The 56,683-nt window shown below is 63.4% G+C and carries 54 protein-coding genes (1 of these 54 cut by a window edge); 18 read left to right on the top strand and 36 right to left on the bottom strand.

Translation table 11 applies throughout. The features are described 5' to 3' along the window. The 3 genes in view from ACT9T4_RS20030 to edd are tightly spaced (at most 53 nt apart) and all read right to left on the bottom strand, a layout consistent with a single transcriptional unit that may run on beyond the window. Window positions 1–30: the 5' end (the start) of a response regulator gene (locus tag ACT9T4_RS20030; RefSeq protein WP_042554086.1), read on the bottom strand. It extends 705 nt beyond the left edge of the window; 30 of the gene's 735 nt are visible here — the first part of the coding sequence; the start codon lies at window positions 28–30; the stop codon falls past the left edge of the window. Between the two features lie 53 nt (window positions 31–83). Then, window positions 84–1,049, bottom strand: a complete 966-nt coding sequence (locus tag ACT9T4_RS20025) for a glucokinase (RefSeq protein WP_499118624.1) — start codon at window positions 1,047–1,049, stop codon at window positions 84–86. Continuing rightward, window positions 1,046–2,875, bottom strand: coding sequence for a phosphogluconate dehydratase (gene edd / locus ACT9T4_RS20020; protein WP_499118622.1), 1,830 nt, complete (start codon window positions 2,873–2,875; stop codon window positions 1,046–1,048). The genes ACT9T4_RS20025 and edd overlap by 4 nt, the downstream gene beginning before the upstream one ends. 129 nt (window positions 2,876–3,004) lie before the next feature. On the opposite strand from edd, the gene gap reads away from it, so the two are divergent. Then, window positions 3,005–4,006 carry a type I glyceraldehyde-3-phosphate dehydrogenase gene (gene gap, locus ACT9T4_RS20015; RefSeq protein WP_042554083.1) on the top strand — a complete coding sequence of 334 codons (1,002 nt, stop codon included), beginning with the start codon at window positions 3,005–3,007 and terminating at the stop codon, window positions 4,004–4,006. A gap of 187 nt (window positions 4,007–4,193) precedes the next feature. Further along, on the top strand, window positions 4,194–4,757 hold the full coding sequence (gene folE, locus ACT9T4_RS20010) for a GTP cyclohydrolase I FolE (RefSeq protein WP_042554082.1): 564 nt from the start codon (window positions 4,194–4,196) through the stop codon (window positions 4,755–4,757). Between the two features lie 239 nt (window positions 4,758–4,996). On the opposite strand, the gene ACT9T4_RS20005 is transcribed toward folE, so the two are convergent. Further along, window positions 4,997–6,763 (bottom strand): ABC transporter transmembrane domain-containing protein, encoded by a 1,767-nt coding sequence (locus tag ACT9T4_RS20005; RefSeq protein ID WP_499118620.1) that lies wholly within the window; start codon window positions 6,761–6,763, stop codon window positions 4,997–4,999. Window positions 6,764–6,923: 160 nt separating this feature from the next. Between ACT9T4_RS20005 and ACT9T4_RS20000 the strand changes: the two genes are divergently transcribed. Together ACT9T4_RS20000 and ACT9T4_RS19995 are read left to right on the top strand one after the other, a co-directional pair. Continuing rightward, complete coding sequence (locus tag ACT9T4_RS20000; protein ID WP_499118618.1) at window positions 6,924–8,645, top strand: FAD-dependent oxidoreductase; 1,722 nt, start codon at window positions 6,924–6,926, stop codon at window positions 8,643–8,645. A gap of 27 nt (window positions 8,646–8,672) precedes the next feature. Then, window positions 8,673–9,506, top strand: a complete 834-nt coding sequence (locus ACT9T4_RS19995) for an aldo/keto reductase (protein ID WP_499118616.1) — start codon at window positions 8,673–8,675, stop codon at window positions 9,504–9,506. A 114-nt stretch (window positions 9,507–9,620) separates the two neighbouring features. Here ACT9T4_RS19995 and pcaC read toward each other — a convergent pair whose 3' ends face one another. The 10 genes from pcaC to ACT9T4_RS19945 all read right to left on the bottom strand — a co-directional run bounded on the left by pcaC (window position 9,621) and on the right by ACT9T4_RS19945 (window position 19,411). Then, a complete protein-coding gene (gene pcaC, locus ACT9T4_RS19990) occupies window positions 9,621–10,019 on the bottom strand; it encodes a 4-carboxymuconolactone decarboxylase (protein ID WP_042554079.1) in 399 nt (132 codons plus the stop codon). Between the two features lie 34 nt (window positions 10,020–10,053). After that, a complete protein-coding gene (gene pcaD / locus ACT9T4_RS19985; RefSeq protein WP_042554078.1) occupies window positions 10,054–10,845 on the bottom strand; it encodes a 3-oxoadipate enol-lactonase in 792 nt (263 codons plus the stop codon). An 18-nt stretch (window positions 10,846–10,863) separates the two neighbouring features. Next, entirely contained in the window at window positions 10,864–12,228 is a 1,365-nt protein-coding gene (locus ACT9T4_RS19980; protein WP_499118615.1) for a 3-carboxy-cis,cis-muconate cycloisomerase, read from the bottom strand. 18 nt (window positions 12,229–12,246) lie between these two features. Beyond that, window positions 12,247–13,560 (bottom strand): MFS family transporter, encoded by a 1,314-nt coding sequence (locus ACT9T4_RS19975; protein WP_499118640.1) that lies wholly within the window; start codon window positions 13,558–13,560, stop codon window positions 12,247–12,249. 306 nt (window positions 13,561–13,866) lie between these two features. After that, on the bottom strand, window positions 13,867–15,072 hold the full coding sequence (gene pcaF / locus ACT9T4_RS19970; RefSeq protein ID WP_042554076.1) for a 3-oxoadipyl-CoA thiolase: 1,206 nt from the start codon (window positions 15,070–15,072) through the stop codon (window positions 13,867–13,869). Then, the gene (locus tag ACT9T4_RS19965; RefSeq protein ID WP_042554075.1) at window positions 15,069–15,851 is read right to left on the bottom strand and encodes a CoA-transferase subunit beta; all 783 of its coding nucleotides are present in this window, start codon (window positions 15,849–15,851) and stop codon (window positions 15,069–15,071) included. Before ACT9T4_RS19965 ends, pcaF begins: the two co-directional genes overlap by 4 nt. Beyond that, window positions 15,851–16,702 (bottom strand): CoA transferase subunit A, encoded by an 852-nt coding sequence (locus ACT9T4_RS19960; protein ID WP_042554074.1) that lies wholly within the window; start codon window positions 16,700–16,702, stop codon window positions 15,851–15,853. Before ACT9T4_RS19960 ends, ACT9T4_RS19965 begins: the two co-directional genes overlap by 1 nt. A gap of 297 nt (window positions 16,703–16,999) precedes the next feature. Beyond that, window positions 17,000–17,929: a catechol 1,2-dioxygenase gene (catA, locus tag ACT9T4_RS19955; RefSeq protein ID WP_042554073.1), complete on the bottom strand. Its 930-nt coding sequence runs from the start codon at window positions 17,927–17,929 to the stop codon at window positions 17,000–17,002. A 47-nt stretch (window positions 17,930–17,976) separates the two neighbouring features. After that, window positions 17,977–18,267, bottom strand: coding sequence for a muconolactone Delta-isomerase (gene catC / locus ACT9T4_RS19950; RefSeq protein ID WP_042554072.1), 291 nt, complete (start codon window positions 18,265–18,267; stop codon window positions 17,977–17,979). A 22-nt stretch (window positions 18,268–18,289) separates the two neighbouring features. Then, on the bottom strand, window positions 18,290–19,411 hold the full coding sequence (locus ACT9T4_RS19945; RefSeq protein ID WP_499118613.1) for a muconate cycloisomerase family protein: 1,122 nt from the start codon (window positions 19,409–19,411) through the stop codon (window positions 18,290–18,292). 230 nt (window positions 19,412–19,641) lie between these two features. On the opposite strand from ACT9T4_RS19945, the gene ACT9T4_RS19940 reads away from it, so the two are divergent. Further along, complete coding sequence (locus ACT9T4_RS19940; protein WP_499118611.1) at window positions 19,642–20,517, top strand: LysR family transcriptional regulator; 876 nt, start codon at window positions 19,642–19,644, stop codon at window positions 20,515–20,517. A 179-nt stretch (window positions 20,518–20,696) separates the two neighbouring features. Here ACT9T4_RS19940 and rpsA read toward each other — a convergent pair whose 3' ends face one another. From rpsA to ACT9T4_RS19900, 8 genes are all read right to left on the bottom strand, one after another. Further along, window positions 20,697–22,376, bottom strand: a complete 1,680-nt coding sequence (rpsA, locus tag ACT9T4_RS19935; protein WP_042554069.1) for a 30S ribosomal protein S1 — start codon at window positions 22,374–22,376, stop codon at window positions 20,697–20,699. 139 nt (window positions 22,377–22,515) lie between these two features. Then, window positions 22,516–23,205 carry a (d)CMP kinase gene (gene cmk, locus ACT9T4_RS19930; protein WP_042554068.1) on the bottom strand — a complete coding sequence of 230 codons (690 nt, stop codon included), beginning with the start codon at window positions 23,203–23,205 and terminating at the stop codon, window positions 22,516–22,518. Beyond that, entirely contained in the window at window positions 23,202–25,412 is a 2,211-nt protein-coding gene (locus ACT9T4_RS19925) for a bifunctional prephenate dehydrogenase/3-phosphoshikimate 1-carboxyvinyltransferase (protein WP_082045795.1), read from the bottom strand. The genes cmk and ACT9T4_RS19925 overlap by 4 nt, the downstream gene beginning before the upstream one ends. Window positions 25,413–25,441: 29 nt before the next feature. Beyond that, on the bottom strand, window positions 25,442–26,551 hold the full coding sequence (gene hisC, locus ACT9T4_RS19920) for a histidinol-phosphate transaminase (protein WP_042554067.1): 1,110 nt from the start codon (window positions 26,549–26,551) through the stop codon (window positions 25,442–25,444). 87 nt (window positions 26,552–26,638) lie between these two features. Then, window positions 26,639–27,748 carry a prephenate dehydratase gene (gene pheA, locus ACT9T4_RS19915; RefSeq protein WP_179538424.1) on the bottom strand — a complete coding sequence of 370 codons (1,110 nt, stop codon included), beginning with the start codon at window positions 27,746–27,748 and terminating at the stop codon, window positions 26,639–26,641. Further along, window positions 27,748–28,833 (bottom strand): 3-phosphoserine/phosphohydroxythreonine transaminase, encoded by a 1,086-nt coding sequence (gene serC / locus ACT9T4_RS19910; protein WP_042554065.1) that lies wholly within the window; start codon window positions 28,831–28,833, stop codon window positions 27,748–27,750. Before serC ends, pheA begins: the two co-directional genes overlap by 1 nt. A gap of 94 nt (window positions 28,834–28,927) precedes the next feature. After that, the gene (gene gyrA / locus ACT9T4_RS19905; RefSeq protein ID WP_179538425.1) at window positions 28,928–31,732 is read right to left on the bottom strand and encodes a DNA gyrase subunit A; all 2,805 of its coding nucleotides are present in this window, start codon (window positions 31,730–31,732) and stop codon (window positions 28,928–28,930) included. Between the two features lie 225 nt (window positions 31,733–31,957). After that, on the bottom strand, window positions 31,958–33,028 hold the full coding sequence (locus ACT9T4_RS19900) for a s-methyl-5-thioribose-1-phosphate isomerase (protein WP_499118608.1): 1,071 nt from the start codon (window positions 33,026–33,028) through the stop codon (window positions 31,958–31,960). 135 nt (window positions 33,029–33,163) lie between these two features. On the opposite strand from ACT9T4_RS19900, the gene ACT9T4_RS19895 reads away from it, so the two are divergent. Both ACT9T4_RS19895 and ubiG read left to right on the top strand, forming a co-directional pair. Next, window positions 33,164–34,483 (top strand): TRZ/ATZ family hydrolase, encoded by a 1,320-nt coding sequence (locus ACT9T4_RS19895; protein ID WP_499118606.1) that lies wholly within the window; start codon window positions 33,164–33,166, stop codon window positions 34,481–34,483. A 215-nt stretch (window positions 34,484–34,698) separates the two neighbouring features. Then, window positions 34,699–35,397, top strand: a complete 699-nt coding sequence (gene ubiG, locus ACT9T4_RS19890; protein WP_042554061.1) for a bifunctional 2-polyprenyl-6-hydroxyphenol methylase/3-demethylubiquinol 3-O-methyltransferase UbiG — start codon at window positions 34,699–34,701, stop codon at window positions 35,395–35,397. A 64-nt stretch (window positions 35,398–35,461) separates the two neighbouring features. On the opposite strand, the gene hpxK is transcribed toward ubiG, so the two are convergent. The 7 genes from hpxK to ACT9T4_RS19855 all read right to left on the bottom strand — a co-directional run bounded on the left by hpxK (window position 35,462) and on the right by ACT9T4_RS19855 (window position 41,942). Further along, window positions 35,462–36,739 (bottom strand): allantoate amidohydrolase, encoded by a 1,278-nt coding sequence (gene hpxK / locus ACT9T4_RS19885; protein ID WP_042554060.1) that lies wholly within the window; start codon window positions 36,737–36,739, stop codon window positions 35,462–35,464. After that, window positions 36,739–37,971, bottom strand: coding sequence for a pyridoxal-phosphate-dependent aminotransferase family protein (locus ACT9T4_RS19880; RefSeq protein WP_499118603.1), 1,233 nt, complete (start codon window positions 37,969–37,971; stop codon window positions 36,739–36,741). The genes hpxK and ACT9T4_RS19880 overlap by 1 nt, the downstream gene beginning before the upstream one ends. A 25-nt stretch (window positions 37,972–37,996) precedes the next feature. Then, on the bottom strand, window positions 37,997–38,734 hold the full coding sequence (locus tag ACT9T4_RS19875) for an amino acid ABC transporter ATP-binding protein (RefSeq protein ID WP_042554058.1): 738 nt from the start codon (window positions 38,732–38,734) through the stop codon (window positions 37,997–37,999). Continuing rightward, entirely contained in the window at window positions 38,715–39,371 is a 657-nt protein-coding gene (locus ACT9T4_RS19870; RefSeq protein WP_499118638.1) for an amino acid ABC transporter permease, read from the bottom strand. The genes ACT9T4_RS19875 and ACT9T4_RS19870 overlap by 20 nt, the downstream gene beginning before the upstream one ends. Continuing rightward, window positions 39,371–40,036, bottom strand: coding sequence for an amino acid ABC transporter permease (locus ACT9T4_RS19865; RefSeq protein ID WP_042554057.1), 666 nt, complete (start codon window positions 40,034–40,036; stop codon window positions 39,371–39,373). The genes ACT9T4_RS19870 and ACT9T4_RS19865 overlap by 1 nt, the downstream gene beginning before the upstream one ends. Window positions 40,037–40,046: 10 nt before the next feature. Beyond that, window positions 40,047–40,841, bottom strand: coding sequence for a transporter substrate-binding domain-containing protein (locus tag ACT9T4_RS19860; RefSeq protein WP_373565149.1), 795 nt, complete (start codon window positions 40,839–40,841; stop codon window positions 40,047–40,049). Between the two features lie 261 nt (window positions 40,842–41,102). Beyond that, complete coding sequence (locus ACT9T4_RS19855) at window positions 41,103–41,942, bottom strand: MurR/RpiR family transcriptional regulator (RefSeq protein WP_042554056.1); 840 nt, start codon at window positions 41,940–41,942, stop codon at window positions 41,103–41,105. Window positions 41,943–42,073: 131 nt separating this feature from the next. Between ACT9T4_RS19855 and hpxX the strand changes: the two genes are divergently transcribed. From hpxX to ACT9T4_RS19820, 7 genes are all read left to right on the top strand, one after another. Next, window positions 42,074–42,262 (top strand): oxalurate catabolism protein HpxX, encoded by a 189-nt coding sequence (gene hpxX / locus ACT9T4_RS19850; protein ID WP_042554055.1) that lies wholly within the window; start codon window positions 42,074–42,076, stop codon window positions 42,260–42,262. Further along, a complete protein-coding gene (locus ACT9T4_RS19845) occupies window positions 42,259–43,653 on the top strand; it encodes an AtzE family amidohydrolase (RefSeq protein WP_499118601.1) in 1,395 nt (464 codons plus the stop codon). Before hpxX ends, ACT9T4_RS19845 begins: the two co-directional genes overlap by 4 nt. Before the next feature lie 4 nt (window positions 43,654–43,657). Then, window positions 43,658–44,041, top strand: a complete 384-nt coding sequence (gene hpxZ / locus ACT9T4_RS19840; RefSeq protein ID WP_042554053.1) for an oxalurate catabolism protein HpxZ — start codon at window positions 43,658–43,660, stop codon at window positions 44,039–44,041. Between the two features lie 190 nt (window positions 44,042–44,231). Next, window positions 44,232–44,903 carry an N-acetylmuramic acid 6-phosphate phosphatase MupP gene (gene mupP / locus ACT9T4_RS19835; RefSeq protein ID WP_042554052.1) on the top strand — a complete coding sequence of 224 codons (672 nt, stop codon included), beginning with the start codon at window positions 44,232–44,234 and terminating at the stop codon, window positions 44,901–44,903. A 9-nt stretch (window positions 44,904–44,912) separates the two neighbouring features. After that, complete coding sequence (locus ACT9T4_RS19830; RefSeq protein WP_499118598.1) at window positions 44,913–45,338, top strand: VOC family protein; 426 nt, start codon at window positions 44,913–44,915, stop codon at window positions 45,336–45,338. A gap of 22 nt (window positions 45,339–45,360) precedes the next feature. Further along, window positions 45,361–46,101, top strand: a complete 741-nt coding sequence (locus tag ACT9T4_RS19825; RefSeq protein WP_042554050.1) for a YciK family oxidoreductase — start codon at window positions 45,361–45,363, stop codon at window positions 46,099–46,101. Window positions 46,102–46,373: 272 nt separating this feature from the next. Continuing rightward, window positions 46,374–47,297, top strand: coding sequence for a GGDEF domain-containing protein (locus ACT9T4_RS19820; RefSeq protein WP_042554049.1), 924 nt, complete (start codon window positions 46,374–46,376; stop codon window positions 47,295–47,297). 110 nt (window positions 47,298–47,407) lie between these two features. Here ACT9T4_RS19820 and rluB read toward each other — a convergent pair whose 3' ends face one another. The 7 genes from rluB to ACT9T4_RS19785 form a co-directional block, all read right to left on the bottom strand. After that, window positions 47,408–48,580: a 23S rRNA pseudouridine(2605) synthase RluB gene (rluB, locus tag ACT9T4_RS19815; RefSeq protein WP_499118596.1), complete on the bottom strand. Its 1,173-nt coding sequence runs from the start codon at window positions 48,578–48,580 to the stop codon at window positions 47,408–47,410. 140 nt (window positions 48,581–48,720) lie between these two features. After that, window positions 48,721–48,900, bottom strand: a complete 180-nt coding sequence (locus ACT9T4_RS19810; RefSeq protein WP_042554047.1) for a DUF1289 domain-containing protein — start codon at window positions 48,898–48,900, stop codon at window positions 48,721–48,723. Beyond that, the gene (scpB, locus tag ACT9T4_RS19805; RefSeq protein ID WP_042554046.1) at window positions 48,897–49,709 is read right to left on the bottom strand and encodes an SMC-Scp complex subunit ScpB; all 813 of its coding nucleotides are present in this window, start codon (window positions 49,707–49,709) and stop codon (window positions 48,897–48,899) included. The genes ACT9T4_RS19810 and scpB overlap by 4 nt, the downstream gene beginning before the upstream one ends. 66 nt (window positions 49,710–49,775) lie before the next feature. After that, on the bottom strand, window positions 49,776–50,669 hold the full coding sequence (locus ACT9T4_RS19800) for a DUF4261 domain-containing protein (RefSeq protein ID WP_499118593.1): 894 nt from the start codon (window positions 50,667–50,669) through the stop codon (window positions 49,776–49,778). A 59-nt stretch (window positions 50,670–50,728) separates the two neighbouring features. Further along, on the bottom strand, window positions 50,729–51,580 hold the full coding sequence (locus tag ACT9T4_RS19795; RefSeq protein ID WP_444964377.1) for a segregation and condensation protein A: 852 nt from the start codon (window positions 51,578–51,580) through the stop codon (window positions 50,729–50,731). Window positions 51,581–51,584: 4 nt separating this feature from the next. After that, window positions 51,585–52,214: an L-threonylcarbamoyladenylate synthase gene (locus tag ACT9T4_RS19790; protein ID WP_042554043.1), complete on the bottom strand. Its 630-nt coding sequence runs from the start codon at window positions 52,212–52,214 to the stop codon at window positions 51,585–51,587. A gap of 12 nt (window positions 52,215–52,226) precedes the next feature. After that, complete coding sequence (locus ACT9T4_RS19785) at window positions 52,227–53,090, bottom strand: PHP domain-containing protein (protein ID WP_042554042.1); 864 nt, start codon at window positions 53,088–53,090, stop codon at window positions 52,227–52,229. Between the two features lie 108 nt (window positions 53,091–53,198). Between ACT9T4_RS19785 and ACT9T4_RS19780 the strand changes: the two genes are divergently transcribed. From ACT9T4_RS19780 to ACT9T4_RS19765, 4 genes are all read left to right on the top strand, one after another. After that, complete coding sequence (locus ACT9T4_RS19780) at window positions 53,199–53,498, top strand: YciI family protein (protein WP_042554041.1); 300 nt, start codon at window positions 53,199–53,201, stop codon at window positions 53,496–53,498. A 22-nt stretch (window positions 53,499–53,520) separates the two neighbouring features. Beyond that, window positions 53,521–54,204, top strand: a complete 684-nt coding sequence (locus ACT9T4_RS19775) for a response regulator transcription factor (RefSeq protein ID WP_499118590.1) — start codon at window positions 53,521–53,523, stop codon at window positions 54,202–54,204. A gap of 122 nt (window positions 54,205–54,326) precedes the next feature. Further along, a complete protein-coding gene (locus ACT9T4_RS19770; protein ID WP_042554039.1) occupies window positions 54,327–54,734 on the top strand; it encodes a Spy/CpxP family protein refolding chaperone in 408 nt (135 codons plus the stop codon). A 95-nt stretch (window positions 54,735–54,829) separates the two neighbouring features. Further along, on the top strand, window positions 54,830–56,155 hold the full coding sequence (locus tag ACT9T4_RS19765) for a sensor histidine kinase (RefSeq protein ID WP_042554038.1): 1,326 nt from the start codon (window positions 54,830–54,832) through the stop codon (window positions 56,153–56,155). Window positions 56,156–56,683: the final 528 nt, after the last annotated feature.

Raw genomic sequence — 56,683 nt, 5'->3', positions numbered from 1 at the left:
CAGCAGGATGGATTTTCCAGTTGGGCTCACATCGATAATCCTTATTGTTGTTATCGGCGACGCTTGGACACGCTATTTGTCCGCTAACTCCGTAGAAGGTGTTGTTGTGCAGCCACCCCTGCACCCACCAGGCCGGGGTATTCGGCAGTCACCAGCCAGACGGGCAGGCCATCGAAATAATCGCTCATGCAGCCTTTGTCTCGAAAGCTGCGGGAGAAACCGCTGGCCATGAAGAAGTCGGCGAAACGCGGCACCATGCCGCCAGCGATGAATACACCGCCACGGGCGCCCAGCGTCAGCACGTTGTTGCCGGCGACGCGACCGAGCAGGCAGCAGAACAGCTCCAGCACATTGACCGCCAGCGGCTCCCCCTCCAGCGCGGCGCGAGTCACCTGGGCCGCACTCAGCAGCGCTGCGGGCTGACCGTCTACCGCGCAAGCCGCACGGTACAGCGCCAGCAGCCCATTGCCACTGAGCGCACCGGCCTCGGCGCTGACATGCCCGAGCTGACGATGCAGCGCCTGCCAGATCAGCGCCTCGCGGGCACTGCCCACCGGCAGATCGACATGCCCGCCCTCGCCCGGTAGCGCGTGCCAGCTGCCATCCGGCAGCGCCAGCAACGTGCCTACGCCAAGGCCGGTTCCGGCGCCGATCACCACGGCCGGACGCTGCGGCTGCGCCGCGCCTGGGCAGACGGTGATGTATTCATCGGCCTGCAGGCGAGTCATGCCCAGCGCCATGGCGGAGAAATCGTTGATCAGCAGCAGCTCGCGGACCTGCAGTTCGGCACGAAACGTCGCCCGGTCGATGCGCCACGGGTTGTTGGTGAAGCGAAAGGGGTCGACCTCGACGGGGCCGGCACACGCCAGGCAGATGGTCTCCACCTCACCGAGCGCCAGGCCCTCGGCCGCCATGTAGGCCTGGATAGCCTGCTCGACGGTAACGTGATCGGCAGTCGCCGATACACGCACCGACTCCAGGCGTTCGTCACGCCACAGGGCGAAGCGCGCGTTGGTGCCGCCAATGTCGCCAACCAGCGCCAGACTCATCGCAGCGAGTCCAGTTCTGCGGTGAAGGCACTGGCGCCCTCTTCCGCCGGGCTGAACGCGGCGCGCATGAAAGCGAACAGCTCGCGGCCGCAACCGATGCCCGTGCCCTGCGGGCGTGGCGCAGAATCGCGGGCCGCCCATTCGATCTCGTCGACCAGAATCTGCAGGCGGCCCTCCACGCCATCGACGCGAATCACGTCACCGTCGCGCACCCGGGCCAAGGCCCCGCCATCCCAGGCTTCCGGGCTGACATGAATGGCCGCCGGCACCTTGCCGGACGCACCGGACATGCGCCCGTCGGTAACCAGCGCCACCTTGAAGCCACGATCCTGAAGGATGCCCAGATAAGGGGTGAGCTTGTGCAACTCGGGCATGCCGTTGGCCTTGGGGCCCTGGAAGCGCACCACCGCGACGAAATCGCGCTCCAGCTCACCCGCCTTGAAGGCTTCGGCGAGGTCCACCTGGGTCTCGAATACCCGCGCCGGGGCTTCGACCACCTGATGTTCCGGTGCCACTGCCGAGACCTTGGCCACACCATTGCCAAGGTTACCCTTGAGCACGCGCAGCCCGCCTTCCGGCGAGAACGCTTCCGGCACGCCACGCAGAATATTGCGATCCAGACTCTGCTCCGGGCCCTGCCGCCAGACCAGGCCGTTGTCACCGAGGAACGGCTCCTGGGTGTAACGCGACAGGCCATGGCCGGCGACGGTGTAGACATCTTCGTGCAGCAGCCCGGCATCGAGCAGCGTGCGCACCATGAAGGGCACACCGCCGCAGGCGTGGAAGTGATTCACGTCGGCCTGGCCGTTGGGGTAGACCTTGGCCAGTGTCGGGGTGATCGCGGACAGGTCGGCCATGTCCTGCCAGGTCAACTGAATGCCGGCGGCACGGGCGAAGGCTGGAATGTGCAGGGTGTGATTGGTCGAGCCACCGGTGGCGTTGAGCGCCACCACCGAGTTGACGATGGCCTTCTCGTCGATGATCCGGCACAGCGGTGTGTACTCGCCGCCCTGCCGGGTCAGGCGCACCACCTGATGCGCGGCCTCGGCGGTCAGCGCGTCACGCAGCGGCGTGTACGGGTTGACGAAGGACGAGCCTGGCAGGTGCAGGCCCATGATTTCCATCACTACCTGATTGGTGTTGGCGGTGCCATAAAAGGTGCAGGTGCCGGGGCTGTGATAGGACTTCATCTCCGATTCCAGCAGCTCTTCGCGGGTCGCCTTGCCTTCGGCGTAGAGCTGGCGGACTTCGGCCTTTTCCTTGTTGGGGATGCCCGAGGGCATCGGCCCGCCCGGCACGAAGATCATCGGCAGGTGGCCGAAACGCAGGGCGCCGATCATCAGCCCCGGGACGATCTTGTCGCAGATGCCCAGCAGCATCGCCGCATCGAACATGTTGTGCGACAGCGCCACGGCGGTGGACATGGCGATCACCTCGCGGCTTGCCAGGCTCAGTTCCATGCCCGGTTCGCCCTGGGTGACCCCGTCGCACATGGCCGGCACACCGCCCGCCACCTGGCCGACCGAGCCCACCGCGCGCAGCGCCTGCTTGATCAGTTCGGGATAGTGTTCGTAGGGCTGATGGGCGGAAAGCATGTCGTTGTAGGCGGTGACGATGCCGACGTTGGCCTCGTTCATCAGCCGCAACCGCTGCTTGTCTTCAGTGGAACCACAGCCGGCAACGCCGTGGGCGAAGTTGGCGCATTGCAATGCGCCACGGTGCGGACCGTCACTGTCGGCGGCGGCCATCTGCGCCAGGTAGCGCTCGCGGGTTGCGCGGCTGCGGGCGATCAGGCGGTCGGTTACCTCGAGGATGCGGGGATGCATGGTGTACTCCAGGCTAACAGGTAGCAATTCGAATTGTATTTTTATCAAAATACTGACAGCTAAAACGCTTGATTTCTACTTTCATGAGAATAATCTTGTTTTTAAAACAACATATAAGGATCAGCGCTCATGACACTGCGAATTGCCATCAATGGTTTCGGCCGCATCGGCCGTAACGTTCTGCGTGCACTCTATACCCAGAGCTACCGCGAAAACCTGCAAGTCGTCGCGATCAACGATCTGGGTGACAGTGCAATCAATGCGCACCTTCTCAAATACGACAGCGTACACGGCATTTTCGATGCGTCCGTCGAGGTCGACGGCCAGAACCTGATCATCAATGGCGATCGCATTGCCGTCAGCGCCATCCGCAACCCGGCGGATCTGCCCTGGAAAGACCTTGCCGTCGACGTGGTCTTCGAGTGTACCGGTCTGTTCACCGACCGCGACAAGGCTGCTGCACACCTGACTGCAGGCGCTCGCAAGGTGATCATCTCCGCCCCCGCCAAGGGCGCTGACGCCACGGTGGTCTACGGCGTCAACCACGACAGCCTGCGCGCCAGTCATCAGATCATCTCCAATGCCTCCTGCACCACCAACTGCCTGGCGCCGGTCGCCCAGGTGCTGCAGCGCGAGCTGGGTATCGAGAGCGGGCTGATGACCACCATTCATGCCTACACCAACGACCAGAACCTCTCCGACGTCTACCACAGCGACCCATTCCGCGCGCGCTCGGCCACCCAGTCGATGATTCCCACCAAGACCGGTGCAGCCGAAGCCGTCGGCCTGGTGCTGCCGGAGCTGGCGGGCCGCCTGACCGGCATGGCGGTGCGGGTACCGGTGATCAACGTGTCGCTGGTCGACCTCACCGTGCAGGTGCAGCGCGACACCAGCGCCGAGGAGATCAATGCTCTGTTGCGCGCCGCCAGCCAGCAATCGAACGTGCTGGGTTACAACGAACTGCCGCTGGTGTCCTGCGACTTCAACCACAATCCACTGTCGTCGATCTTCGACGCCAACCACACCAAGGTGAACGGCCGGCTGGTCAAGGTACTGGCCTGGTACGACAACGAGTGGGGCTTCTCCAACCGCATGCTCGACACCTGCCTGGCGGCTCACGCAGCCAAATGAGTCACCGCCCACCAGTGCGGCGAGGCATCGAAGCCGATTACGCTCGGTAAATCGCCGTGAGCGGATTACAATTGCCGCCCGCTTGAACCTCAATGCCGGCCATTGACGCCAGACCGCTCTGGTCGGCGTCGCCAGCCGGGCCGGCAGGCAGCAGGTACATTGTCATCCGAACATCACTGGAAGCCGCATGGACTCTAGCCGTAACACTCTCGAACAGCATTACACCGCGATCCTCGGCCAACTGGGTGAAGACGTCTCCCGCGAAGGCCTGCTCGACACGCCCAAGCGCGCCGCCAAGGCCATGCAGTACCTCTGCAACGGCTATGAGAAGACTCTGGAAGAAGTCACCAACGGTGCGTTGTTCAGCTCCGACGCCAGCGAGATGGTGGTGGTGAAGAACATCGAGCTGTATTCACTCTGCGAGCATCACCTGCTGCCCTTCATCGGCAAGGCCCATGTTGCCTACATCCCCAATGGCAAGGTGCTGGGCCTCTCCAAGGTGGCGCGCATCGTCGACATGTATGCCCGTCGCCTGCAGATCCAGGAAAGCCTGAGCCGGCAGATCGCCGAGGCGATCCAGCAGGTCACCGGCGCCCTTGGCGTGGCTGTGGTCATCGAAGCGAAGCACATGTGCATGATGATGCGCGGCGTGGAGAAGCAGAACTCCTCCATGGTCACCTCGGTGATGCTCGGCGAGTTCCGCGAAAACGCCGCGACCCGCAGCGAGTTCCTCAGCCTGGTCAATAGCTGAAACCGAGCACTCAGCGCTTACTGTAGAAACGTCGCCCCGGTGCGAAACGATGCTGGCGTCACCGCGATATCGGCGCCGCCTGTACCATTCGCCGCGGGGTCGCGGCTCCTACGAATGGGGAGAGAGCTGCTTCCGTAGGAGCGTCGCCCCCGGCGCGAAACGGTGGTGGTCATTGCGCACTGTTACGGTATGACCACCAATCGCCGATAAACCGACTCGCGCCGCTCCTGATACCCGCCTCAGGTTTTCTCCACGAATTGCAACTCGGCCAGCCGCGCGTAAAGCGGGTTGCCGGCGACCAGTTCGGCGTGCTTGCCCAAGGCAACCAATTGTCCCTGATCGAACACGGCGATGCGGTCCGCGCTCTTCACCGTCGCCAGGCGGTGGGCGATCACCAGGGTGGTGCGGCCACGCATCAGTTCGGGCAGTGCCTGCTGGATCAGGTGTTCGCTCTCGGCATCGAGGGCACTGGTGGCTTCGTCCAGCAGCAGGATCGGCGCATCCACCAGCAACGCACGGGCAATGGCCAGGCGCTGACGCTGGCCACCTGAAAGGCCCAGCCCGGCATCGCCCAGATGGGTCTGATAGCCCTGCGGCAATCGCTCGATGAACTCATGGGCATGGGCCGCACGGGCAGCGGCTTCCACTTCGGCGCTGCTGGCATCCAGGCGCCCGTAGCGGATGTTGTCTTCCACGCTGCCGAAGAACAGCGCCGGGTGCTGGGAGACCAGCGCGAAGTTCTCGCGAAGGGCGTGCGGGTCGAGCCGATCGATCGGCAGGCCGTCGATGAGGATTCGCCCCTGCTGCGGGTCGTAGAAGCGCAGCAGCAGATCGAACAGCGTCGACTTGCCCGCCCCGGACGGACCGACGATGGCCAGGGTTTCACCGGGCACCACCGTCAGATCGATACCCTGCAGCGCGAGGCTTTCCGGGCGGGTCGGATAGGCGAACGACAGCCCCTGGACCTCGATGCGCCCTTGCACGGGCTGGGTCGGCAGCAGCGCACCCTCGAGCGGCGCATGGATCTCGTTGCGCGCGCGCAGCAATTCGCTGATACGCTCGGCGGCGCCGGCCGCGCGCTGCAACTCGCCGATCACTTCGCTAAGGGTGCCGAACGAGGAGCCGACGATCAGGCTGTAGAACACGAACGCAGCCAGCTCACCGCCGCTGATGCGCCCGGCGATCACGTCCATGCCGCCGACCCAGAGCATCACGCCAACGGCGCCAAGCACCAGCACGATCACCACGGTAATCAGCCAGGCACGCTGGGCGACGCGCTTGCGCGCCGTATCGAACGCAGCCTCGGCGGACAGGCCGAAGCGGCGACGGTCCTCGGCCTGGTGGTTGTAAGCCTGTACCGTCTTGATCTGCCCGAGCACTTCGCTGACGTAACTGCCAACATCGGCGATGCGGTCCTGACTGAGCCGCGACAGCTCCCGTACGCGGCGGCCGAACAGCAGGATCGGTGCCACCACCAGCGGCAAGGCAGCCAGCACGATGGCGCTCAACTTGGGGTTGGTGACCACCAGCAGGATCATGCCGCCAACCAGCATGATCAGGTTGCGCAAGGCCATCGACAGGGAAGAACCGATCACCGATTGCAGCAGCGTGGTATCGGCGGTCAGTCGCGACTGGATCTCCGAGCTGCGATTGTGCGCGTAGAAGCCCGGGTGCAGCCCGACCAGATGGTCGAATACCCGCTTGCGAATGTCCGCCACCACCCGCTCACCAAGCCAGGACACCAGATAGAACCGGGTGTAGGTACCGACCGCCAGGGCCAGCACCAGCACGAAGAACAGCAGAATCGAATGGCGCAGCGCTTGCGGCGATTGCGTGGCCAGGCCCTGATCCACCAGCAGTTTGATGCCCTGCCCCATGGACAGGGTAATCGCTGCGGTAAACAGCAGCGCCAGCAGCGCACCGGCCACGCGCCCACGATAGGGGGCGATAAACGCCCACGACATGCGCAGGGCCTCGCGCTGGCGGGAAGACAAAAACAGGTTCATGGCAGGCTCGAAGGCTGATGGCAGAAGGGCTCTAGCCCATCAGATGGGGCCGTGCGGGGTAAACATCAAGCGCGGGGAGCGTTCTTGGCGACAGCGCCCGGTTGAAATTAATATATGGAACTCGATTCCAAAAATAATCATAAGCCGTCAGGAGCCCTTCATGCCCGCCGTTCCTCCCACCCCGCTCCCCCAACAATGCGACCTGCTGGTGGTCGGCTCCGGCGCCGCCGGGCTAGCTGCCGCAGTGACCGCCGCCTGGCACGGCCAGAAGGTGGTGCTGGTGGAGAAGGACGCTGTTCTCGGCGGCGCCACCGCCTGGTCCGGTGGCTGGGCCTGGGTACCGCGCAACCCGCTGGCACGCCGGGCGGGCATTGAGGAAGACATCGAGCAGCCGCTCACGTACCTGCGCCACGAACTTGGCGAGCACTTCGATGGCCAGCGCGTCGCGGCCTTTCTCGAAGCCTGCCCGCATATGGTGGCGTTCTTCGAACGACACACGGCCTTGCAGTTCGCCGACGGCAACGCCATCCCGGATATGCATGGTGATACGCCGGGGGCCGCCACGGGTGGCCATCAGGTGATCGCCGCCCCCTATGATGCCCACGAAGTGCTCGACCTGTTACCGCGCCTGCGCAGGACCATGCGGGAGACCTCGTTCATGGGCATGCCGATCATGGCCGGAGCCGATCTAGCGGCTTTCCTCAGCATGACCCGCTCACCGAAGTCCCTGTGGCACGTGGTTCGTCGCTTCAGCACTCACCTCTACCACCTGGCCCGCTACGGCCGCGCCATGCATCTGGTCAACGGTGTGGCGCTGGTCGCACGGCTGGCACGCTCTGCCACTGATCTGGGCGTGACGATGATCGAATCGGCGCCCGTGGTTCGCCTGCATCGGCAGGACGGTCACGTCAACGGCGTGACGATCCGGCACAAGGATGGCGAGCATTTCATCAGCGCCCGCGCAGTGATTCTCGCCGCTGGCGGCTTCCCCAACGATCCACTGCGTCGCCGGCAGCTGTTTCCCCGCGATGCCAGCGGCCGGGACAACCTGGCGCTGCCACCCACCTCCTGCTCGGGCGACGGGCTGCGCCTCGGTGAGGCGCTAGGCGCTCAGGTCGACACCCGGCTGAAGTCGCCCGTGGCCTGGGCGCCGGTTTCCAGAGTGCCGCGCCGCGACGGCAGCAGCGGCCACTTCCCGCACATCATCGAGCGTGGCAAGCCGGGCATCATCGGCGTACTGGCCAACGGCAAGCGTTTCGTCAACGAGGCCCACGGTTACTACGACTACGTTTCGGCCATGGTCGAGCAGGTGCCGGATGGACAGGAAGTCTGTTCCTGGCTGATCTGCGACCATCGCTTCCAGCGTCGCTATGGCCTGGGCTTCGCCCGCCCGGCTCCCGTGCCGCTGTGGTCGGCACTGCGCAGTGGCTACCTGCAGCGCGCTGCCAGCGTAGAACGACTGGCACTGCAATGCGGTATCGATCCGGTTGCCCTGGCGACCACGGTGGCGACCTTCAATCAGTACGCGCGGGCGGGCGACGATCCCGAGTTCGGCCGCGGCAGCACCGCGTTCAACCGGAAACAGGGCGATCCGTTGCATCCGGGGCCCAACCCCTGCGTCGCGCCGATCGAACAGGGCCCCTTCTATGCAGTCAAAGTAGAGCCTGGCTGCTTCGGCACGTTCGCCGGCCTGAAGACCGACGCATCGGCCCGCGTACTCGATGTCGAAGGCCTGCCAATCAGCGGCATGTACGCCGCTGGCGCGGACATGGCCAGCGTGTTCGGCGGCCACTACCCCTCCGGCGGTATCAACCTGGGGCCCGCCCTCACCTTTGGCTACCTCGCCGCGCGCCACGCGGCGGGCATCGACGCCTACGAATAGTCACCCGTTGTCATCAGGAGTACTCACATGCAGGCCATCCGCAATCGTTACCAACTGAACATGCCGAAACTGGGGCTGGGCACCTGGCCCATGCGCGACGACGAATGCACCCGCGCGGTGCATCAAGCCCTGGAGATCGGCTACCGACATATCGATACCGCCACGGCCTACGAGAACGAAGCGGCAGTCGGCAAGGCGCTGGCTGAGACCGAGGTCGCCCGCGAGAAGATCCACCTGACCACTAAGGTCTGGTGGGACAAGCTGCAGCCCGATGCCATCCGCGCCTCGCTCACCGAAAGCCTGCAGGCGCTGCGCACCGAGTATGTCGACCTGTTCCTGATCCACTGGCCAGGCAACGCCGGCAGCCTGAAAGGTGATGGCCTGCACCGCGTCCTGGAGACACTGGCGGCACTGCGTGACGAGGGCACGACGCTGAACATCGGCGTCGCCAATTTTCCGCTGCCGCTGTTGCGTCAGAGCATCGAGGAGTTCAAAGCCCCGATCGCCGCGATTCAGGTGGAATATCACGTGCTGCTCGATCAGCAACCGATGCTCGACTACGCCCGCGAACACAATCTGGCGTTCACCGCTTACTGCCCATTGGCCCGTGGTGAAGCCGCGCAACTACCAGAAATCCGCCAGATTGCCGCCAAGCACGGCGTATTCCCCAGTCAGGTGGTGCTGCAGTGGCTGCTTGCTCAGGACCACGTGGCAGCGATCCCCAAGGCCAGCGGCGTGGAAAACCAGCGGGCCAACCTGGCCGCTCTGGACATCCGCCTCGACGATGAAGACCGCGCGCTGATCGCCAGCCTGCCCAAGGATCGCCGCCTGGTGAGCCCGGACTTCGCACCGCAGTGGTAAGCCGATAAGCGAAAGCCCCGCGTCTGCGGGGCTTTCGCGTAGCCTGGGTCGAGCGGAGCGATACTCGAATCGCCTGGTGGAAGAAAACAGCGTCTTCCACCCTACGAAACTTGCCTACGCCTTGTTCAGCGACTCCACGCCGACTTCGTCCCACAGCTCTTCCGCGAGGTGGAAGGTCGCATTGGCAGCGGGAATGCCGCAATAGATCGCGCTCTGCATGATCAATTCCTTGAGTTCCTCACGGGTGACGCCATTGTTCTTGGCAGCCTTGAGGTGCAGCTTCAATTCACCCTCGCGGTTCATGCCGATCAGCATGGCGATGGTGATCAGGCTGCGGGTATGGCGCGGCAATCCCGGACGCGTCCAGATATCACCCCAGGCATGACGGGTGATCATTTCCTGAAATTCTTCGTTGAACGGCGTCAGCTTTTCCAGGCTGCGGTCGACGTGGGTATCGCCCAGCACCGCGCGGCGCACCTGCATGCCGGCTTCGTAGCGTTGTTTCTCGTCCATCGGTAACTCCGGTTTCATGGGGTAGAGCGCTCAGTCATTTGGCGCGCAGAAAATCCAGCACACGCCGGGTGAACAACTCGCCTGCCTGCACGTTGGACAGGTGCGCGGCGTCGAACTCGACCAGCTCGGCACCGGCGATGCGTTCCTGCATGAAGCGGCCATGCTCCGGCGTGGTCACCGCATCGCCGGTACCGCAGACGATCAGGGTCGGCGCCTCGATCGCAGCGATCTGCTCACGGTAATCGGCATCGCGTACCGCCGCGCAGTTGGCCGCGTAGCCCTGGGGCGAGGTCTGCGCCAGCATGGTAACGATGGGGTCGACCTTTTCCGGGTGCTTGGCAGCGAATGGCGGGGTGAACCAACGCTCGATGGAGGCATCGCGCAAATCGCGCATGGCCTTCTCGCCCCCCTTGAGCACGGTGTCGATGCGGGTGCTCCAGATCTCATCGGTGCCAATCTTGGCGGCGGTGTTGCACAGCACCAGGCGCTGCAGACGCTCGCCGGCGTTGAGGCCGAACCACTGACCGATCAAACCGCCCATGGACAGGCCACAGAAATGCACCGTGTCGATGTTCAGCGCGTCGAGCAGCGCGAGGACGTCGCGGCCGTTCTGTTCGATGCTGTAGAAGCCGGAGCTGACCAGCGATTGGCCATGGCCACGGGTGTCGTAGCGCAGCACACGAAAATGCTCGCTGAACGCCGGCATCTGCGCGTCCCACATGTGCAGGTTGGTGCCCAGGGAATTGGACAGCACCAGCACCGGCGCATCCGCCGGGCCTTCGAGTTTGTAGTTCAGGTCGCCATCGGCGAGGGATACCACGGGCATGACAATCTCCTAGATGATCTACGAATTCAGTTCGCGGCTCTGCGCCACGGCACGCTCGACCCAGCGGCGCGCCTGGCCCAGGTAATGGGCAGGATCGAGCAGGTGATCCAGTTCTTCCGCGGACAGCTGGGCAGTGACCTCGGAATTGGCGCCCAGCACTTCACGCAGATGAGCGCCCTCCTTCACCGCCTGTTTGCAGCACTGCTCGACCAGGCGGTGAGCCGCGTCACGACCGATGCGTTGCGCCAGGGCGATGCTCACCGCCTCGGCCAGCACCAGGCCACGGGTCAGGTCGAGGTTGCGGGCCATGCGCCCGGCATCCACCTCGAGCCCTGGCACCACCAGCAGCGCTTGCTGCAAGGCACCGGACACCAGGCAGCAGAGCTCCGGCAGGGTCTCCCATTCGGCATGCCACAGGCCGAGGCTGCGCTCGTGCTCCTGAGGCATGGCCGCGAACATGGTGGCAACCAGGCCGGGCGCGCGGGTCGCGGCGCCGATCAGCACCGCAGCGCTGACCGGGTTACGCTTGTGCGGCATGGTCGAGGAACCGCCCTTGCCTGGCGCAGAGGGCTCGAACAACTCGCCGGCCTCGGTCTGCATCAGCAGGCTGAGGTCGCGGCCCAGCTTGCCCAGGCTGCCGGCGATCATGCCAAGCAGGCTGGCGAACTCGACCAGACGATCGCGCTGGGTGTGCCAGGGCTGTTCAGGCAGTTGCAGATCCAGCTCAGCCGCCAACGCTTCGGCCACCGGCCAGGCCTTGTCGCCCAGCGCCGCCAGGCTGCCGGACGCCCCACCGAACTGCAGGCACAGCAGGCGCGGTTTGATCTCTGCGAGACGCTGGCGATGGCGGTCGACCGCCCCCAGCCACCCAGCGATCTTCATACCCAAGGTTACCGGCGTGGCGTGCTGCAGCCAGGTGCGCCCGGCCATGGGCGTTGCCACATATCGCTCGGCCTGTTCGGCCAACAGTCGGCTCAAGGCATCGAGGTCGTTTTCCAGCAGCACGATGGCGGCGCGCAGTTGCAGCACCAAGCCGCTGTCCATGGCGTCCTGGCTGGTGGCGCCCAGGTGCACGTAGCGCTCGGCCTCTTCACTCTGCGCGGCGATGCGTTTGCCCAGCGCCTTGACCAGCGGAATCGCCGAGTTGCCGGCGCTGCCGATGGCGATGGCCAGGGCATCGAAATCATAGAGTTCGGCCCGGCAGGCAGCCTCGATATCGGCGACCACTGCCGCGGGAATCACGCCGACCGCAGCCTCGGCCCTGGCCAGCGCCGCCTCGAAGTCGAGCATGCCCTGCACGCGGCCATGGTCGCTGAACACCTCACGCATCGGCGCACTGGTGAAGTAGGCATCGAACAACTGGCTGCAGGGCCTTGAACTCATACTGCTGAAACTCCGTGGTCAATGATCATGGTGTAGGTAACTGGCCTGGCGCGGCAGACGCAAGCTGACCAGAAAGGCCAGCACCATCATGCCCGACACGTACCAGTAGAAGGTTTGCTCCAGGCCAATGGACTTCAGGCCCAGGGCCACGTATTCGGCAGACCCGCCGAATAGCGCATTGGCTACCGCGTAAGCCAGGCCGACGCCCAGGGCGCGGACTTCCGGCGGGAACATCTCGGCCTTCACCAGGCCGCTTATCGAGGTATACAGGCTGACGATGGCCAGGGCCACAATGATCAGCAGGAAGGCCACCACCGGATTGTGCACGGTCTGCAGCAGCGCCAGGATCGGCCAGGTGAAGATCGCCCCCAGGGCACCGAACCAGAGCATAGAGGTGCGTCGACCGATGCGATCGGACAAGGCGCCGAACAGCGGCTGCATGATCATGAACAGAAACAGCGCAGCGGTCATGATGCCGCTGGCGGTCTTGGCGCTCATGCCTGCCGAATTGACCAGGTACTTCTGCATGTAGGTGGTGAAGGTATAGAAGATCAGCGAGCCACCGGCGGTATAGCCAAGCACGGTGAAGAACGCCGCTTTGTGGTGCTTGAACAGGTAGGCGATGCTGCCCGACTCCTTGTTGCCGATCTGGTCCTTCTTGGCGGTCTCGTCCAGCGAACGGCGCAGGTAGAAGGCCACCACGGCAGCCAGGGCACCGATCACGAACGGGATGCGCCAACCCCAGGCACGCAGCTCATCTTCGGTGAGCAGTTGCTGCAGGATCACGACCACCAGCACGGCCAGCAATTGCCCGCCAATCAGCGTGACGTACTGGAACGACGCGAAGAACCCGCGCTGCCCCTTGAGCGCCACTTCGCTCATGTAGGTCGCCGTAGTGCCGTACTCGCCGCCCACCGACAGCCCCTGGAACAGGCGCGCCAGCAATAGCAGCAGCGGTGCCAGGGCGCCGATGCTGTCATAGGTCGGCATGAAGGCGATGGACAGCGACCCCAGGCACATCATCAGCACGGAGATCATCATCGAGACCTTGCGTCCGTACTTGTCGGCAACCCGGCCAAATACCCAGCCGCCAATCGGTCGCATCAGAAACCCGGCAGCGAATACACCTGCGGTATTGAGCAACTGGACGGTGGGGTCGTCGGACGGAAAGAAAGCTGGCGCGAAGTAGATCGCGCAGAAGGCATACACGTAGAAATCGAACCACTCGACCAGATTGCCCGAGGAAGCGCCGACGATGGCGAAGATGCGCTTGCGGCGCTCTTCCGGGCTGTAGTTCGGGGCTTCGTACACCGTGCTGGCTTCGGAACTCATCATGGATACTCACTGGTAAGGAACGGGACGGTTCCCTACTCCGACTTACATGTAACCAAATGATTCGAGCATTATTACCCCGCCTGATCGCTTGCACCGGTACCGGACACGGCGGCGTGGAGCCCTGTCCGATACCGAAGCAAACAAACTCTGGGACCTGTGGGCATATCGCCGGACTCTTGGCGGTCGTCGATGTTGGTGGGCTGAAGCCCACCCTACAAGAGACAAGCACCCGACGTAACGTAGGGTGGGCTTCAGCCCACCAAACAGCGCATGAGTAACGCCCCATGGTCGATCTGCAGGTTTCTAGACGCGCTCGATCGCCAATGCCAGCCCCTGGCCGACGCCCACGCACATGGTCGCCAGACCGAGCTTGCCGCCGGTCTTTTCCAGGTGGTGTACGGCAGTCAGCACCAGGCGGTTGCCGCTCATGCCCAAGGGGTGGCCGAGGGCGATGGCGCCGCCGTTCGGATTGACCTTGGGGCTGTCGTCCGCCAGGCCGAGATCACGGGTGACCGCCAGCCCCTGAGCGGCGAACGCCTCGTTCAGTTCGATCACGTCAAAGGCATCGATATCGAGGTTCAGGCGGCTCAGCAGCTTGCGTACCGCCGGTACCGGGCCGACACCCATGACCCGAGGGGCCACGCCACCGCTGGCCATGCCGAGTACCTTGGCGCGGGCCTTGAGGCCATATTTCTGCACCGCTTCGGCAGACGCCAGGATCATCGCCGACGCCCCGTCGTTGAGCCCCGAGGCGTTGCCTGCAGTCACCGTCTTGTCCGGGCCGTTGACCGGCTTGAGCTTGGCAAGTGCCTCGGCGGTGGTGTCGGCGCGAGGGTGTTCGTCGGTATCGACGATGCTTTCACCCTTCTTGGTCTTGATCACTACCGGCACGATTTCCTCGGCGTAGTAACCACTTTGCTGCGCCACGGCGGCACGCTGCTGGCTGCGCAGACCGAAGGCGTCCTGGTCGGCACGGCTGACGCCGTAATCTTCGGCCACGTTGTCACCGGTCACCGGCATCGGGTCGACGCCGTAGCGCTCCTTCATCGCCGGATTGACGAAACGCCAGCCCAGGGTGGTGTCTTCGAGCTTCTGGCCACGGCCAAAGGCACTGTCCGCCTTGCCCATCACGTATGGCGCGCGGGTCATCGATTCGACGCCGGCAGCGATGGCCAGCTCCATTTCCCCGGAAGCGATGGCTCGGAAGGCAGCACCCACCGCTTCCATGCCCGAGGCGCAGAGGCGGTTGAGGGTCACGCCAGGCACCGTCTCCGGCAGGCCAGCGAGCAGCAGCGCCATACGGGCGACGTTGCGGTTGTCCTCGCCGGACTGATTGGCGCAGCCCATGAACACTTCATCGACCGCCGACCAGTCGACCTGCGGATTACGTTCGATCAGTGCCTTCAGCGGAATGGCTGCCAGGTCGTCGGCGCGTACCGCGGAGAGGCCGCCATTGAGCCGACCGATCGGCGTACGCACCGCATCGCAAATGAATACATCGCGAGTCATTCGTCACTCCCCTTCTGCCCATGGGCAGCGGCGGTGCGTGCTTCCAGATCACGCAGCGCAGCCAGTTCTTCGGCTTTCGGCGCTTCGGTGGTGGTCACGTTGTCGGCGAAACGGATCTGCCAGCCGGTGTTCTCGACCACCTGCTCACGGCTCACGCCCGGATGCAGGGAGGTAACGATGAATTCGTTGCTGCCCGCTTCCGGCTCCATGATGCACAGGTCGGTGATGATCGCGACCGGGCCGTCGCCCGGCAGGCCGAGGCGCTTGCGGTGATCGCCACCCTCGCCATGGCCCACCGACGTGATGAACGCCAGCTTGTCGACGAAGGTGCGATGACCCTGCTTGAGGATGATCAGCACCTTCTTGGCGCTGCCAGCGATTTCCGGCGCGCCACCGGCACCCGGCAGACGCACTTTCGGCGCATGGTAATCACCGATCACCGTGGTGTTGATATTGCCGAACTTGTCGACCTGGGCCGCGCCGAGGAAGCCGACATCGATACGACCGCCCTGCAGCCAGTAGCGAAAGATCTCGCCGGTCGGCACCACGGTATCGGCCGTCTCGGCCAGCTCACCATCACCGATGGACAGCGGCAGCACGGTGGGCTTGGCGCCGATCGGGCCGGATTCGTAGATCAGTACCACTTCCGGGGCGTGGGTCAGACGCGCCAGGTTGGCCGCCTTGGACGGCAAACCGATGCCGACGAAGCAGACGCTGCCATTGCCGAGGCGGCGCGCGGCGGCCACGGTCATCATTTCATTGGTGTTGAACTCGCTCATCACTTGGCCTCCCCGTTAACCTTCGCCTGGTACTGCGCAAAATCCTCGGTGCCACGGATGTATTCATCGATCCAGGCAGTGAAGGTTTCACGGTCGCGGGCGATGGGATCCCAGGCCTGGTAGAAGCGGTTGTCACGCTCGTAATAGCCATGGGCATAGGATGGATGAGCACCGCCCGGCACCACACAGACGGCAGTCAGTGCCCAGGTCGGCAGTACGCAGGCGTTCATCGGTGCTTGCAGGTCGTCGACGATTTCCTCGACGGTGACGATGCAACGCTTGGCAGCCAGAGCGGCCTCCTTCTGCACACCGAGAATGCCCTGAATCAGCACGTTGCCCTTGCGGTCGGCCTTCTGCGCGTGGATGACGGTGACGTCAGGACGCACGCTCGGTACGGTAGCCAGGCTCTCGCCGGTGTACGGGCATTCGATGAACTTGATTTCCGGGTTGACCTTGACCAGGTCCGAGCCCTGATAGCCGCGCAGCACGGCGAACGGCAGATTGGATGCGCCAGCGACGTAGGCGTTGGCCATCGCCGCGTGGCTGTGCTCGCTGATTTCCAGCTTGTGCGGCCAGTGCTTCTCGACCGCGTCGCGCAGACGGTGCAGGGAGCCGACACCGGGGTTGCCACCCCAGGAGAAAATCAGACGCTTGGCGCAACCCGCACCGATCAGCAGGTCATAGACCAGATCCGGTGTCATGCGCACCAGCGTCAGGTCTTTCTTGCCCTGACGGATCAGTTCATGGGAAGCCGCAGTGGGAATCAGATGGGTGAAGCCTTCGAGGGCGATGGTGTCACCGTCGTGAACGAAGCGCTCAACCGCCTCGCGCAGGGAGAGAATTTCAGCCATGGTCGTTCTCGTCTTATTGCTCTGGAAACCGTGGGGCGGCTATTGCGCCGTGTGAGTACAAGGTACCCAGCCCATAGCGAGCTAACAATCCGATAATCGATTATTTGTTCGATAATCGAACAATGCTTGAACCGCTCTCCCTTCCCGCCCGACACCCGCCAGCCGCATCATCCATGGGCCTGCACGGCGTATCCACACAGCCCTCAGCTTCGGGCCTACATGCCAAACACAATTACCCCCTGTGCAGGGGGTAATCCAGGCTTGCCAGGTTCAGAACCGGGCCTGACAGAGCAGCCCTCAGGCCTCCAGCGCCCTCACCCGCTCGTGGCGTTGCTGGGCCTTGGGCTCAGCGGTGGATTGCAAGGTGAAATCGAATTCGATTTCGGCGAAGCGTCCTGCCACCCCGTGGGCACTGGCACGCGCCGCATCCTCGAAGAAATCGATCTTCGCAATCAGCTCATCGCGGGTGGCGTAGGCGAAGTCATCGTGCAGGTACTTGTCGCCATCCAGATTGATCTGGGTAGTCAAATGCCGATGGCCGGGTGCCGAGATGAAGAAATGCACGTGGGCCGGACGCTGGCCATGGCGGCCGAGCTGGTCGAGCAGTTGCTGGGTCGGGCCATCGGGCGGGCAGCCGTAGCCGGACGGCACGATGCTGCGAAAGCGATAGCGGCCCTCGGCATCGGTCTCGATGCGGCGACGCAGGTTGAACTCCGACTGCGCGGGATCGAAGTAGGAATAGGTGCCGCCCGTGTTGGCGTGCCAGACGTCGACGATGGCACCGGCCAATGGCTTGCCGTCGGTATCGAACACACGGCCCTGCATGAACAGCGGTGTACCGGCATCCTGACCATCGTCCAGACGGGCTTCGCCCTTGCTCAGCGGCGCTCCGGCGACATACAACGGCCCCTCGATGGTGCGTGGGGTACCGCCCGTGCGACCGGCCTCTTCGTCCTCGGCGTCCATCAGCATGTCGAGGTAATGCTCGATACCCAGACCGGCGACAACCAAACCAGCCTCCTGGCGGCTGCCGAGTTCGTTGAGGTAGTGCACCGCTTTCCAGAATTCTTCCGGGGTGATCTGAAGATCCTCGATGAGCTTCGCGGTGTCGTTGAGCAGGCGGTGAATCACCGTCTTCATGCGCGCGCTGCCCTGGTCATTGCTGAAACCACTGGCCTCTTCGAAGAACTTCTGCACATCCACGGTCTGGGCGATACGTACGGTCATGGTCTTTTCCTCATCTTGTTTTTTCTTGAACGGATTATGCTGGCGAATCAGCGATCGTCATCATGGATCGAGGACGGGTGATGACACAGCGCCATGACCTCGATCTCCATGTAGGGGTAGAGCGGCAGTTGCATCAGAGTGTCATGCAGAGCCTGGGCGTCGGCCACGTCGAACACGCTGACGTTGGCGTACAGCCCGGCAATTCGCCATAGATGGCGCCAGGTGCCCTCGCCCTGCAGACGCTGGGCCAGCTCTTTTTCATCGGCCTTCAGGCGGGCGACCTGTTCGGCCGGCATATCGGTGGGCAGTTTTACGGTCATGCGCACATGGAACAGCATGGCAACGTCCTTTCGGTAGGCATCAACGACGGCGGAAGTGCTGCAGACGCTCTTCATCGAGCGTCACACCAAGGCCGGGCGTGGTCGGGATCTTCAGTTCGAAATCGCGGTACATCGGCACCTCGACGAGGATGTCCTCGGTCAGCAGCAGCGGCCCGAACAGCTCGGTGTGCCACTCCAGCTTGCTGAGGGTGGCGAAGGCATGGGCCGAGGCCAGGGTGCCGACACTGCCTTCGAGCATGGTGCCGCCGTACAGAGCGATACCCGCGGCTTCGGCGATATGGGCGCTGCGCAGCACGGCGCGCGGGCCACCATTCTTGGCGATCTTCAGGGCGAACACCGGTGCGGCGCCGGCACGGGCCAGGTTGAAACTGTCTTCCACGCTCTCGATGGCTTCGTCGGCCATGATCGGCGCTGGGCTGCGGGCGCTGACGCGCGCCTGGGCCTGCACGTCCTGGCGAGGAATCGGCTGCTCGATCAGGTCGACGCCGGCATCGCCGAGCGCCTGGCAGGCGCGCATGGCCACCGCTTCGCTCCACGCCTGGTTGACGTCTACCCGAACGCTGGCACGGTCGCCCAATGCGCGCTTGATGGCCGCCACGTGGGCGATATCCAGCGACGCATCGCGGCTGCCGATCTTCAGCTTGAAAATCCGGTGGCGACGCAGGTCGAGCATGCGCTCGGCCTCTTCGATGTCTGTGGCGGTATTGCCACTGGCCAGCGTCCAGGCGACTTCCAGACCGTCACGCACACGGCCACCGAGCAGCTCGGCAACCGGCAGGCCAAGACGCTTGCCCTGGGCGTCGAGCAAGGCGGTTTCCACTGCCGAGCGGGCGAAGGTGTTGGCGCGCACGTTGCGGTCGATGCGCAGCATCGCGGCGTTGATGTTGCCGGCCGGCTGGCCGATCAGCAGCGGTGCGAAGTAGGTATCGATGTTGGTCTTGATGCTTTCCGGGCTTTCCCCGGCATAGGCCAGGCCACCAATGGTGGTGGCTTCACCGACACCTTCGATACCGTCACTGCAGCGCAGGCGCAGGATCACCAGGGTCTGCCGCTGCATGGTGTGCATCGCCAGCTTGTGCGGGCGAATGGTCGGCAGATCGACGATCAGGGTCTCGAGGCTTTCGATCAGGGGAACGCTCATTGGAAGTGATCCGTATGCAGGTCAGAACGACTGGCAAAAGGCTGCGAGACGCAGCGCTGCGGCGCCTCGCTCAGAAGGCCAGCCAGGCGCAAGAACGCGGTGGAGGAGCAAAGGATGCGAGTCATCACGAGCATATCCTTCAGGTTTTATTTTTGTTCCGGCACAGATTGACCTCAGCAAATAAGCCAGTCCAATATTGAATCGGTCTGGTTTCATACCCTGGAGGTATCATGGAGCTGCGCCACCTGCGCTACTTTCGCGTGCTGGCTGAAACCCTTAATTTCACCCGCGCAGCAGAACGCCTGCATATCGCCCAGCCGCCGCTGAGCCGGCAAATCCAGCAATTGGAAGATGAGTTGGGCGTGGCCCTGATCGAGCGCGGCAGGCCGTTGCGCCTGACCGAGGCTGGTCGGTTCTTCTATGAGCATTCCGTGCAGTTGCTTGAGCAGCTTGGCCGCGTCAGCGAAGACACGCGGCGGATCGCCGAAGGGCAAAGACGCTGGCTGGGAATCGGCTTCGCTCCTTCCACACTGTATGGCGCACTTCCGGAGCTGATCCGTCAGCTGCGCAGCGAGGCCGCCATCGAGCTGGGGTTGTCCGAACTGATCACCCTGCAGCAGGTGGAAGCCCTCAAACGCGGCCGCATCGATATCGGTTTCGGGCGCATCCATATCGAGGACCCGGCCATCGTGCAGGAGGTCATTCGTGAAGATCCACTGGTCGCCGCCCTGCCCGCTGGCCATCATCTGCTCGCCGCCCCCGCATCGTTGGAAGACCTGGCACGGGAACCGTTCGTGCTCTATCCAGGCACGCCAAGGCCCAGCTATGCCGACCATGTGCTCGGGCTGTTCGCGCGCAATGGCTTGAAGATTCGCGTAGCACAGATGACCAACGAGCTGCAGACCGCCATTGGCTTGGTGGCCGCTGGCATCGGCATCACTCTGGTGCCGGCTTCGGTACAGCGCCTGCACCGCGACGATATTGGCTACACGCCCCTGCTCGACGTCAGCGCCACCTCGCCGATCGTCATCAGTTACCGCAAGGATGACGATTCACCGCTGCTCAAGCGCTGCCTGAATCTGGTCAAGCATCTCGATCCGGAGTGACCACCCTGCGATACGGCTGCCGGGGCGGAATCACCTTGGAGGACCAGGCTTTCGGACCCTGTGCGATTTAGCCGAGGTGATCGCCCGTCTGCGGCTGAAACTCGATTCGAAGCTGTATACCTGAACGACGCCCACAAAAAAGGGCGACCGAAGTCGCCCTTTTTCTGGATTACCCGAACTTAGTTCTGGTTTTCCATTTGCGCGCGGATCAGATCACCGATGGTGGTCGGACCGGAAGTTTCAACTTCCTGCTTACGCATTTCCTTGATTGCTTCTTTTTCGTCTTCAACGTCTTTCGACTTGACGGACAGGCTGATCACGCGGCTCTTGCGATCCACGCTGATGATCTTGGCCTCGACTTCTTCGCCTTCTTTCAGAACGTTGCGCGCATCTTCAACGCGGTCACGGCTGATTTCGGAGGCTTTCAGAGTGGCTTCGATGCCGTCGGCCAGGGTGATGATCGCGCCCTTGGCGTCAACTTCTTTCACAGTACCGCGAACGATAGTGCCTTTGTCGTTGACTGCAACGTAGTCGGAGAACGGATCTTCTTCCAGTTGCTTGATGCCCAGGGAGATGCGCTCACGCTCTGGGTCGACCGACAGGATGACGGTTTCCAGCTCGTCGCCCTTCTTGAAGCGACGTACGGCTTCTTCGCCGACTTCGTTCCAGGAGATGTCGGACAGGTGAACCAGACCGTCGATGCCGCCGTCCAGACCAATGAAGATACCGAAATCGGTGATCGACTTGATGGTGCCGGAGATCTTGTCACCCTTGTTGAACTGACCGGAGAAATCTTCCCATGGGTTGGTTTTGCACTGCTTGATACCCAGGGAGATACGACGACGCTCTTCGTCGATGTCCAGAACCATGACTTCCACTTCGTCGCCAACCTGAACGACTTTCGACGGGTGGATGTTCTTGTTGGTCCAGTCCATTTCGGAAACGTGTACCAGGCCTTCCACGCCTTCTTCCAGCTCTGCGAAGCAGCCGTAGTCGGTCAGGTTGGTCACGCGCGCAACAACGCGGGTGCTTTCCGGGTAACGCGCCTTGATAGCAACCCATGGGTCTTCGCCCAGTTGCTTCAGGCCCAGGGAAACACGGTTACGCTCGCGATCGTACTTCAGAACCTTGACGTCGATCTCGTCGCCAACGTTGACGATCTCGGACGGGTGCTTGATACGCTTCCAGGCCATGTCGGTGATGTGCAGCAGGCCATCGACGCCACCCAGATCCACGAATGCGCCGTAGTCGGTGAGGTTCTTGACGATACCTTTGACCTGTTGGCCTTCCTGCAGCGATTCCAGCAGGGCTTCGCGCTCTGCGGAGTTTTCGGCTTCCAGGACGCTACGACGGGAAACGACAACGTTGTTGCGCTTCTGGTCGAGCTTGATGACCTTGAATTCGAGCTCTTTGCCTTCCAGGTGAGTGGTATCACGCACCGGACGGACATCGACCAAGGAACCTGGCAGGAACGCACGGATGCCGTTAACGTCGACAGTGAAGCCGCCTTTAACCTTACCGTTGATAACGCCCTTGACCACTTCCTCAGCGGCGAAAGCTGCTTCCAGGACGATCCAGCACTCGGCGCGCTTGGCTTTTTCGCGGGACAGCTTGGTTTCACCAAAGCCATCTTCAACCGCGTCCAGCGCAACGTGGACTTCGTCACCGACCTTGATGGTCAGCTCGCCTTGTTCGTTGAAGAACTGCTCCAGAGGGATGACGCCCTCGGACTTCAGGCCAGCGTGAACGGTAACCCAGTCGCCGTCGATGTCGACCACGATGCCAGTGATGATGGCACCCGGCTGCATGTCCAGGGTTTTCAGGCTTTCTTCAAAAAGTTCTGCAAAGCTTTCGCTCATGTTGATTCCTGTTGGATCGGGCGGGGATTCGCCCTGCTCCGCATTCCAGACAATGCGGGTTTATTCATATAAAAGAAGGCCTACGGGACTAGGACTGGTATCCCCGTATGCCTCCCCTGCGAGCCGAAAATGGCTCTTTTCAACCGGCGAGGTCGCGATTGGCGACTTCGCTCAGAATTCTTTCCAGCACCTGCTCGATGGACAATTCGGTGGAATCCAGCTGGATCGCGTCGGCTGCCGGCTTGAGCGGAGCCACCGCACGCTGGGTATCACGCTCATCGCGTGCCCGAATCTCATCAAGAAGACTCGCGAGATTAACATCATCGCCCTTCGCCTTCAACTGCAGGTAACGTCGATTGGCACGTTCCTCGGCGCTGGCGGTCAGGAAAACCTTCAATGGCGCCTCTGGAAACACCACGGTGCCCATGTCACGACCATCGGCCACCAGGCCCGGCGCCTCGTTGAAGGCGCGCTGGCGCTGCAGCAGCGCATCACGCACCGCTGGCAGGGCCGCGACCTGAGAAGCACCGGCACCGATCTGCTCGTTACGGATGGCGTCGGTCACCTCCTCGCCTTCGAGGATGATGCGTTGTGGCTTGCCGTCACCGGCAGCGAGGAACTGCACGTCGAGGTGCGCGGCCAGCAGCTTCAGCGACTCTTCGTTGGTCAGGTCGACGCCATGATTGCGTGCGGAGAATGCCAGCAGACGATACAGCGCGCCGGAATCCAGCAGGTTCCAGCCCAGCTGCCTGGCCAGCAGACCGGCAACCGTGCCCTTGCCCGAGCCACTCGGCCCGTCGATGGTAATGACCGGCGCGTTGACGCTCATTGCTGCCCCTCCACGGCCACACGAATGCCAACCTGCTCGGCCAGAGCCAGGAAGTTGGGAAACGAGGTGGCGACGTTGGCGCAGTCATGGATGCGGATTGGCGCCGTCGCACGCAGCGAGGCGACGCTGAAGGCCATGGCGATGCGGTGGTCGCCGTGGCTGTGCACTTCGCCACCGCCAATGGCCTGGCCACCGTCGATGATGATGCCATCTTCGGTCGGCTCGACCTTCACACCCAGACTGGTCAGGCCGTCGGCCATCACCTGGATACGGTCGGACTCCTTCACGCGCAGCTCTTCGGCGCCACGCAGTACGGTGCGACCTTCGGCGCAGACCGCAGCGATGAACAGTACCGGGAACTCGTCGATGGCCAGGGGCACCAGCGCTTCGGGAATTTCGATCCCCTTGAGCTTGGCGCCGCGCACGCGCAGGTCAGCCACAGGCTCGCCCCCGACTTCACGTGGGTTCTCCAGGGTGATGTCGCCGCCCATCAGGCGCAGAATCTCGATCACGCCGATACGCGTCGGGTTGATGCCGACATGCTCGAGCAGCAGGTCAGAGCCTTCGGCGATGGAAGCCGCCACCAGAAAGAACGCTGCCGAGGAAATGTCCGCCGGCACTTCGATGCGGGTAGCCGTCAACTTGCCACCGGCCTGTAGGGAAGCCACCGGCCCGTTGGACTCGACGGCATAACCGAAGCCGCGCAGCATGCGTTCGGTATGGTCACGGGTCGGCGCCGGCTCGGTAACCGTGGTCACGCCTTCGGCGTACAGACCCGCCAGCAGCAGGCAGGACTTAACCTGGGCACTGGCCATCGGCAAGGTGTAGGTCAATGCCTTGAGCTTCTGGCCGCCACGGATGGTCAGCGGTGGGCGACCGTCCGGGCCGGTCTCGACCACGGCCCCCATTTCGCGCAGCGGATTGGCCACGCGGTTCATCGGGCGCTTGGACAGCGATGCATCACCGGTCATGGTCACGTCGAAGGGCTGGCCAGCCAGCAAGCCGGACAACAGGCGCATGGAAGTGCCGGAATTGCCTACGTAGAGCGGACCGGGTGGCGGCTTCAGGCCGTGCAGGCCAACGCCATGCACGGTCACGCGGCCATGGTGCGGCCCTTCGATGACCACGCCCATGTCGCGGAAAGCCTGCAGGGTCGCCAGGGCGTCTTCGCCCTCGAGAAAACCTTCGACCTCGGTAGTGCCTTCGGCCAGGGAGCCGAGCATGATCGAGCGGTGGGAGATGGACTTGTCGCCTGGAACGCGGATACGCCCACGGACATTGCCACCAGGATTAGCCAGGAAAACCAGATCGTTCGAGTGCATAGCGTCCACATAGGCCCGACGGGCCAGTATTTTGCTGAAATGTTCGCGGGCCACGCGGGCGCGAGTGAATACGCCCAGCAGGTGATGCCCGTCCCCTGCGTCGACCGCATCGCGCAAGGCGTCTAGGTCGTCGCGAAATACATCCAGAGTACGCAGCACCGCCTCGCGGTTGGCGAGGAAGATGTCGTGCCACATGACCGGATCACTGCCGGCGATTCTCGTGAAATCGCGGAAGCCGCCGGCGGCATAGCGGAAAATTTCCAGATTCTCGTTGCGTTTGGCCAGCGAGTCGACCAGACCAAAGGCCAGCAGATGCGGCAAATGACTGGTGGCAGCGAGCACCTGATCGTGGTGCTCGACCTGCATGTGCTCGACGTCGGCGCCCAGCTCGCGCCACAGTTGATCGACGCGCTGCAGCGCAATCGCATCAGTCTGCGGCAGCGGCGTGAGGATCACCTTGTGGCGCTTGAACAGCTCGCCATTGGCCGCCTCCACCCCGCTCTGCTCGGAGCCGGCAATCGGGTGGCCCGGCACGAAGCGCGCCGGCACGCCACCGAAGACCGCATCCGCAGCGCGCACCACGTTGCCTTTGGCGCTACCCGCATCAGTGAGCACGGCATCGCCCAGATCCAGCCTGGCCAACTCGCCGAGCAAACGCTCCATGGCCAGGATAGGGACCGCCAGCATGATCACATCCGCGCCCTGACAGGCGGCAGCCAACTGCTCCTCGCAGCGGTCCACCACCCCCAGCTCGACGGCCATGCGGCGCGCCTGCGGATCCAGATCGACGCCAACGACCTCGCGACACACGCCACGGGCACGCAGGCCCTTGGCGAAAGAGCCGCCGATCAGCCCGAGGCCAACCACGACCAGGCGTTCGACCAAAGGCTTGTTTATCGGTGTCATGCCTTCGGTCACGCGTTGAGCACCTTGCGCAGCGCTTCCAGGAAGCGGGCGTTCTCGGCCGGCAGGCCGATGGAAACGCGCAGGTGGTTGGGCATGCCGTAGCCGGCGACTGGCCGTACGATCACTCCCTCGCGCAACAACCCCTGGTTGATCGCAGCGGTATCACGAGCAAAGTCGATGGCCAGGAAATTGGCCTTGGACGGAATCCAGCCCAGGCCCAACTCGCGGCAACCTTCCTGCAATTGCAACATGCCAGCTGCGTTGATTTCACGGCTGCGGGCCAGATACTCGGCATCGTCGAACGCCGCGCAGGCCGCGGCCAGTGCGAAGCTGTTGACGTTGAACGGCTGACGCACACGGTTCAGCACGTCGGCGACCTGAGTCGAGCTGAGGCCGTAGCCGACGCGCAGCGAGGCCAACCCGTAGGCTTTGGAGAAGGTGCGCGAGACCAGCAGATTGGCGTGCCCAGCGAGGAAGTCCAGGCCATCCGGCAGCTCATCGCCGTCGGCATATTCGATGTAGGCCTCGTCCAGCACCACCAGCACGTTTTCCGGCACGCCCGCGAGGAAATCGCGCAGTGCCTGGGTGTCGAACCAGGTGCCGGTCGGGTTGTTGGGGTTGGCGATGAATACCACACGGGTGTCGGCATCGATGGCCGCCAGCATGGCCGGCAAGTCGTGACCGAAGTTGACCGCCGGCACGACCTTGGCCTGCGCGCCAACGGCCTGGGTAGCGATCGGGTACACGGCGAACGCGTGCTCGCTGAACACCGCATTCAGACCTGGGGCCAGGTAGGCGCGGGCGACCAGCTCGAGAATGTCGTTGGAGCCATTGCCCAGGGTGACCTGAGCGGTGGAAACGCCGCAGCGCTCGGCCAGCAGGGTTTTCAGGGTGAAACCGTTGCCGTCGGGGTAGCGAGTCAGCTCGTCGAGCTCGGCACGAATTGCCGCCAGCGCCTTGGGGCTCGGGCCGAGCGGATTCTCGTTACTGGCCAGTTTGACGATGCTGGCCGGATCCATGTTCAGCTCGCGGGCCAACTCGTCGACCGGCTTGCCTGGCACGTAGGGGGAAAGTTTCTGCACGCCTGGCTGGGCCAGGGCGATGAAATCACAAGACATAGCTGCAAGCCTCAAGCTATACGCCGCAAGCTAGAAGCCAGAACGCCGCTCATTTGCAGCTCGTGGCTCGCAGCTTGCAGCTGCTGTTTAAAGTACCGCCTTCGGGTAGGAGCCCAGCACCTTGAGCGCCACGGCTTCCCCATTGATTTTTTCCAGCACGTCCTTGATCAGCGGATCGCGGTGGTGACCGACGAAATCGATGAAGAAGGCGTAGGTCCACTTGCCGCTGCGCGACGGACGGGTTTCGATGCGGGTCAGGTCGATGTTGTTCTGGTGGAACGGCACCAGCAACTCGTGCAGCGCGCCTGGCTTGTTGCGCATGGAGACGATCACCGAGGTCTTGTCGTCGCCGGTCGGCGGGACTTCCTGGTTGCCGATGATCAGGAAGCGCGTGGAGTTATCCGGGCGATCCTCGATCTTCTCGGCGAGCCGGGTCAGGTCGTACAGGTTGGCGGCCATGTCACCGGCGATGGCCGCCGAGTTCCATTCGCTCTTCACCCGGCGGGCGGCATCGGCGTTGCTGGAAACCGCCACGCGCTCGACGTTCGGGTAATGGGCGTCCAGCCACTTGCGGCATTGGGCCAGAGACTGGGCATGGGAATAGATGCGGGTAATCCGGTCGGTCTTGGTGGCGTCGCCGACCAGCAGATGATGGTGGATGCGCAGCTCCACTTCGCCGCAGATCACCAGATCGTGCTCGAGGAAGCTGTCGAGGGTGTGGTTGACCGCACCTTCGGTGGAGTTCTCCACGGGCACTACACCGAAGTTGACGGCGCCGGCCACCACTTCGCGGAACACCTCGTCGATAGCCGCCATGGGCTGACTGATCACGGCATGACCGAAATGCTTCATGGCCGCCGCCTGGGAGAAGGTACCTTCCGGGCCCAGATAGGCGACCTTCAGCGGATTCTCCAGCGCCAGGCAGGAGGACATGATTTCACGGAACAGCCGCGCCATTTCCTCATTGCCAAGCGGGCCGCGATTACGCTCCATCACCCGTTTGAGCACCTGAGCCTCACGCTCGGGACGGTAGAACACCGGCTGCTCGCCAGCGGGCAGCGAGGCCATCTTGACCCGCGCCACTTCTTCGGCACAGCGTGCACGGTCGCTGATCAGTTCGAGAATCTTCTCGTCCAGGCTATCGATGCGCAGGCGCAGAGCCTGCAGCGCCTGATCGGTGTTCGCATCCGCAGTCATCAGCCGTGCTCCTTCTCGAACTCCGCCATGTAAGCGACCAGGGCCTGCACGGCATCCAGGCCCACTGCGTTGTAGATGGACGCACGCATGCCACCCACCGAGCGATGGCCCTTGAGGTTGAGCAGGCCACGGGCATCGGCACCCGCCAGGAACGGCTTGTCGAGACGCTCGTCAGCCAGACGGAAGGGTACGTTCATCCACGAACGGGCATTGCTGGCGATCGGGTTGCTGTAGAACTCGCTGGCGTCGATCACGCCGTACAGCAGTTCCTTCTTGGCCTTGTTGCGCTGCTCCATGGCGGCCACACCGCCCTGCTCTTTCAGCCACTCGAAGACCAGCCCCGAAAGGTACCAGGAGAAGGTCGCCGGGGTGTTGTACATCGAGCCGTTGTCGGCAGCGATCTTGTAATTGAGCATGGTCGGGCAGGCGCTGCGCGCGCGGCCGAGCAGGTCTTCACGGATGATCGCGACCACCAGCCCGCTGGGGCCGATGTTCTTCTGAGCGCCAGCATAGATCAGGCCGAACTTGGAGATATCCACTTCACGCGAGAGGATATCGGACGACATGTCGACCACCAGCGGTACGTCGCCAGCCTCGGGGATCCAGTCGAACTGCAGGCCACCGATGGTTTCGTTGCTGGCGTAATGCAGGTAGGCGGCATCCTTGGACAGCTGCCACTCGTTCTGCCCGGGAATGGCGAAGTAGTCGTAGGCCTTGGCGCTGGCGGCGACGTTGACGTTGCCGTAGCGGCGGGCCTCCTCGATGCTCTTCTTCGACCAGATGCCGGTATCGATGTAATCGGCAGTACCGTCTTCAGGCAGCAGGTTGAGCGGTATTTCCGCGAATTGCTGGCTGGCCCCACCTTGCAGGAACAGCACCTTGTAGTCGGAGGGAATGGTCAGCAGATCGCGCAGATCCTGCTCGGCCTTTTCAGCGATGGCCGTGTATTCGTCACTGCGGTGGCTCATTTCCATGACGGACAGGCCTTTACCCTGCCAGTCTAGAAGTTCGGCCTGGGCACGCTGCAGAACGGCTTCGGGAAGCGCGGCCGGGCCGGCGCAGAAGTTATAGGCTCGCTTGCTCACAATTCACTCTCGCTTGACTGTCTGGTTACAGCGCTACATCTATCTGGCGAAATGTTGCCTGCAGCACCAGGGTGCTGCAGGCAAAGCGGCGCGCTTACGCGTCGCGCTCTTCGCCTTGCTCGTCACCTTCCGCTGACGGCTCATCGCCAGCAACGGCCTCGTCGAGGTCGGCGACGACGATCGGATTGCCCTCTTCGTCCAGCGCCTCTTCGATGTCCTCTTCGGATGGCTCCTGCACACGCTCCAGGCCAACCAGTTTCTCGTCCTTGGCCAGCTTGATCAGGGTCACGCCCTGCGTGTTACGGCCGGAGCTGGAAACTTCGTCGACACGGGTACGCACCAGGGTGCCCTGGTCGGAAATCAGCATGATTTCCTCGCCGTCCTGCACCTGGATGGCACCGATCAGCGCACCGTTACGCTCTTTGGTGATCATGCCGATCACGCCCTGACCGCCACGACCACGGCGCGGGAACTTGGAGAGCGCCGTGCGCTTGCCGAAACCGCGCTCGGAAGCAGTGAGAATCTGCGCACCGGACTCGGGGATCAGCATGGAGATCAGGCGCTGTTCCTTGCCGATACGCATGCCGCGAATACCGCGGGCACCACGGCCCATGACACGCACCACGCTTTCAGCGAAACGAATCACCTTGCCGGAGCTGGAGAACAGCATGACTTCCTTGGCACCGTCGGTGATGGCGGCGGCGATCAGGGTGTCACCTTCCTTGAGCTTCAACGCGATCAGGCCGTTGGAGCGCGGACGGCTGAATTGCACCAGCGGGGTTTTCTTCACGGTACCGGAGGCGGTGGCCATGAAGATGTAGGCACCGGTCGGTTCGGCCACCAGCTCGGCGGTCTCGCCTTCGACTTCTTCGATCTCGGCGACTTCAGCCACTTCTTCGGCGTCCACGATCTCGCCTTCGAGCACGGCATCGTCGCTGTCGTCCACGTCGTCGGCGCCGGCTTGCTGCTGCAGGGCTTCGAGGTCGATCTGCAGCATGGTGGTGATGTACTCACCCTCGTCGAGTGGCAGCAGGTTGACCAGTGGACGGCCACGGGCAGCACGGGACGCTTCGGGAATTTCGTAGGTCTTGAGCCAGTACACCTTGCCCTTGCTGGAGAACAGCAGCAGCGTGGCGTGACTGTTGGCGACCAGCAGGTGAGCGATGTAATCCTCATCCTTGACGCCAGTCGCCGACTTGCCCTTGCCCCCGCGGCGCTGGGCCTGGTACGCGGTCAACGGCTGGGTCTTGGCATAGCCACCATGGGAAATGGTCACTACGCGCTCTTCTTCGGGGATCATGTCGCCGAGAGTCAGGTCCAGACGGGAATCGAGGATCTCGGTACGGCGCTTGTCACCAAACTCGGCCTTGACCGCTTCCAGCTCCTCACGAATCACTTCCATCAGGCGCACGGCGCTGGTGAGGATGCGGATCAGCTCGCCGATCTGGGTGAGGATTTCCTGGTACTCGGCCAGCAGCTTCTCGTGCTCGAGGCCGGTCAGGCGGTGCAGGCGCAGATCCAGGATCGCCTGGGCCTGTTCCGGCGACAGGTAGTACTTGCCATCACGCAGGCCGAACTGCGGATCGAGGTTCTCAGGGCGGCACGAATCGGCACCTGCGCGCTCGACCATGGCTTCCACGGCGGTGGATTCCCACGCGGTGGTGATCAGTGCTTCCTTAGCCTCGGAAGGCGTCGGCGAGGCTTTGATCAGGGCGATGACCGGGTCGATGTTGGACAGCGCAACGGCCTGGCCTTCGAGGATGTGACCGCGCTCACGGGCCTTGCGCAGTTCGAACACGGTACGCCGGGTCACCACCTCACGACGGTGCAGGACGAACGCGTCGAGCATGTCCTTGAGGTTGAGAATCTTCGGCTGACCGTCGATCAGGGCTACGACGTTGATGCCGAAGACGCTCTGCATCTGGGTCTGGGCATAGAGGTTGTTGAGGATCACCTCGGGCACTTCGCCGCGACGCAGCTCGATGACCACGCGCATACCGTCCTTGTCGGACTCGTCGCGCAGCTCGGTGATGCCTTCGAGCTTCTTCTCCTTGACCAGCTCGGCGATCTTCTCGATCAGGCGCGCCTTGTTCAGTTGGTAAGGCAGCTCGGTAACGACGATCTGCTGGCGACCGCCAACCTTGTCGATGTCTTCGACCTCGGCGCGGGCACGGATGTAAATCCGTCCACGACCGGTGCGATAGGCTTCAACGATACCGGCGCGGCCATTGATGATGCCTGCGGTCGGGAAATCCGGCCCCGGGATGTACTGCATCAGGTCATCGACCGTCAGCTCCGGGTTGTCGATCAGGGCCAGACAGCCGTCGATGACTTCGCTCAGGTTGTGCGGTGGGATGTTGGTCGCCATGCCCACGGCGATACCGCTGGAACCGTTGACCAGCAGATTGGGGATCTTGGTCGGCATGACCGCCGGGATCTGCTCGGTACCGTCGTAGTTGGGTACCCAGTCGACGGTTTCCTTGTGCAGGTCTGCCAGCAGCTCGTGGGCCAGCTTGGTCATGCGCACTTCGGTGTATCGCATGGCTGCGGCGTTGTCGCCGTCCACCGAACCGAAGTTGCCCTGGCCATCGACCAGCAGGTAACGCAGCGAGAACGGCTGAGCCATACGCACGATGGTGTCGTAAACGGCGGTATCACCGTGCGGGTGATATTTACCGATCACGTCACCGACCACACGGGCGGATTTCTTGTACGCCTTGTTCCAGTCGTTGCCCAGCTCGCTCATGGCGAACAGCACCCGACGGTGCACGGGCTTGAGACCATCGCGCGCATCCGGCAAGGCACGCCCGACGATCACGCTCATGGCGTAGTCGAGGTAGGACTGTTTCAGTTCGTCTTCGATGTTGACCGGGAGGATTTCTTTGGCCAGTTCGCCCATGAGTAGCCTGATTCCTTTTTTCTGGTGAAACTCCGCCGCGTTCATTGGGAACCTGGCGAAGCGCGTCGCAATGGCATCAGGCCAGCGACGACTCACGACAAATCAATACGTTATGCCATGCATTCGAGCAGTAATGGCGACCGCTGACGGCGCCCCTGAAAACTGCCGGAGCTTACCACAAAGCGTGCCCCGCACCTATCCCTGAAGGCTCATGAAGCCAGGGGCTCAGTGCAGCCGCTTGCGCGACATCAACTGGGCGATCTTGGCAGCGTCCGGGCGTTCGATCACGCCCTTCTCGGTGACCAGAAAATCCACCAGATCGGCGGGTGTCACGTCGAACTGCGGCTCGATCTCGTCCACACCGGCCACCCGCTCGCTCTGCGGATAGGCCAACGGCGCATGACCGAGCTCGTGAAAACACTCCTCGCCGCTCTCGGCCTGCAGGTCGATGACGGCGCTCGGCGCCACCACCATCAGCCGTACGCCATGGTGCATGGCGGCGACCGCCAGCTGATAGGTGCCGATCAGGCCAAGCACGTCTCCGTTGGCAGCGATTCGCTCGGCGCCGACGATGGCCCAGGTGATGCCACGGTCCTTCATCAGGTGAGCCAGCGCAGCATCCGCGCTGAGCGCCACGGCGATGCCCTCTTCACGCAGCTCCCAGGCCGCCAGCCGAGCACCCTGCAGCAACGGGCGGCTTTCGCCCAGATAGCAGCGCTCCAGCAGCCCCTCGAGCCGAGCAGCGCGGATCACCGCCAGCGCCGTGCCAAAACCACCACTGGTCAGCGCCCCGGCGCAGCCGATGCTGAGCAGATTCTGCGAATTGCCCTGAAAACCGCGAATCAGCTCCACCCCCAGCTGTGCCATGACCAGGCTGGCCTCGCGATCACGCTGATGAATGCCGTGGGCTTCGTCCTCCATCACGTCCAGCGGCTGCGCGCCAGGCCGAGAGCGCGCCAGCCGCTCGTGCATCCGCAGCAGCAAACGCTCGCATTCGAGGGCATGGAGGCCCGCCTCGGCGAGCCGACTGGCATCCACCTGCAACCCGGCATACCAGTCGCCACCCTCGTCGGCACGCTGGCGCGCCCCGAGCACCAGGGCGTAAGCACCGCAGATGCCCCTGGCGGCAGCCCCCTGCAGCGCACCGCCAGCAAGCATTTCCACAACGGCAGACACCGAATGACAGGCATGCCAGACCTGCTCACCGGGCAGGCGGCGTTGATCGAGCACATGCAGGGCACCCTCGCGCCAGACAAAGCCCACGACCTGCTCGGCAGCCAGCAAACGCTCGCGCATTACCCACTCCATCCTCGAAAGCCGGCCAGTATACGCCGCGCGAACCGGCAGCCGCACCTCGCGCACGGCGCTACGCACTTTCAAGATCACGGCATTCCTCTATAGACTCGGCGTTTTCAACGACGGAACCCACCCATGGCAGACGCTCCGCTCGACCTTTTACTGCTGCCCACCTGGCTGGTGCCGGTCGAGCCCGCAGGCGTGGTGCTGCACGATCACGGCCTGGGCATTCGCGATGGCAAGATCGCCCTTATCGCACCACGCGCTGATGCCTTGCGGCGCGGCGCCACGCAGATCCGCGAGCTGCCTGGGCGCCTGCTGACACCGGGCCTGATCAACGCCCACGGTCACGCGGCAATGACGCTGTTCCGCGGCCTGGCCGACGACCTGCCACTGATGACCTGGCTGGAAAAGCACATCTGGCCGGCAGAAGCCAAGTGGGTCGATGAGCGGTTCGTTCAGGACGGCACCGAACTGGCCATTGCCGAGCAGATCAAGAGCGGTATCAGCTGTTTCGCCGACATGTACTTCTTCCCCGAGATGGCCTGCGAGCGGGTGCACGCCAGCGGCATGCGCGCGCAGATCAGCATTCCGGTGCTGGATTTCGCCATCCCCGGCGCCCGTGACGCGGACGAGGCGCTGCGCAAGGGCGTGACGCTGTTCGACGAAATGCGACACCACTCGCGCCTGAGCGTCGCCTTCGGCCCTCACGCGCCCTACACCGTCAGTGACGCGAACCTCGAAAAACTGCGCATCCTCGCCGAAGAGCTGGACGCCGGCATTCATATGCACGTGCACGAAACCGCCTTCGAAGTGCAGCAGAGCCTCGAACAGCATGGCGAACGCCCGCTGGCCCGCCTGCACCGCCTCGGCCTGCTCGGCCCGCGCTTCCAAGCCGTGCACATGACCCAGATCGATGATGACGATATAGCCCTGCTGGTCGCCACCAACAGCAGCGTGATCCACTGCCCGGAGTCCAACCTCAAGCTGGCCAGCGGCTTCTGCCCGATCGAGAAACTCTGGCAGGCCGGCGTCAATGTCGCGATAGGTACCGACGGTGCCGCCAGCAACAACGACCTTGACCTGCTCGGCGAGACCCGCACCGCCGCGCTGCTGGCCAAGGCCGTAGCCGGCTCGGCCAGCGCCCTGGACGCACACCGCGCGCTGCGCATGGCGACCCTCAATGGCGCCCGCGCCCTGGGCCTCGACGGCGAGATTGGCTCACTGGAGCTCGGCAAGGCCGCCGACATCGTCGCCTTCGACTTGCGCGGCCTGGCCCAGCAACCGGTCTACGACCCCGTTTCGCAGTTGATCTACGCCACCTCCCGAGACTGCGTCGAGCACCTCTGGGTCGCTGGCAAGCCACTGCTCGAAGACCGCAGACTGACGCGCCTCGACGAGGAACGCATCATCGCGACCACGCGACAGTGGGGCGCAAAAATCGGACACCGCTAAGAACCTTGCCGAGGCAGTCAGCTCGAGCCCGTTTTTAACGCAGTGATGACAACGCCGGTAATTTTTAGGGTGTCCGATAGCCGGGCGTCCGACCCATTGAGCGCAAACTACGGCAAACTGTCACACATCAGAGGCCAGCCGCGCGCCGAGCAAAGCTGGCAACATGCACGCACTGCGCGTCATGTCATACGCATTCGCTTTATTCAGGGAAAACCATGAGCAACGTCGACCAAGCCGAAATCGCCAAATTCGAAGCCCTCGCCCATCGCTGGTGGGACAAGGAAAGCGAGTTCAAGCCCTTGCACGAGATCAACCCGCTGCGGGTCAACTGGATTGACGAACGCGCCGGGATGGCGGGCAAGAAGGTACTCGACGTTGGCTGCGGTGGCGGCATTCTCAGTGAAGCCATGGCTCAACGTGGTGCCACGGTGACCGGCATCGACATGGGCGAAGCGCCGCTGGCTGTGGCCCGCTTGCATCAGCTGGAATCGGGCGTTGAAGTCGATTACCGGCAGATCACCGCCGAAGCCATGGCAGAAGAGATGCCCGGCCAGTTCGACGTGGTCACCTGCCTGGAAATGCTCGAGCACGTGCCCGACCCGTCGTCGGTGATTCGCGCCTGCCACAAGCTGGTCAAGCCCGGCGGCCAGGTGTTCTTCTCCACCATCAACCGCAATCCCAAGGCCTACCTGTTCGCGGTGATTGGCGCCGAATACATCTTGCGCCTGCTGCCGCGCGGCACCCATGACTTCAAGAAATTCATCCGCCCATCGGAACTGGGCGCCTGGAGCCGCGACGCCGGCCTGCAGGTCAAGGACATCATCGGCCTGACCTACAACCCGCTGACCAAGCACTACAAGCTGGTCAACGACGTGGACGTCAACTACATGGTGCACACCAGCAAGGCAGATTGATCCTGCCGGGTCAGCCAGCGCACGCCCACTCGGGCCGTACGCTGGCTATCTCAACGCCCCGCGCTCACTCCACCGACTGGGCCAACGGCGGCTCTATCGCCAACGCCTGAACCCAGTCCACGCAGGCCTGAATCGCCAGCGCCACGTCGTCCACCTCGACGGCCTCGGCCGGGTGATGACTGACCCCTCCTGCACAGCGCACGAACAGCATGCCGACCGGCCAGCGTTCGGCCATGGCGATCGCGTCATGGCCTGCACCACTGGGCAGCGACAGGCTGCGCCCCTGCACCTGGGTCAGCACCTGTGCCAGGGAAGCCTGCATGGCGTCATCGCAACGGGTCGCCGGTATGCCGTAGTACTGGCTGGCATGGAACTGCAGCCCGCGCTGCCGCGCAATCGCCTGCCCCTGGCTCAGCAGGTCGTCGAGCAAATCTGCCAATGCCTGATCCTCCGGACCACGCACGTCCAGGGTCAGGGCGACCTCACCGGGAATCACGTTGACCGCGCCAGGGTGGCACTGCAGGCTGCCCACCGTGGCCACCAACTGCGGATCGCGCTGCGCGGTCTGCGCTTCGATGTAGACCATCCACTGCGCCGCAGCAGCCAGGGCGTCCTTGCGATGACTCATCGGCACGGTACCGGCATGCCCGGCCATACCGACGAAGCGGCAATTCAGCCGGCGCGCACCATTGATGGCCGTCACCACGCCAAGCGCCAGCTCTTCGCGCTCCAGGCACGGGCCCTGCTCGATATGCAGTTCCAGATAGGCGGCGAAGTCATCCGCGTTCCGAGCCGCACTGGGGACCTGCGCCGCATCCAGGCCGACAGCGGTCATCGCCTGGGCGACACTGACGCCATTGGCATCGGCCTGTTCGACCCAGCCTTGCGGCCAGGTACCGGTCAGACCGCGACTACCCAGCAGGGTGATGCCGAAGCGGGTCCCCTCCTCGTCGGCGAAACCGACGATCTCGATGGCCAGCGGCAAACGTATGCCGCGGTCATGAAAGTGCTGCACGGTCTCGATGGCGGCGACCACGCCGAGCATGCCGTCATAACGACCGGCGTTGCGCACGGTATCCAGGTGCGAGCCGAGCAACAGCGCCTGCGCGCCAGCACGCTGGCCTTCGTAACGCCCGCAGATGTTGCCAACGGCGTCCTGCCAGACGCGCATGCCGGCCGCCTGCATCCACTCGCCCACCAGCGCATTGGCACGCAGGTGTTCTGCCGACAGGTACACACGGGTCAGGCCATCGGCAGACTCGCTGATCGCCGCCAGCTCGTCGCAACGCGCCATGATCCGCGCGCCCGCACGGCCTGCCGCCAGCTTGTCCATGGCGCTCATCAGCAACGCTCGCTGTAGTGATCCCAGGCCGCCTGCATCGCGGCGCCCTGAGTGGTACGCAGGCCGAGACGATTGAGTACCGCCTCCAGAGCGCTGAGGGTCTGCATCACGCAGTCCTTGCGGGCGTTGTAGCCCATGGTGCCGATACGCCAGACCTTGCCAGCCAGCGGCCCGAACGACGTGCCGATCTCGATACCGAAGTCCTCGAGCATCAGCTTGCGCACCTGGTCGCCATTGACCGCCTCGGGAATCACTACGCCAAGGACGTTGTTCATCTTGTATTCGAGGTTGCCGAAGGTTTCCAGACCCATGCCCTGGATGCCCTTTAGCAGAGCATCGCCATGCAGCTTGTGTCGGGCGATCCCCTCGTCCAGGCCTTCCTCGCCAATCACCCGTGCGCACTCGCGGGCAGCGAACAGCGCCGACGTGGCTTCGGTGTGATGATTGAGGCGCTCGGGGCCCCAGTAATCGAGGATCATGCCAAGGTCGAAATAGTTGGAGTAGATCATCTCGTCGTCGCCGTCCTGATGAGCAGCGGTACGGATGCCGGCCTCCACGCAGGCGCGGCGACGAATCACCTCCACCATGCTCGCACTGAGGGTGATCGGCGCGGTGCCGGATGGCCCACCCAGGCACTTCTGCAGACCGGCGGACACCGCATCCAGCCCCCAGGCATCGGTGTCCAGCAGGTTGCCGCCCAACGACGCGGTGGCATCGGTATAGAACAGCACGCCATGGCGCCGGCAGATGTCGCCCAGCTCGGCCAGTGGCTGCAGCATGGTGGTCGACGTATCGCCCTGCACGGTCAGCAGCAGCCGTGGCTTCACCTGCCTGATGGCATCCTCGATCTGCTGCGGGGTGAACACTTCACCCCAGGGCACCTCGATGGTGTGAACGTCGGCACGGCAACGCCGGGCGATTTCGCAGAGCAGATGGCCGAAACGGCCGAACACCGGCACCAGCACCTTGTCGCCAGGGCGAATCGCCGAGACCAGAATGGCCTCGATGCCGGCCCGCGAGGTGCCGTCGATCACCAGCGTTGCAGCGTTGGCAGTACGAAAGACGCCGCGGTACAGCGCCATCACCTCGTTCATGTAGTGGGTCATGGCCGGGTCGTACTGGCCGATCAGTTGGCTGGACATGGCGCGCAGCACACGGGGATCGGCATTGATCGGGCCCGGTCCCATCAACAGACGCTGGGGCGGATTCACTGGCAGGAAAGTCGTGTTCATCTGGGATTTCTCGTTCTAAAGACGCTCAGTTCAGTCCACGCACGGACGAAATGAATTGCTTGAGTTCGGCGCTCTGCGGATTGGCGAACAGCTCGCGGCTGGGGCCCTGCTCCCACACGCGCCCCTGGTGCATGAACACCACGCGGTCGCCAACTTCCTGGGCGAAGTTCATTTCGTGGGTGACCAGAATCAGCGTCATGCCTTCCTTCGCCAGTTGCTCCAGCACCTTGAGCACTTCGCCGACCAGCTCGGGATCGAGGGCCGAAGTGATCTCGTCGCACAGCAGCACCTTGGGCGACATGGCCAGCGCACGGGCGATGGCGACCCGCTGCTGCTGGCCGCCGGAGAGGTTGGCCGGGTAATAGTCCATGCGATCGCCCAGGCCGACCTTTTCCAGCATCTGCGCGGCCAGCTCGCGGCACTCGGCATCGCTCTTCTTCAGCACCCGACGTGGTGCCAGCATGACGTTCTCACGGGCGGTCATGTGCGGAAACAGGTTGAAGTTCTGGAACACCATGCCGACCGAGCGGCTGATCTCCCGCGCCTGGGAGTCACGGTCGGTGACGGTCATGCCGCCGAGCTTGATGCTGCCATCCTGATAACCTTCGAGGCCGTTGATGCAGCGCAGCAAGGTGCTTTTCCCCGAGCCGCTGCGGCCAATGATCGACACCACCTCACCGACCTCGATATCGAGGTCGACCCCTTTGAGTACGTGGTTGTCGCCGTAGTACTTCTGTACCTGATCAATGGTGATGAGCGGCATTGAATTTCTTCTCCAGATACTGGCTGTAACGCGACAGCGGATAACACATGAGGAAGTAGCCCAGCGCCACCAGACCGAACACCTTGAAAGGCTCGTAGGTGACGTTGTTGAGAATGGTGCCGGCCTTGGTCAGCTCGACGAAACCGATGATCGACGCCAGAGCCGTGCCCTTCACGACCTGCACGGCGAAGCCAACGGTCGGTGCAATACCGATGCGCAGCGCCTGGGGCAGGATGACGCGAAACAGCGTCTGACCGAAATCCAGCCCCAAACAGCGGCATGCTTCCCACTGGCCCTTGGGCAGCGCACGGATGCTGCAGTGCCAGATGTCCACCAGGAACGCACTGGTATAGAACGTCAGCGCCAGCGAGGCAGCCGTCCAGGGCGATACATCTATCCCCAACAGCGCCACGCCGAAGAACGCCAGGAACAGCTGCATCAGCAGTGGCGTCCCCTGGAACAGCTCGGTGTAGCCGCGAATCAGCCAATGTGGCCAGACCCGCTTGGACAAGCGCGCCATGACCAGCGGAACGGCCACCAGGGTGCCGCCGATGAATGCCGTGAGAGACAGCAGAACGGTCCAGCGCGCAGCCAGGAGCAGATTGCGCAGGATGTCCCAGTCGGTGAAGGTGGTCATCATGGCTGATCTCCAAACCATTTGCGGCCGGCAGCCAGCAACAGCTGACGCATGGCGATGGACAGTGCCAGGTACATCAGCGTGGTCACCAGATAGACCTCGAAGCTCAGAAAGGTACGTGACTGGATCAGGTTGGCGGCGAAGGTCAGCTCCTCATGGGACACCTGGGAAACCACCGACGAGCCGAGCATGACGATGATGCACTGGCTGACCAGCGCCGGATAAATGCGCTTCAGGGACGGCGGCAAGACCACCTGAATGAAGGTTTGCGTGCGACTCAGGCCCAGCACGCGCCCCGCCTCCCATTGCCCCCGCGGCGTGACCTGAATGCCGGCACGGATGATCTCGGTGCTGTAGGCCCCCAGATTGATCAGCATGGCCAGCAGCGCAGCCTCTCCCGCCGTCAGTTTCAAGCCAAGATTCGGCAAGCCGAAAACGATGAAGAACAGTTGCACCACGAAGGGCGTGTTGCGGATCAGTTCGACATAGACGCCCCACAGGCGACTGAGAATGGTCGGGCGGCCGCTGCGCAGTGCAGCGCCCAGAATGCCCAGGGCCACGCCGCCCACGGTCGCCATCACCGTGAGCTGGATGGTTACCCAGAGGCCGGAAAGCAACTCCGGCCAGTAGGGCCACAGGGCGGAAAAATTCAGCTGCGCCATCATCGCGAAATCCTTATGCGCCCAGGTTCGCCGGCAGCGGCGCCTTCAGCCACTGTTCCGACAGACCGTTGAGCGTGCCATCGGCCTTGGCCTGATCGATCAGCGCATCGACCTTGGCCTTCAGCGCGGCTTCGCCTTTGCGCAGGCCGATGTAGCAAGGCGAATCCTTGAGCATGAACTTGGCGACGGGTGCCCGATCGGCGTTCTGCCGCTCGATGGCCGCGACCACCAGGTTGCCGGTGGCAACGAACTCGACCTGCCCGGACAGATACGCGGACAAGGTCGTGTTGTTGTCTTCGTAGCGCTTGACCTGTGCACCGCTCGGCGCCACCTCGGTCAGCACCATGTCTTCGACGGCGCCGCGGGTGACGCCGATCGATTTGCCTGCGAGCTCCTCGGCGTTCTGCAGGGCCTTGTCCTTGGCGCCGAATACACCGAGAAAGAACGGCGCATAAGCAGCACTGAAATCGATCACCTGTTCGCGCTCGGCGTTCTTGCCGAGGCTGGAGATGACCAGATCGACCTTGTCGGTCTGCAGATACGGAACACGGTTGGCGCTGGTGACGGGAACCAGTTGCAACTTAAGTTTCATCTCCTTGGCCAGGTACTTGGCCATGTCGATGTCATAGCCCTGGGGCTGCAGATCGGTGCCCACGGAGCCGAAGGGTGGAAAATCCTGCGGCACGGCGATACGGATCACGCCGCGTTTCTCGATGTCCTGCAATTGGTCCGCCAGGGCGGTCGTGGCCTGGGTCAGCAACAGACCGGCAGCCAGTATCGCGATCAATCCTTTCTTCATTTTCGTCACCCCGTTAACGTCAGCCATGAAACGAAAGATTCGTTATCAAGGATTTTGCAACCAACGTGCCACAGCCTTTCATGCCATCGATTTTTTCTGCGATCACCCTCATCGATACAGAAAAACCTCCGGATAGCGGGCCCTCCAAGGCAACCAGCGATCATCCAGGCCGCTCTGGTGCCGCCACGGAGCGGTCGTTTTTCCAGAATCGCGCCACAAAAAAGGGCGCCAAAACGGCGCCCACTTCAATTCATGCACCACTGAGGTGCACTACCGTTGTTCCAGCTCGTCGAGTTGTCCATACAACGTGGCGATCTGATGAATTCGCTGCCGCCCTCCGGTCAACTGCTCGTGCAGCACGGCATTGACCAGCAGGTTGATCAGGCTGTTGGCGCCCGCGTAGCTGTCGAAGGCCGACACGCTGTCCAGCGGCGTACACAACTGCCACCTGGCCAGTTCGATGATTGCCTGGGCCTGGGGCTCGCAGATAACCAGCGTCGGAACCTGCTGCAACTGCAAGGCCTGTAGAAGCGGGCGGATGATCCGCGGCCGACGCCGGAACGCCAGCACCACCACCATGTCCTCGCCAGTCAGATCCACCAGCTCCTCAGACAGCGTCTGCCCGGGCTGGGGCAGCACCTGAACGCCACTACGGATTTGCAGCAGTTGCTGGCGCAGGTGCAACGCCACGGGAAAGGCATTACGCATGCCGATGACGAAGACTCGCCTGCTGCTACCCAGTGCCTGCACCACTTCGGTGAACTGGCCAGCATCGATGCCGTTCACCCACTGGGTGAGATTGGCCATCTCCTGCTTGTAATGACGAGCCAGCAAGGTGTTGCCCTGCACCGCGTCGCGGCTGTCTGCGACCGGCATGCCACTCTGGCGCAGGGTACGCTGCTCCTCGCGCATGTCCTTGTATTTTTCATAGCCCAGGCGCTTGAACAGGCGGCTTACGGTCGCCTTGGAGACGCCAGCCAGCCGGGCCAGTTCGGCACTGTTGTAGCTGACCAGATCGTCGTAATGGTCGAGCACGAAGTCGGCGATCCGCTGCTCCTGAGGCGCGAGCTGCGAGTAATGACTGCGCAGACGTTCATCGAGTTGATTCATGGTGGCGCCTTGTAACTTTCGTTTCATTCAGCCGATGATATAGGAAGTCACCTGCCTGCTTGAAGTCGCAGCGCAGAAACCCGTCAACCCGCGCCAGGAGGCTGTGCCGCTGCCTCCGAGAGGAGATCACCATGACACAGACCACGCCCGACTGGGCAGCGTACGTCACGCAGATGGAAGAGGTTCTGGCCCTGCAACTGGACGATGCGCGCCGCCAGGAATTGCTCACCCAGTTCAGCCGCATCGCGGCAATGGCCAAGCCGCTGATGGACTACCCGCTCGACGACCGACTGGAAGTCGCGGGAGTCTACAAAGCATGAATCCAGCACTCTTATCGATTGCCCAGCTGCGCGCTGCCCTGGCATCCGGCGAGCTCAGTGCACGTGAAATAGCCGAGCACAGCCTGCAAGCCATCGAGCGGCACGACCCGGCGATCAACGCCTGGACGCAGATCACCCAGCTGCGCATGAAAGACGAAGCGGACAACCTCGACCGCCTGCGTCGCCAGGGCTCGCCCCTGCCCGCCCTGGCGGCCGTGCCCTACGCCGTGAAGAACCTGTTCGATGTCGCGGGCTTCCCGACTCTGGCCGGAGCGCGCATGTTCCAGAACCGCCCAGCAGCAACTGTCGACGCCTGGGCGGTACGCCAGTTGGCAGCCAGCGGCGGCCTGCTGTCGGGCATGCTGAACATGGATGCTTACGCCTATGGCTTCACCACGGAAAACACTCACTTCGGCGCAACCCGCAACCCCCACGATCTCTCCCGCATCGCGGGCGGCTCTTCCGGGGGCTCGGCAGCCGCCGTTGCGGCCGGACTGGTGAATTTCTCACTGGGTAGCGACACCAACGGCTCCATCCGCGTACCGGCATCGCTGTGCGGGATATTCGGGCTGAAGCCCACCTTCGGCCGCTTGTCGCGCAGCGGCTCACACCCGTTCGTGGGCAGCCTAGACCACATCGGCCCACTGGCACGCAGCACCCGCGATCTCGCCGAGGTTTACGACGTGCTGCAAGGCCATGACCCGCAAGACGGCTTTCAGGCCGCGCAGGATAGGCAGCCGGTAACGGCGCTGCTGGAGCGCGACCTCGATGGGCTGCGCTTCGGCGTGCTTGGCGGTTACTTCCAGCAATGGTGCGACGACAGCGCTCGCGATGCCGTGGCCCAGGTGGCCAAGGCCCTCGACGCCAGCGAAGAAGTCATCCTGGCAGAGGCAGAACTGGCGCGTACCGCCGCGTTCATCATCAGTGCATCGGAGGGCGGCAACAGCTACCTGCCGGCACTGCGCAGCTCGCCGGATTCCTTCGAGCCGCTGTCACGCGAGCGCCTGCTTGCCGGTGCGATGATCCCGGCTGCCTGGTACGTGCAGGCGCAACGCTTCCGTCGTCACTTCCAGCAGCAGGTCCTGCCGCTGTTCGCCGGCGTGGATGTGTTGATCGCACCAGCGACGCCCACCAGCGCGACGCCCATCGGCCAGGAAACCCTGCGCATCAACGGTACCGACCTGCCGATCCGCGCGAGCATGGGCATGCTGGCTCAACCGATCTCCTTCCTCGGCCTGCCGGTGGTCAGCGTGCCGCTGCGCACTGCGGGTGGCCTGCCGATCGGCGTGCAACTGATCGCCGCGCCGTTCAACGAACAAGCCTGCCTGCGCGCCGCCAGCGCGCTCGAGCGCATGGGCATCGCCCACGCAACACCTGCCAACCTGGAGTGACGCGATGAATACTGAACAGATAGATCTGCCGGACGTTCTGGCGGAGGTCACCCATGCCTTCCAGCGCTACGAAAAAGCCCTGACCGGCAACGATATCGACGTGCTGGACGAGCTGTTCTGGCACGACGAACGCACGGTACGTCTGGGCGCCGGAGAAAATCTCTACGGCATCGGCGAAATCCGCGCGTTTCGCGCTGCGCGGCCAGCGACAGGGCTGTACCGCGAACTGAGGAACACGGTCATCACCACCTACGGCGACAGCTTTGCGGTGTGCAGCACCGAGTTCACCCGGGAAGGCAGCGACAGGATCGGGCGCCAGCAGCAGAGCTGGGTGAAACTGGCAGGCAACTGGCGCATCGTGGCCGCACAGGTCAGCTTGATGAGCTGAAGTGCCAACCCTTCACTGCACGCTGCGACAAAGTGACATACAGTGAGAGCATTACCACGGCCCAATCAGACGCTGGAAACTGGCAACATGAGACGCTGCAGCTGGTTGACGACCAACTGCCAGCCCGCTGCCGAACACCAGCCTGCGGGCCGATATGCCAACGCTAGACTCGAATCCCCAAGGAGGCCTGATGCGCTTGCGCGCGGTTCTTTTCGACATGGATGGCACGTTGCTCGACAGCGCGCCGGATTTCATCGCCATCTGCCAGGCCATGCGTGCCGAGCGCGGTCTGCCGCCGGTGAATGAAAAGCTGATTCGCGATCACGTCTCCGGCGGCGCCCGGGCGATGATCCTCAATGCCTTCGACATCGACCCGATGAGCGATGGTTTCGAAACCCTGCGTCTGGAGTTCCTGGAGCGCTATCAGGATCATTGTGCCGTGTTGACCCGCCCCTACGACGGCATCGAGACGCTGCTCGAAGACATCGAACGCGCCAAGCTGATCTGGGGCGTGGTGACCAACAAGCCACTGCGCTTCGCCGAGCCGATCATGCAACGCCTGGGCCTGGCCGAACGCTCCTCCATCCTCATCTGCCCTGATCACGTGACCCGCAGCAAACCGGACCCCGAGCCGATGATCCTCGCCTGCTCGACCCTCAAGCTGGATCCGGCCAGCGTGCTGTTCGTCGGCGACGACCTACGCGATATCGAGTCCGGTCGCGACGCCGGTACCAAGACCGCAGCGGTGACCTACGGCTACATCCACCCCGACGACAACCCGCGCCACTGGGGCGCCGACGTGGTGGTCGATCACCCACTGGAACTGCGCAAGGTACTCGATCAGGCGCTGTGCAGTTGCTGAGGCTTGCCCATGTTCAGTTACATCACCCTGGGCTGCAGTGACCTGCAGCGAGCGGCCATCTTTTACGATGCAACCCTTGCACCTCTAGGCCTGCAGCGCTGCACGCCGAACGAGGAAGGCTGGGAGGATTTTCTGGGCTGGGGCACCTATCTCGATAATGGCCGTGAGGAGCTTGCCATCTGGCTCTGCAAGCCCTTCAACGGTGAAGCACCCAGCTCAGGCAACGGCAGCATGATCGCCTTCAAGGCCAATAGCTGGCAGGCCGTACGAGACTTTCACCACGCAGCGCTCGCCAACGGCGGCCATTGCGAAGGCCCGCCAGGCCTGCGCCCCCACTATGGCCCCGACTTCTTCGGCGCCTATGTCCGTGATCCAGATGGACACAAACTGGCAGCGGTCTGTCGTGGCTTCACGATTGATCCGGCCTTTTCCTGATTCATTAGCTAGAGAAATTCCCATGTTCGATTACAGCGCCCGCCCCGACCTGCTCAAGGATCGTGTGATTCTGGTCACCGGAGCCGGACGTGGCATTGGCGCAGCAGCGGCCCGCGCCTATGCGGCCCATGGCGCCACCGTGCTGCTGCTCGGCAAGAGCGAAGACAACCTGGCGCGCACCTACGACGCCATCGAGCACGCTGGCCATCCGCAACCGGTAGTCATTCCGTTCGATCTGGAAAGTGCCCTACCGCATCAGTACAACGAACTGGCTGCGATGATCGAAAAGCAATTCGGCAAGCTCGATGGCCTGCTACACAACGCCTCGATCATCGGCCCGCGCACGCCGCTGGAGCAGTTGTCCGGCGAGAATTTCATGCGCGTCATGCAGGTCAACGTCAACGCGATGTTCATGCTGACCAGCACGCTGCTGCCGCTGCTCAAGCTGTCGGCCGATGCCTCGGTGGTATTCACCTCGAGCAGCGTAGGGCGCAAGGGCCGGGCTTACTGGGGCGCCTATGCGGTATCCAAATTCGCCACTGAAGGGCTGATGCAGGTGATGGCCGACGAAGTCGACGGCATCACGGCGATTCGCGCCAACAGCGTCAACCCGGGCGGCACCCGCACCGACATGCGCGCCCAGGCTTACCCAGGCGAGAACCCGGAAAGCAAACCGCTGCCCGAGGCCATCATGCCGGTCTACCTGTACCTGATGGGCCCCGACAGCCAGGGCATCAATGGCCAGGCCTTCGACGCCCAATAGGTACGCCAGGCGACCCGGTCATCATCGGGATCGCCCACTCCAGCCCTCGCCATCGCGCGGCCGACGTGCCGTGACAGTAAATTGTCGCGGCAACGCCCGAACCGGCAAATGATTGCCGTCCTTCTGACGGCGCATTGCCACTAATGGCCATGCGCCTCCCTCCCCAGCAGCCAACCTGTTGAACCTTAAGGCTTTTATACGGCCCAAAAAGACTGGCACGAAATTCGCTCTATTGCTCACAAGCCGTAACGAAGCGCCAGAGGTTCACCAAAATGGTTCCACCCAGCCAGAAAAACACGATCGATTTCGACGCTGCCAAGCTGCAGCGCCTCGGCTTCTCGACTCGTAAGAATGAGGCTCGCCCGATCAGCCTCGCGCAGTTGCGCCAGCGCCTCGGCCTGCAACTGCAGACCAGCCTGGATGCCGAACGCATTCTCGGCATGTTCTTCCGCGAGCTGCAGCATCTGGTGCCGGTCGACGCACTGGGCTACCAGCACTCGAGCAGCGATCTGCGTCTGGAGATGGGCCAGCAGGCCAATCATTCGGCCACCTACCGCCTCAGCCACGAGAGCGAGTATTTGGGCGAACTGACCTTTCGCCGCCGCCAGCGTTTCTCCGATCAGGAGCTGACGCAACTGGAGTCGTTACTGGCCAGCCTGCTGTTCCCTCTGCGCAACGCCCTGCTCTATCGCGTTGCCATCCAGAGTGCGCTGCGTGACCCGCTGACCAATACCGGCAACCGCATTGCCATGGATCAGGTACTGGGCCGGGAAATCGAACTGGCACGCCGTAACGCTCAGCCGCTGTCGCTGCTGATGCTGGATATCGACCACTTCAAGCGCATCAACGATGAACATGGTCACAGTGCAGGCGACGAAGTGCTGAAAGCCGTCGCCACGACCCTCAAGGACCAGTTGCGCAATATCGACATGGTGTTCCGCTACGGCGGTGAGGAGTTCCTGGTGCTGCTGTCCGGCACACCGCGCGAGGGGGCCGCACTGGTCGGCGAGCGCCTGCGCCAGGCAGTTCTCGATCTGCAGTGCGTGGCTCAGGGCAAGCCCATCGAGCTGTCGGTCAGCCTCGGCTGCGCGGCTCTGGAGCCGGGCGAGTCGATCGAAAGCCTGCTTAACCGCGCGGACAAGGCGCTGTACAGCGCCAAACGCAATGGCCGCAATTGCATGGCCATGGCCGGTTGATCGACCAATAGAAGCTTCGCCAGACCGGAAAATCAAAAGGGCCCCACTCCTGACGGAGGGGGCCCTTTTTCATGGCCGCTGGCAGCCGCTACGCGCTGCCTTACGACCAGTCACTGCGGCTTGCGGCTACCACGACCGAACCCCGGACGCTGACCTTCGCCTGCCGGGCGACCGCGGCCCTTGTCGGCACCTGCCGGCTTGCGCGGTGCGCGTTCGCCGGATTCGGCACGCTCGCCACGCGGTTTGCCGGGTTTCTTGCCGACGTCACGTGGGCGCTCGGCCACTGGCGTGCCGCGCGAGGGCTCGCTGCGGCCCTCTCCACGCGGTGCACGCGTCGGGCGTTCGCCCTGCTCGTCACGCGCGCCACGACCATTGCCGGTTCCCTGAGCGGGAGCTGGAGCGCCAGGGCGCAGGGTACGCGCCGGACGCTCACCTCGACCAATGGGTTTGGCGGCCTTACGTTGCAGACGATCGAGCTTCTCGCGAGTCTTTTCCTTCATTTCCGGCAGAGCCACTGGCTTGAGGCCGACCTCCTCGCTGAGGATGTCGACTTCGCGCTGGCCCATTTCGCGCCAGCGGCCCATTGGCAGGTCGGAAGTCATGAACACCGGGCCGAAGCGCACGCGCTTCAGACGGCTGACCACCAGCCCCTGGGACTCCCAGAGGCGGCGCACTTCGCGGTTACGACCCTCCATGACCACGCAGTGGTACCAGTGGTTGAAGCCCTCACCGCCAGGTGCTTCCTTGATGTCGGTGAACTTCGCCGGGCCGTCTTCGAGCATCACGCCGGCCTTGAGGCGTTCGATCATCTCCTCGTCGACTTCGCCACGTACGCGCACCGCGTACTCACGGTCCATCTGATAGGACGGGTGCATCAGGCGGTTGGCCAGCTCACCGTCGGTGGTGAACATCAGCAGACCGGTGGTATTGATGTCGAGGCGGCCGATATTGATCCAGCGGCCTTCTTTCGGACGCGGCAAACGGTCGAAAACGGTTGGGCGCTTTTCCGGGTCGTCGCGGGTGCAGATCTCACCATCGGGCTTGTTGTAGATCAGCACGCGGCGCACGGTTTCCGCCGCTTCTTCGCGGCGCAGCACGCGGCCGTCGATGGCGATGGCGTCGTGCAGATCGACGCGCTGGCCCAAGGTGGCATCTTTGCCGTTGACCTTGACGCGGCCGGCACTGATCCAGGACTCGATTTCGCGGCGCGAAGCAAGACCCATGCGAGCCAGGACTTTCTGCAGTTTTTCGCCAGCGGGGCTGTATTCTTCGGTTTCACTCATCTGGGCACCTCCCGGTGTTCTCTGGTGATAGGACGATCATGTCGTCGAAGGGGCGCGCATCATACGCGGATAAGGCGCTCGACGCACCTGGCGCAAGAGCATAGCTGAGCAAATGACGGCGTCCAGCCAGCGATGTCGACTCAGCGCTTGCGCCGGGCTTTCGGGCCAAGCGAGATCAGGCGCATATCCGCTTCGGCCATCACCAGGCGCTGTTCAGCCTTGTCGAGTTTTTTCCAGGCCTTTATCTCGGCCTTGCTGCGCCCGCAGCCCAGGCAGATGGTATCGCTGAACTTGCAGACGCTGATGCAGGGATCTTTCATGGGCTCTCTTCACGGCTGTCATCCTCAGCTGTAGAGACATCACCCTGCTCTTCGCGGTTCGGCTCTTCGTCACCGCGCGCCAGATCATCGAAATCGGTTTTCAGGCCCTGCTCCATGGCATCGAGTTCGGCCAGCAGCGAACCGAAGCTGGTCTCGGCAGCGGCTTCGGAGCGGCCATCCGCTTCAGGTTCTTCGCCCTGGGCAAGATCGGCACGAGCCTGCAGGCTCGGCGGTACGTCCGGATCGTCATCCTGGGCCAGGATCGGCTCGGGCTCCAGTTCGCGCAGCGCGGCCAGGGGCGGCAGCTCATCGAGGTTCTTCAGATTGAAATGATCGAGAAAGCCCTTGGTGGTGGCGAACATCGCCGGCCTGCCAGGTACCTCCCGGTAGCCCACCACGCGAATCCACTCGCGCTCCTGCAGGGTCTTGACGATCTGGCTGTTCACGGCCACACCGCGAATTTCCTCGATCTCGCCACGGGTGATGGGCTGACGGTAGGCGATCAGCGCCAGGGTTTCGAGCATGGCACGGGAATAACGCTGCGGCCGCTCCTCCCACAGACGCCCCACCCAGGTGGAAAGGTTCTCGCGGATCTGCAGGCGATAACCGGATGCCACTTCCTTGAGCTCGAAGGCCCGCCCCTTGCAGCTGCCGCCCAGAATCGCCAACGCCTTTCTGAATATGTCCGCCCCGGGCCGCTCGGTTTCCTCGAACAACTCCATCAGCCGTTCCAGCGACATGGGCTTGCCGGCTGCCAGCAGCAGGCCTTCGAGCAGGGTGGAGAGTTGTTTGGGATCGGACAGGTTCATCGTCTGGGCAAGGTCTGCTTGGTTCTGGGGCGGCGCCAGCTTAGCAAATCAGCGAGCGCCACGCCGTCACTGGCTGACGATCTCGCTCGCCGCGATGATCTCTGCAACCAGCACGCGCTCGGAGCCATGCAGGTAGTACTCGCCCTCGGCTGGATCGCGCAACCGCATGAACTCGGTTTCGCCGATCTGCATGGTGTGCCCCGCCTCCATGTGCGCGCCGCTCTGGATCAGATAGCCGAGCACGGTATTGAAGATGTCCATGTAACGCTGGCCTTCATGGTGACCGGCAGCCAGCGCGGCGAAATCCGACAGGCCGAAGGCATCACTGCCATAAGTACGCATCCACACACCATGCACCCCCTCGACCTGATACTTCACGAAGCCGCAGTACAGCATGGTCAGCGGCAGGTCACGGAGGATCTCCAGACTGTGCTCGCCCATGTCTTCATCGGCGAACACGGCAGCCGGCAAGGAGGTATGCGCCGTTTCGTTGAGCACCGCCAGCGCCCCGAAACCAGCCAGCGCCCCGGCAACGGCAGCCAGGGCCACGTATTGCTCCAGCGGATCGGTTTCATGACCTGCGTAGTACAGCAGAATGTGGCTGGTCTGTTGCCGCACCTCGTCCTTGACCTGCTGTGGGTAGTGCGCCGGAGCGACGCAGTTTTCCAGAGCGTCAGCAGGAAAGGGATGGTCGAAACCGACCATTTTCACCACATGGGAACCCCAACCGGCCAGGGCGAAGAACTGTTCAACCTCGTTGGCGATGTCACAGCGGGCATCGCTCATGCTCGGATGGTAACGGCGCAGGGCCGCCGTCAGGGGCGCCTCGGCGATCCGCAGAGGCTGGGCGAACACCACCTGCAGGCTGAGCGGGTTGTCGATGCCTGGCTTGGCGACCAGTTCGGTGTTATCGGGGCTGCTGCCGTCCTGACGGCCGAAGAAGCGGGAAAACAGACTCATTGAATCGTCCTGATTAATGGCTGGAAATAGCGATGGAAAGTGAAAGCGATTACTGCGGCTCAGCGCTCGTCCGCCATTTCCTCGACGCTCTGTTCATTGCGCAGACGTACATGCACGGCGGCGAACGCCTCGTTCTGCACCAGTTCGACCAGCGACTCCTTGACCAGTTCGAGAATCGCCATGAAGGTCACCACCACACCGAGGCGCCCCTCCTCGGCCGTGAACAGCTCGACGAAGGGCACGAACTCCCCGCCCTTGAGGCGTTCCAGCACTTCGCTCATGCGCTCACGGGTCGAGAGCGCCTCGCGGCTGACCTGATGGCTCTCGAACATATCGGCGCGGCGCAGCACTTCGGCCATGGACACCAGCAGTTCCTGCAGACTGACCTCGGGCAGCAACTTGCGCGCTCGCGCTTCGGGGGCTTCGACCCGCGGCACGGTCAGGTCACGGCCAACCCTGGGCAAGGTGTCGATGCCTTCGGCCGCCGCCTTGAAGCGTTCGTACTCCAGCAAACGACGAATCAGTTCGGCACGCGGATCGTCCTCCTCCTCTTGCGCCTCGGAGGAGCGTGGCAGAAGCATGCGCGATTTGATCTCGGCGAGCATGGCGGCCATCACCAGGTACTCGGCGGCCAGCTCCAGGCGCACGCTGTGCATCAGCTCGACATAGCCCATGTACTGGCGGGTGATCTCCGCCACGGGGATGTCCAGCACGTCGATGTTCTGCTTGCGAATCAGGTAGAGCAGCAGGTCCAGCGGGCCTTCGAAGGCCTCGAGAAACACCTCGAGAGCGTCCGGCGGAATGTACAGATCCACCGGCATCTCGGTGAGCGCCTGCCCGTAGACCAGGGCGAACGGCAACTCCTGTTGAGCACCGGCCTGGCTGTCGAGCTGTTCGGCAGGGGCGGACATCGGCTCAGCGCTGCTCGGCAAAGGGTGACGGATCGCCGCAGCCAACGCGGATCACCTCGGGCTCGTCGTCCACCAGGCTGATTACCGTCGAGGCTTCCAGGCCACCGAAACCGCCGTCGATGATCAGGTCCACCTGATGCTCGAGTATCTGGCGCATTTCATAGGGATCGCTCATGGGCAGATCCTCGCCGGGCAGGATCAGGCTGACACTCATCATCGTCTCGCCCAGTTCCTCCAGCAGCGCCGAAGCGATCGGGTGATTGGGCACGCGCAGGCCGATGGTACGGCGCTTGGGGTGCAGCAGCATGCGCGGCACTTCCCGGGTGGCGTTGAGGATGAAGGTGTAGGGGCCGGGTGTGTGGTTCTTCAGCAGGCGAAAGGCGGCGGTGTCCACCTTGGCGAAGGTGCTGAGCTGCGACAGGTCACGGCACACCAGGGTGAAGTTGTGTTTGTCATCGAGTTGACGCAGGCGACGAATGCGCTCCAGCGCACTCTTGGCGCCCATCACGCAACCGACCGCGTAGGACGAGTCGGTGGGATAGACCACCACGCCGCCATTGCGGATGATTTCGACCGCCTGCTTGATCAGGCGGGCCTGAGGACTTTCCGGGTGTATCTGAAAAAACTGGCTCATGGTCAGGGGCTCTCAAACGGCATCGGAAGACGGGGCGCAGGCGAACCGCGTCCAGATGGGTGACAGATCTTCGGGCAACGGTCGGTACAGTCCCAGTTCCGACCAGTCACCGGGCGCGTGAAAATCGCTGCCGACACTGGCCAGCAGACCGAACTCGCGCGCCAGGATCGCCAGGCCTCCGACCTGCTCCGCAGGCTGCATGCCGTTGACCACCTCCAACGCATGGCCACCAGCCGCCGCAAAAGCCGTCACCAGCTTGCGCCGCTTGCTGCGGGTGAAATCGTACTGCCAGGGATGAGCCAGGCTGATCCATGCGTTGGACTGGCGCAGGGTATCGAGCGTTTCATCTAACGTAGGCCAGTGCTGCTTGACGTCGCCCAGCTTGCCGGAGCCCAGCCACTTGCGGAATGCATCGGCGCGGTCCTTGACGTAACCGCCGCGCACCAGAAACTCGGCGAAATGCGGTCGCGCCGGCGCGTTGCCGCTCTCCCCCTGTGCCTGCTGAATGGCCCGGGCGCCTTCCAGCGCACCATCCATGCCCTTGAGCGCCAGGCGCCGGGAAATCTCCTCGGCACGCAACCAGCGGCCCTGGTGCAGGTCGGCGATCGCCTGGCGCAATGCCGGCGCTTCACTGTCGAAGGCATAGCCGAGCACGTGGATGGTCGCCCCGCCCCAGGTGCAGGACAGCTCGATGCCATTGACCAGCCGCATCCCCAGCGCCGTGGCGGCCGCGCTGGCCTCATCGAGCCCTTCGAGGGTGTCGTGATCGGTCAGCGCCAGCATCTGAACGCCACGCCCATGGGCGCGGGCAACCACTTCGGCAGGCGGCAGCGCGCCGTCCGAGGCGGTGCTGTGACAGTGAAGATCAACCTGCATAAGGGGCGCTTTCCCGACGATTCATGTTTGTTATTATGCCTCGGCTGGCAGATTCTTGCTGGCACTGCACAGCGTTCCCACCCGATGTTTCCGAACACAAGGATCGACATGCTCTACGCCATCATCGCCACCGACGTGGAAAACTCCCTGGAGCGTCGTCTTTCCGTACGCCCTGCCCACCTGGCACGCCTGGAAAAACTGAAAACCGAAGGACGCCTGATCATCGCCGGCCCCAACCCGGCCATCGACAGCAACGACCCAGGCCCGGCCGGTTTCAGCGGCAGCCTGATCATTGCCGAATTCGAATCACTGGACGCCGCCAAAGCCTGGGCCAATGCCGATCCCTTCCGCGAGGCCGGCGTTTACGCGGAAATAGTGGTCAAGCCGTTCAAACACGTGCTGCCCTGATCAGGAATCGTCGCCTCTTACCATGAGCAATCTGCTGCTGATCGACGACGACGTCGAACTCTGTGACCTGCTGGCCAGTTGGCTGACCCAGGAAGGCTTCCAGGTCACCGCCTGCCACGACGGCCAGAGTGCCCGCCAGGCACTCGCGCAAAGCGCCCCTGACGCCGTGGTACTGGACGTGATGCTGCCTGACGGCAGTGGCCTCGAGGTGCTCAAGCAGCTACGCAGCGAACACCCCGAACTGCCCGTGCTGATGCTCTCTGCCCGGGGTGAGCCGCTGGATCGGATTCTCGGCCTGGAGTTGGGCGCCGACGATTACCTGGCCAAACCCTGCGACCCCCGTGAACTGACCGCCCGCCTGCGCGCCGTGCTGCGCCGCAGCCTGCCGCCCGCCACCTCCAGCCAGCTGGAACTGGGCGATCTGCGCTTCAGCCCGGCGCGCGGCGTGGCCGCACTTGGCGAAGATGGCCAGGAGATCGTCCTAACCCTGTCCGAAAGCCGGGTCCTCGAAGCACTGCTCAAGCAACCCGGCGAGCCGGTGGACAAGCAGGTACTCGCGCAACTGGCCCTGGGCCGCAAGCTGACCCTGTACGACCGTAGCCTGGACATGCACGTCAGCAACCTGCGCAAGAAAATTGGCCCGCACCCGGATGGTCGCCAGCGCATCATCGCCCTGCGCAGCCGCGGCTATTACTACGCGATCTGAGCAACTTACATAGCACTCAGTCTCTTTACCCTGCCTTTACCTTGGCTGACCGCGCCTTACCTTGAAACCCCTAATCTGGGCACATCCGGCAACTGGCCGGTTTCGAGACAAGGAGATACACCATGCGCAAGACCATGACCGCCCTGCTCCTCGCCATGACCCTGCCGACCCTGGCAATGGCAGCCCCCGGTGGTGACCATCGCCCAGGCGCTGATCACGGCCCGCGGTTCTTCCATGAGCTGGATCTGAGCAAGGACCAGCAACGCCAGGTACACAAACTGATGGGCGAACAGAGAAAGAACGATCGCGAACTCACCCAGCGTTATCTGGACAAGCTGCCGGCTGCCGACAAGCAGGCGCTGGAAACCGAGCGCAAGGCTTCCCGCGACAAGCAGCAGAGCGCCATTCGCGCCCTGCTGACCCCGGAACAGCAGAAGACCTTCGACGAACAGGCGGCCAAGATGAAAGAACGCAAGGCCGATCGCGAAGCCTTCGAAGCCTGGAAAGCCGAACACAAGAAAGCTGGCTGATCGTGACAGCCCGTCGTCTGAAGACCAGATGACGGCCCCACTACTCGCCTGTGCCACCTCGAGTGGCACAGGCTTCTGCGTCTGAAGGAGTTCACGTGCGTTCATTGTTCTGGCGGATTCTCGGCAGCTTCTGGCTGGCGATTGCCCTGGTGGCAGGCCTGTCCATGCTGCTGGGTCGCGCCCTGAATCAGGACGCCTGGATTCTCAACCAGCACCCCGGCCTGGAAAACCTGCCCGCACAATGGGTGCAGGCGTATGAAACGGACGGCGCACGCGCCGCGCAGGACGTGCTGGAAAAGCGCAAACGGCGTTTTCGCATCGACACCCAGGTGCTGACGGAAACCGGTCAGCCTGTGGTTCGCGGCACCTTCCCGCCCCGCGCCGCGGCCTTCGAAGAGCGCAACGAGGGCGAGCGGCGCTTGCCCTGGCGGCGCCTGACCACCGATTACACCAGCCCGTCGAGCGGTGAGACCTACCTGTTCATCTACCGCATCCCGCACCCGGAGCTGGATGCCTGGCACCGTGGCAGCCTGCTCTGGCCGCTGAGTGCGCTGGGTATCGCACTGGTGGTGCTGACCCTGTTCAGCCTACTGCTGACCCTGTCCATCACCCGCCCGCTGGATCGTTTGCGTGGCGCGGTACACGACCTCGGGCAGACCGCTTACCAGCAGAACAGCCTGGCGCGCCTGGCCAGCCGCCGTGATGAACTGGGTGTGCTGGCCAACGATTTCAACCGCATGGGCGCGCGCCTGCAGGACCTGATCGGCAGCCAGCGTCAGCTGTTGCGCGACGTCTCCCATGAGCTACGTTCGCCGCTCGCCCGCCTGCGCATCGCCCTGGCGCTGGCGGAACGCGCAGAGCCTGCGGAGCGGGAAAAACTCTGGCCACGGCTGATTCGCGAATGCGATCGCCTGGAAGACCTGATCAGCGAAATCCTCGCCCTGGCACGCCTCGACGCTGAACCGGGTTCGGCGCAGGGCATCGACCTGGCACAACTGGCCGGCAAGCTGCGCGAAGACGTCAAACTCAGCCATCCCGAACAGCAACTGGACGTCAGCCTGCAGCCGGGCATGCACCTGCTGGGCTGGCCGGACATGCTCGAGCGGGCGCTGGACAACCTGCTGCGCAACGCCCTGCGCTTCAGCCCCGAGGGGCAGCCCATCGAGTTGAATTTCGTACGCCGCACCGATGAGGTGTACCTGGAGGTCCGCGACCACGGCCCAGGCGTTCCCGAACAGCACCTGGCACAACTCGGCGAACCCTTCTTCCGCGCCCCCGGCCAGAGCGCTGCCGGCCACGGCCTCGGCCTGGCCATCGCCCGCCGCGCCGCAGAACGCCACGGCGGTCGCCTGCAGCTGGAAAACCATCCGGACGGTGGTTTCAGCGCCAAACTCATTCTGCCGCTTGAGGCGGTGGTTTAACGTGACGGCGGGCCGCGCCCGCGATTCGCGCGCATGGCGCGCTCCCACACAGATGTAGGGCGGATCGGGACGCGTAGCTGACGCTCTTTTCATTCACCATCGCGGTCACGAAGCGGTGAGCTGACATCGTGCGACACACCGTGGGAGCGGGCCATGCCCGCGATTCGCGCGCATGGCGCGCTCCCACACAGATGCAGGGTGGATCGAGACGCGTAGCTGACGCTCTTTTCATACACCATCGCGCTCAAGAAGCGGTGAGCTGACACCGTGCGCTCCACCGTGGGAGCGGGCCATGCCCGCGATTCGCGCGCCTCGCGCGCGCCCAAATAAGCAGGTCGCCGTCCGTTGTCGATAGTTCCCACGTGCCTGCGTGGTCACACGAGGTACTGGACGCGGAGCGTCCTCAGAGGCGTTCCCACGCAGGAGCGTGGGAACGATCCATCGCGGTCACGAAGCGGTGAGCTGACACCGTGCGCTCCACCGTGGGAGCGGGCCATGCCCGCGATTCGCGCGCCTCGCGCGCGCCCA

This window comes from Pseudomonas sp. SZ40 (genome assembly GCF_052958135.1).
Note: the sequence above shows the minus strand (reverse complement) of the source record. Positions and strands in the feature narration are given on the sequence as shown.

Bases quoted from the DNA above. Each gene is read 5' to 3' on its own strand.
- ACT9T4_RS20025 (WP_499118624.1), bottom strand. From the start codon at position 1,049: ATGAGTCTGGCGCTGGTTGGCGACATTGGCGGCACCAACGCGCGCTTC.
- edd (WP_499118622.1), bottom strand. From the start codon at position 2,875: ATGCATCCCCGCATCCTCGAGGTAACCGACCGCCTGATCGCCCGCAGC.
- gap (WP_042554083.1), top strand. From the start codon at position 3,005: ATGACACTGCGAATTGCCATCAATGGTTTCGGCCGCATCGGCCGTAAC.
- folE (WP_042554082.1), top strand. From the start codon at position 4,194: ATGGACTCTAGCCGTAACACTCTCGAACAGCATTACACCGCGATCCTC.
- ACT9T4_RS20005 (WP_499118620.1), bottom strand. From the start codon at position 6,763: ATGAACCTGTTTTTGTCTTCCCGCCAGCGCGAGGCCCTGCGCATGTCG.
- ACT9T4_RS20000 (WP_499118618.1), top strand. From the start codon at position 6,924: ATGCCCGCCGTTCCTCCCACCCCGCTCCCCCAACAATGCGACCTGCTG.
- ACT9T4_RS19995 (WP_499118616.1), top strand. From the start codon at position 8,673: ATGCAGGCCATCCGCAATCGTTACCAACTGAACATGCCGAAACTGGGG.
- pcaC (WP_042554079.1), bottom strand. From the start codon at position 10,019: ATGGACGAGAAACAACGCTACGAAGCCGGCATGCAGGTGCGCCGCGCG.
- pcaD (WP_042554078.1), bottom strand. From the start codon at position 10,845: ATGCCCGTGGTATCCCTCGCCGATGGCGACCTGAACTACAAACTCGAA.
- ACT9T4_RS19980 (WP_499118615.1), bottom strand. From the start codon at position 12,228: ATGAGTTCAAGGCCCTGCAGCCAGTTGTTCGATGCCTACTTCACCAGT.
- ACT9T4_RS19975 (WP_499118640.1), bottom strand. From the start codon at position 13,560: ATGAGTTCCGAAGCCAGCACGGTGTACGAAGCCCCGAACTACAGCCCG.
- pcaF (WP_042554076.1), bottom strand. From the start codon at position 15,072: ATGACTCGCGATGTATTCATTTGCGATGCGGTGCGTACGCCGATCGGT.
- ACT9T4_RS19965 (WP_042554075.1), bottom strand. From the start codon at position 15,851: ATGAGCGAGTTCAACACCAATGAAATGATGACCGTGGCCGCCGCGCGC.
- ACT9T4_RS19960 (WP_042554074.1), bottom strand. From the start codon at position 16,702: ATGGCTGAAATTCTCTCCCTGCGCGAGGCGGTTGAGCGCTTCGTTCAC.
- catA (WP_042554073.1), bottom strand. From the start codon at position 17,929: ATGACCGTACGTATCGCCCAGACCGTGGATGTGCAGAAGTTCTTCGAA.
- catC (WP_042554072.1), bottom strand. From the start codon at position 18,267: ATGCTGTTCCATGTGCGCATGACCGTAAAACTGCCCACCGATATGCCG.
- ACT9T4_RS19945 (WP_499118613.1), bottom strand. From the start codon at position 19,411: ATGAGCGTTCCCCTGATCGAAAGCCTCGAGACCCTGATCGTCGATCTG.
- ACT9T4_RS19940 (WP_499118611.1), top strand. From the start codon at position 19,642: ATGGAGCTGCGCCACCTGCGCTACTTTCGCGTGCTGGCTGAAACCCTT.
- rpsA (WP_042554069.1), bottom strand. From the start codon at position 22,376: ATGAGCGAAAGCTTTGCAGAACTTTTTGAAGAAAGCCTGAAAACCCTG.
- cmk (WP_042554068.1), bottom strand. From the start codon at position 23,205: ATGAGCGTCAACGCGCCGGTCATTACCATCGACGGGCCGAGTGGCTCG.
- hisC (WP_042554067.1), bottom strand. From the start codon at position 26,551: ATGTCTTGTGATTTCATCGCCCTGGCCCAGCCAGGCGTGCAGAAACTT.
- pheA (WP_179538424.1), bottom strand. From the start codon at position 27,748: ATGACTGCGGATGCGAACACCGATCAGGCGCTGCAGGCTCTGCGCCTG.
- gyrA (WP_179538425.1), bottom strand. From the start codon at position 31,732: ATGGGCGAACTGGCCAAAGAAATCCTCCCGGTCAACATCGAAGACGAA.
- ACT9T4_RS19900 (WP_499118608.1), bottom strand. From the start codon at position 33,028: ATGCGCGAGCGTTTGCTGGCTGCCGAGCAGGTCGTGGGCTTTGTCTGG.
- ACT9T4_RS19895 (WP_499118606.1), top strand. From the start codon at position 33,164: ATGGCAGACGCTCCGCTCGACCTTTTACTGCTGCCCACCTGGCTGGTG.
- ubiG (WP_042554061.1), top strand. From the start codon at position 34,699: ATGAGCAACGTCGACCAAGCCGAAATCGCCAAATTCGAAGCCCTCGCC.
- hpxK (WP_042554060.1), bottom strand. From the start codon at position 36,739: ATGAGCGCCATGGACAAGCTGGCGGCAGGCCGTGCGGGCGCGCGGATC.
- ACT9T4_RS19880 (WP_499118603.1), bottom strand. From the start codon at position 37,971: ATGAACACGACTTTCCTGCCAGTGAATCCGCCCCAGCGTCTGTTGATG.
- ACT9T4_RS19875 (WP_042554058.1), bottom strand. From the start codon at position 38,734: ATGCCGCTCATCACCATTGATCAGGTACAGAAGTACTACGGCGACAAC.
- ACT9T4_RS19870 (WP_499118638.1), bottom strand. From the start codon at position 39,371: ATGACCACCTTCACCGACTGGGACATCCTGCGCAATCTGCTCCTGGCT.
- ACT9T4_RS19865 (WP_042554057.1), bottom strand. From the start codon at position 40,036: ATGATGGCGCAGCTGAATTTTTCCGCCCTGTGGCCCTACTGGCCGGAG.
- ACT9T4_RS19855 (WP_042554056.1), bottom strand. From the start codon at position 41,942: ATGAATCAACTCGATGAACGTCTGCGCAGTCATTACTCGCAGCTCGCG.
- hpxX (WP_042554055.1), top strand. From the start codon at position 42,074: ATGACACAGACCACGCCCGACTGGGCAGCGTACGTCACGCAGATGGAA.
- ACT9T4_RS19845 (WP_499118601.1), top strand. From the start codon at position 42,259: ATGAATCCAGCACTCTTATCGATTGCCCAGCTGCGCGCTGCCCTGGCA.
- hpxZ (WP_042554053.1), top strand. From the start codon at position 43,658: ATGAATACTGAACAGATAGATCTGCCGGACGTTCTGGCGGAGGTCACC.
- mupP (WP_042554052.1), top strand. From the start codon at position 44,232: ATGCGCTTGCGCGCGGTTCTTTTCGACATGGATGGCACGTTGCTCGAC.
- ACT9T4_RS19830 (WP_499118598.1), top strand. From the start codon at position 44,913: ATGTTCAGTTACATCACCCTGGGCTGCAGTGACCTGCAGCGAGCGGCC.
- ACT9T4_RS19825 (WP_042554050.1), top strand. From the start codon at position 45,361: ATGTTCGATTACAGCGCCCGCCCCGACCTGCTCAAGGATCGTGTGATT.
- ACT9T4_RS19820 (WP_042554049.1), top strand. From the start codon at position 46,374: ATGGTTCCACCCAGCCAGAAAAACACGATCGATTTCGACGCTGCCAAG.
- rluB (WP_499118596.1), bottom strand. From the start codon at position 48,580: ATGAGTGAAACCGAAGAATACAGCCCCGCTGGCGAAAAACTGCAGAAA.
- ACT9T4_RS19810 (WP_042554047.1), bottom strand. From the start codon at position 48,900: ATGAAAGATCCCTGCATCAGCGTCTGCAAGTTCAGCGATACCATCTGC.
- scpB (WP_042554046.1), bottom strand. From the start codon at position 49,709: ATGAACCTGTCCGATCCCAAACAACTCTCCACCCTGCTCGAAGGCCTG.
- ACT9T4_RS19800 (WP_499118593.1), bottom strand. From the start codon at position 50,669: ATGAGTCTGTTTTCCCGCTTCTTCGGCCGTCAGGACGGCAGCAGCCCC.
- ACT9T4_RS19795 (WP_444964377.1), bottom strand. From the start codon at position 51,580: ATGTCCGCCCCTGCCGAACAGCTCGACAGCCAGGCCGGTGCTCAACAG.
- ACT9T4_RS19790 (WP_042554043.1), bottom strand. From the start codon at position 52,214: ATGAGCCAGTTTTTTCAGATACACCCGGAAAGTCCTCAGGCCCGCCTG.
- ACT9T4_RS19785 (WP_042554042.1), bottom strand. From the start codon at position 53,090: ATGCAGGTTGATCTTCACTGTCACAGCACCGCCTCGGACGGCGCGCTG.
- ACT9T4_RS19780 (WP_042554041.1), top strand. From the start codon at position 53,199: ATGCTCTACGCCATCATCGCCACCGACGTGGAAAACTCCCTGGAGCGT.
- ACT9T4_RS19775 (WP_499118590.1), top strand. From the start codon at position 53,521: ATGAGCAATCTGCTGCTGATCGACGACGACGTCGAACTCTGTGACCTG.
- ACT9T4_RS19770 (WP_042554039.1), top strand. From the start codon at position 54,327: ATGCGCAAGACCATGACCGCCCTGCTCCTCGCCATGACCCTGCCGACC.